A 47,016-nucleotide genomic window follows, 5' to 3' on the forward strand; every position below is an offset into this window, starting at 1 on the left:
GCTCCGGTCCGGAGCGGTCCATCAGCGCGGGGATCTTGGAGTTCGGGTTGATGTCGACGAAGCCGCTGCCGAACTGGTCGCCGTTTCCAATTCTGATCAGCCAGGCGTCGTATTCGGCCCCCTTGTGGCCGAGCGCCAGAAGTTCCTCCAGCATCACCGTGACCTTCACCCCGTTCGGCGTCGCCAGCGAATAGAGCTGGAAGGGATGCTTGCCGACCGGCAGCTCCTTGTCGTGGGTGGGACCGGCGATCGGGCGGTTGATGCTGGCGAACTGCCCGCCATTTTCCTTGTTCCAGGTCCAGACTTTGGGCGGCACGTAGGCGGGGGTGTCGGTCATGCGAGGGCTCCGGCGGAAAGATGCGCCTGCATTAATTAGCCCGCGAATGGCCGATGACAAGCCCTCCGAGTTGCATTGCCGGGCGGGGCGTCTCACCGTTTCGTCATGGCAAGCTTCTCCCGTCATCCGGCGCCCGCAGGGCGAGCCCGGAATGACGGCGTCAACTGGGACGCCGCGGCCTTCGGGTAGGAGCGCGACGTCTACACACAAGATGCCTCGCCGAATCCGGCCTGTCATCGCCGGTGACGATCGGCTAGCGTCACCTTGCTTCGCGCGCGAAAGCAACGAGAACGCGAAGACCGCCGGGAGAGAGAGCCATGAAATCGCCGATCTGCGACATGCTGGGCATAGAATTCCCGCTGCTGGCCTTCAGCCATTGCCGCGACGTCGTCGCCGCCGTCAGCCGCGCCGGCGGCTTCGGTGTGCTCGGCGCCACCGTGCACACGCCCGATACGCTCGAACGCGAGCTGAAATGGATCGACGATCACGTCGACGGCAAGCCCTACGGCATTGACGTGCTGATCCCCGAAAACATCTCGACCGCGGGCGAGAAGGACGTCACCTGGAAGAGCCTTGAAGCGCGGGTGCCGCAGGAGCACCGCACCTACACGCGCGAGCTGCTGAAGAAGTACGACATCGAGCTGACGACCACGGAGGTCGCGGCCGATCGGCCGCAGCCGTTCGATGGAAAGACGGCGCTGGCGCTGCTCGAGGTGTCCTTCAATCATCCGATCCGCCTGATCGCCAATGCACTTGGCGTGCCGCCGAAGGCGATGATCGAGATGGGCAAGAAGCACGGCGTGCCGGTCGCAGCGCTGGTCGGCGCCAAGGAGCACGCGCTGCGCCAGGTCGCCGCTGGTGTCGACATTCTCGTGGTGCAGGGCACCGAAGCCGGCGGCCATTGCGGCGAGGTCTCGACGATGGTGCTGGTGCCCGAGGTGATCAAGGCGATCAAGCCCATCCGCGACGTGCCGGTGCTGGCCGCCGGCGGCATCATGACGGGGCGGCAGATGGCGGCGTGCATGGCGATGGGCGCTGCCGGCGCCTGGACCGGTTCGGTGTGGCTTGCGACGGTGGAAGCCGAGACCACGGAGATCTTTCGCGAGAAGATGATCGCGGCATCCTCCCGTGATGCAGTTCGCTCGAAAGGCCGCACCGGCAAGCCGGCGCGGCAGCTCCGCTCGGTGTGGACCGATGCCTGGGATCGCGCGCCGGACAGCCCCGGCGCACTGCCGATGCCGCTGCAAAGCATCGTCAGCCGCGACGCCTTCAACTCGATCGACCGCGCGGCGGCGGGCGGCAACGCCAAGGCGCGCGATCTCGTCAGCTATTTCGTCGGCCAGGGCGTCGGGCTGGTCGACAGCGTGAAGTCGGCGGGCGCGGTGGTGCAGGAGTTCAAGGAAGATTTCGCCGAAGCCGTCGAGCACATGAATGCGCTGGTGGCGGAGTGATTGCTCTTGGCCGGCATGTTGCTCGTGGCCCATCCTTCGAGGCTCGCGGCGCGATGCTAGCGCATCGTGCCACTCGCACCTCAGGATGACGCTGTATCCGTAGCCGTCATCCTGAGGTGGCCGCTTCTTCAGCGGCCCTCGAAGGACGACGGCGTGCCCCAAGATTTAAAATGAAAAGCAAGAAGACATGACCAATACCCCCGAAGATCGCATCCCCGTCATCGTCGGCATCGGCGAGATCGTTGACCGCCCCAAGGAGATCACCGAGGGCCTCGAGCCGCTCGACCTGCTGGAACAAGCGCTACGGCGCGCGGAGGCTGATGCCGGCGCAAAGTTGCTCGGCGAGGTGCAGTCGCTCGACGTCGTCAACTTCCTGAGCTGGCGCTACCGCGATCCGGAGAAGCTGTTGGCGCAGCGGCTCGGCATCACGCCCGCGCATTGCTATTACGGCCCGGTCGGCGGCGAGAGCCCGATCCGCTACATCCACGAAGCGGCCAAGCGCATCGCACGCGGCGAATGCACAGTGGCCGCGGTCTGCGGTGCCGAGGCGCAGTCGACTGCAACCAAGGCGGAGCGCGCTGGCGCCAAATTGCCGTGGACGCCGTTCGCCCATGATGTCGAGGAGTCCAAGCGCGGCGCGGCATTCCAGAAGCCGCTGGCGGTGAAGCTCGGCGTGTTCCGCCCCGTCACGGTCTATCCGTTCTACGAGGCCGCTTCCTCCGCGCATTGGGGCCAGACGCCGCGCGAGGCGATGGCAGAATCAGGCACGCTGTGGTCGCGCTATTCGGAAGCCGCCGCGCAAAATCCCAATGCCTGGCTGAAGCGGCGTTATGCGCCCGACGAGATCACGATGCCGACCGCGGACAATCGGCTGATCGCCTGGCCCTATAACAAGCTGATGGTCGCCAACCCCAGCGTCAACATGGGCGGTGCGCTACTGCTCACCAGCCTCGCCAAGGCGCGTGCGCTCGGTATCGCGGAGAGCAAGCTGGTCTATCCGCTCGGCGGCGCCTCGGCGGAAGCGCCGCGCGATTATCTGTTGCGCGACCAGTTCTACGAGAGCCATCCGCAGAACGCGGTGCTGAAAGCGGCGATGGACCTTGCCGGCGGCGACGGCAAACGCTTCGACGCCATCGAGCTCTATAGCTGCTTCCCCTGCGTGCCCAAGATGGCGCGGCGGACGCTCGGCCTTTCCGCCGACGTGCAGCCGACCGTGACCGGCGGCCTCACCTTCTTCGGCGCCCCACTCAACACCTACATGACGCATGCTGCCTGCGCGATGGTGCGGCGTGTGCGTGACGGCGCAAAGCTTGGACTGCTCTATGGCCAGGGCGGTTTCGTCACCAAGCATCACGCACTGGTGGTGGCGAAGGCGCCGCCGGGTGAGGCGCTGGCGCAGGAAACGAGTGTGCAGGGCGAGGCCGACCGCAGCAAGCGCGCGGTGCCGGAGTTCGTGACTGACGCCTCGGGCAAGGGCAAGGTCGAGAGCTTTACGGTGCTCTACGGCCGCGGCGGTGATGCCGAGCACGGCGTGGTGATGCTGCGGACGGAAGATGATAGGCGCACGCTGGCGCGAGTGCCGGCGAGCGATAGCGCGACGTTGGGACACTTGCTCGACATGGATCGCACGCCGATTGGCTCGCTCGGCGAGATCAAGATGGCGGGGGACGGCGTGCCGGAGTGGCGGGTGGCGTGATCTCGTAGGGTAGGCAAAGCGGAGCGTGCCCACCGTCTTCATGTAATCAAGAAGATTGGTGGGCGCGGCGCAAGAGCGCCTTTGCCCACCCTACGAGAGCTGCGTCCGGGGCACGAGACCGCCCTACCCCTTCGGCGCCTGGTTCTCCGACGCCGTCGCCGGCTTGGCCTTGGCGCCAACCACGCGCACTGCATCGCCGTCGGAGAGGCCATCCGGCGGCGCCGTGATGACGCGATCATCCGCTGTAATGCCCGAGGCCAGCTCGATCTCGCGGCCGAGATCACGGGCGATGGTCACCGGCTTGAACAGGACCTTGTCATCAGTCCCGACCGTCGCCACCCGCAGGCCACTGCTGTTGAAGATCAGCGCGCTGGCGGGGATGCTGAGCGGCGCGGAATCGCGCTGGAGGTTGAGCTTCACGCTGGCATAGCCGCCGGGCATCAGCTCTCCGTTCGAATTGTCGAGCCCGAGCTGCATGCGCGTGGTGCCGGAGGCGACGTCGACGGCCTGCGAGGACGCCTCCACCGTCGCCTGGAAGGTCCGGTTCGGGTATTCCGGCAGCGCGATCGTCGCCTTGGCGCCGATCTTGATCGCCGGCACGTAGTTCTGGGGCACGTTGACATAGACGCGCAGCTTGGTGATGTCGGAGATCACGAACATCGCCGGGCCCGAGCCGCCACCGGCATTGATCAGCGCTCCGACATCGGTGTCGCGCGCGGTGACGACACCGTCGAACGGCGCGGTGATCTTCTTGTAGCCGGCCAGCGCTTCCAGCCGCTCGACATTGGCCTTGCCCGAATTGACGGCGGCATTCTTGTTGGAGAGATCTGCAGTGCGCTCGTCGATCTCCTGCGCCGAGACGAAGTTGGAGGCGACCAGCGTCTTGCGCCGGTTCAGCGTTGCTTCCGACAACCGGGCACTGGCCTGCTGGCTGGCGAGGTCGGCTCTCGCCTGAAGCAGTTGCTGATCGAGGTCCGGCGCCTCGATCTCGGCGATCGCCTGTCCGGCCTTGACGCGAGCACCGATATCGGCGCTCCAGCTCTTCAGATAGCCCGACACGCGCGCGAAAATCGGGGCGCGATAATAGGCTTCCAGCCGGCCCGGCAGATCGATGGTGGCGTTGAGCGCCTTGGCGCTGGGCTGGGTCACCGCGACGCTGGGAACGGCCTGATCGTCGGTCCATTCCTTCAGCCTGGAGCCCTGCTCCTCGCGCGCGCGGATGCCGGTGCCGACGACGAGGCCGGCCGCGATCAGCGCCACCACGCCGAAGATGCCCAGTTTCCGGTGCGAGACCGGGGAGCGGGGTTCAGTGGGCGACATGCGGGGTCTCCAATGGGGCGGCGGCTTTGCCGCCTTGCTTCTTGTGTACCATGCTGAACACCACGGGAACAAACATCAGCGTGGCGAAGGTTGCAAAGATCAGGCCGCCGATCACGGCGCGGCCGAGCGGCGCATTCTGCTCGCCGCCCTCGCCCAGCCCCAGCGCCATCGGCGCCATGCCGATGATCATGGCGAGCGCAGTCATCAGCACCGGGCGGAACCGGACGAAGCCGGCTTCGAGCGCCGCGGCGACGGGATCGCCGAGTTCCTCGTAGCGCTCGCGCGCGAAGGAGATCACCAGCACGCTGTTGGCGGTGGCAACGCCCATGCACATGATGGCGCCGGTGAGCGCGGGGACCGACAGCGTGGTCCCGGTCGCGAACAGCATCCAGACGATGCCGGCGAGCGCGGCCGGCAGAGCCGTGATGATCACGAACGGATCGGACCAGGACTGGAAGTTCACGACGATCAGGAAATAGATCAGCACGACGGCACCGAGCAGGCCGAACAAGAGGCCGGTGAAGGCGCTGTTCATGGTCTGCACCTGCCCGAGCAGCACCACGGAGGAGCCCTTCGGCACCTCCTTGGCGGTATCGGCGATCACCTTTCGGATATCGGCGGAGACCGCGCCGAGATCGCGGCCCGAGGTCGTCGCAAAGATCTGCACCATGGACTGGATATCGTATTGCGAGACCACCGCACTCGAGGCCGAGCGCTTGATGTCTGCGATGCCGCCGAGGATCGGCGACTGCGCATTGCCGGCCGCGGTGATCGGCAGCGTCTGCAGCGCGCTGAGCGAGTCGATCTGGTATTGCGGCGTCTGCATCACGATCGAATAGGACACGCCGTTGTCGGGGTTGAGATAGTAGGTCGGCGCCACCTGCGAGGAGCCGGCGAGATTGACCACGAGGCTGTTGGTGACGTCGCGCTCGGTCAAGCCGACATATTGCGCGCGGGTGCGGTCCACATCGATGTTGAAGGTCGGCGCGTTCGGCGATTGCTGGATGCGGGCATCGGCAACGCCCGGAATCTTGCGCACCTTGGCCAGCAGGCTGTTGGCATAGGCGAAGTTGGCGGCGAGATTGGCGCCGCGGATCTGCAGGTCGATCGGCGCCGGCGCGCCGAAGTTCAGGATCTGGCTGACGATGTCAGCCGGGAGGAAAGCGAAGCTGACGCCGGGGAACAGCCGTGGCAATTGCTCACGCAGCACACGCACATGCTCTTCGGTTGGCTTGTGACCTTCCCTGAGCTTGATCTGGATGTCGCCGTCCTGCGGGCCGATCACGCCGGTGTTGTTGTAGGTCATGTTGATGCCGGAGATCGGCATGCCGATGTTGTCGGTCATGGTCTCGATCTCGCCCGGGATCAGCTTGCGCACCGCCTTCTGCACGTCGGCGAGCTGGTTGGCGGTCTCCTCGACGCGGGTGCCGACCTGGGTGCGGACATGCATCAGGATGTTGCCGGCGTCGACTGCGGGAAAGAAATTGCGACCGAGGAACGGCACCAGCGCGAAGGATACGCCGACCACACAGATAAAGCCGATCACGAACACCGCGCGGTGCGCCAGCGCCAGCCCGAGGAAGCCATGGTAGCCGCCGCGGATGCGCTCGAACCGTGCCTCGAAGCCGCGCTGAAACCAGACGAGCGGATTGCGCGATTTCGGCGGCCCGCCTTCGTGATGGACATGCGCCTGCAACAAATAGTTCGCCATGGTCGGCACCAGCGTGCGCGACAGGATGAACGACCAGATCATCGCGAACATCACCGCTTCCGCCATCGGCACGAACAGGAAGCGCGCGACGCCCGAGAGGAAGAACATCGGCACGAACACGATGCAGATGCAGAGCAGCGACACGAAGGCCGGCGTCACGATCTGGTTGGCGCCGTCGAGGATCGACTGCTCGACCGGCTTGCCTTGCTCCAGATGGTAATTGATGTTCTCGATCGTGACGGTAGCGTCGTCGACCAGGATGCCGACCGCGAGCGCAAGACCCCCGAGCGTCATGATGTTGAGCGTCTCGCCGATCGCCGACAGCATGATGATGGCGCCCAGCACCGACAGCGGGATCGAGACTGCGATGATGATGGTCGAGCGCCAGCTGCCGAGGAACAGCAGGATCATGACGCTGGTGAGCAGCGCCGCGATCACGCCCTCGACCGCGACGCCTTGAATCGCGCCGCGGACGAACACCGACTGGTCGCCGATGAAGCCGATCTTCAGCGCGTCGGGGAGCTGGTCCTTGACGTCGATGACCTTCTGCTTGATGCCGGCGATGATATCGAGCGTCGAGGTCGCGCCCGCCTTCAGCACCATCATCAGCACCGAGCGATTGCCGTCGACATGGACGATGTTGGTCTGCGGCGGATTGCCGTCACGCACGGTGGCGACGTCGCGCACATAGACCATCGCGCCGTTGACCGTCTTGATCGGGAGGTTGCCGAGCTCGTCGATCCTGAGCGGCGAGTTGTTGAGCTGGATGTTGTATTCGAACTGGCCGATCTTCTGCGTGCCGACCGGGGTGATCAGATTCTGGGCGGCGAGCGCGTTGGCGACGTCCTGGCCGGACAGGCCGCGAGCCTGCAGCGCGGTGGGATCGAGGTCGATCTGGACCTGGCGCTGCTTGCCGCCGAACGGATAGGGGATCGCTGCGCCGGGCACGGTGACTAGCGGCGTGCGCAGATTGTTGATGCCGATGTCGGCGAGGTTCTGCTCGGTGAGCCCGTCGCCCGACAGCGCCACCTGGATGATCGGCACGGTGGAGGCCGAGTAGTTCAGGATCAAGGGCGGCGTCGCGCCCGGCGGCATCTGCTTGATCAGCGTCTGCGAGATCGCGGTGACCTGCGCGTTGGCGGTGCGGATGTCGACGTTGGGCTGGAAGAAGATCTTGATGATGCCAAAGCCGTTATAGGAGTTGGCCGTGATGTGCTCGATGTCGTTGACCGTGGTCGTCAGCGCGCGCTGGAACGGCGTGGTGATGCGGCCGGACATCTGGTCCGGCGGCAGGCCGGTGTACTGCCAGACCACGCCGATCACGGGAATGCGGATGTCCGGAAAGATGTCGGTCGGGGTCCGCAGCGCCGCGAGCGGTCCGATGATCAGCAGCAGGAGCGCCAGCACGACGAACGTATAGGGCCGGCTCAGGGCAATACGGACCAGAGCAATCATGCGCCAGGCAAATCCGGGTCAGATGAGAATACGGAATCTGCCCCCACGGCGATCCCCCGTTTCCCTTTACCCGAGCACCGCCGGAAACGCTAATAACCAGAACTATCCTGCATTCACTTCCCTGCTACTGCACTGCGAAATCGACATCACAGCCATGCGGCCGGGCCCATGCGGCGCGGACAAGTTCAGGAACATGCCGATTTCGATGATGCCACAGGTCAAACAAAACGAGCGGCGCCTTTTGGCGCCGCTTGTCGTTCGATAAACAGGTCGCGCAAGGATTTACGCCGCGCGGACGCTGGTCAGGAACTTGCTGACCTCATTCTTCAGCCGGCCCGAGTCGTTCGACAGCATTTGCGCCGCCGACAGCACCTGTGAGGAGGCCGTGCCGGTCTCGGTCGCGCCGCGCTGCACGTCGGTGATGTTGGAGGAGACCTGCTGGGTGCCTTGCGCGGCCTGCTGCACGTTGCGGGCGATCTCCTGGGTCGCCGCGCCCTGCTCTTCCACCGCCGCTGCAATCGCCGACGAGATTTCCGAGAGACGCTCGATGGTCGAGGAGATCTCCTTGATGGCACCAACGGAGTCGTTGGTCGCCGCCTGGATGCCGGAGATCTGCTGGCCGATCTCGCCGGTCGCCTTCGCGGTCTGCTCGGCGAGCGCCTTCACCTCCGAGGCCACAACGGCGAAGCCGCGGCCGGCTTCACCGGCACGTGCTGCCTCGATAGTGGCGTTCAGCGCCAGCAGGTTGGTCTGACCGGCGATGGTGTTGATCAGCTCGACGACATCGCCGATGCGGGACGCCGCCTTGGAAAGCTCGCTGACCCGCTCGGTGGTGGCACGGGCCTGGCCGACGGCATCGCCCGCCATCCGCGCCGATTCCTGCACCTGACGGCTGATCTCGCCGACCGACGAAGCCATCTCCTCGGTGGCCGAGGCCACCGACTGCACGTTGGTCGAGGCTTCCTCCGAAGCGCTGGCAACGGTGGTCGCCAGCCTCTGGGAACGGTCGGCGGTCGAGGTCAGCGTCGAGGCGGAGGCCTCCAACTGGGTTGAGGCCGACGACACGGTCTGGACGATCTCGCCGATCATGGTTTCGAATTCGCGGGTGATGTTGTCGACGCGGCGGCCGCGCTCGATCTTGGCTTCGGCATCCGTGGCCGCAGCCTCGTCGGCGGCCTTCTTGGCGATCAGCGCCTCCTTGAAGATCTGGAGCACGTCGGCCATGGCGCCGATCTCGGTCTTCTCGCCCCGGTGCGGGACTTCGGCGGAGAGGTCGCCCTTGCCCAGCGCCTGCATCGGCTCGATGATCGAGTTGATGCCCTTCGAAACGTCCTGGACGAGATAGAAGCCGATGCCGATGCCGATGATGACGGCGGCGCCGAGAATGATCGAGACCAGCATGAAAGCATAGGAATAGCTGTCCGCAGCATCCTGAGCCGCCTGGTCGCCGCCCTTGGTGTTGAGCTCGATGTCCTTCATCAGGACCTCATCCGAGGCAAGACCGATCTTGTTGACCGTCTTGGTGTTCAGCTCCTGCGCATCGTGCGGGACCTTGCCGGCCTCCTTGCGCGAGAGCGCCATCACCTCCTCGGTGCCCTTCTTGTAGTCGTCCCAGAGTTTTGCCCACTGGTTGTAGAGCGCCCGCTCCTCCGGCGAGGTGATCATCGTCTCATATCGACTACGAATCTTGGCCAGCGCCTCGATCACTGTCACAGCCGTTTTCTCGTTGGCGAGCTTCTCGTCCAGCGTTTCGGACAGCATGTGCTGGCGGACCACGTTGCGATAGGTGATGACGCTCGCCCGAAGCTCGCCGAGCACCCGCACGCTGGGCATCCAGCTCGTGGTGATGTCGATGGTGTTGGCGTTCATCGACCGCATTTTCATGACGGCCAGGAGACCCATGCCGGCCATTGCGACCAGCAGGAACGCCACGACACTGATGATCTTGGCGCGGATGGAAATGGTGGCAAGCATAATCGGGTCTCTTTGTGCTGGCGCGGTGCGCGTCCGAAAGTTTTACGAATCAACCAAAGGGAGCAGCACCAACATCCAACACCAGAGCACCTGCGCAGATGTTAACTACGACTCCGTACGAGTACGGAGCCCGAAAGAGATGAACAGGCCGCTAAAAATGCTCTGCGCTCAGCGCATGAGCCTAAGCGCGTCGGAGAAAAATTCAGCGCCGCCGAAGTTTCCGGACTTCAGGGCGAGCAGCATGTCGGCTTGCGCGCCCACTGCATGCAGCACCGGGACACCTGCCGCGATCTCCACTCCCACGAGAAATCCGGGGATCTTCAACCGATCGACCACCGCACCGGAAGTCTCGCCGCCGGCGACGATCAGTCGCCGCACGCCTGATTTTACGAGGCTTTCTGCAATGTCGGCCATGGTCTGCTCGATCGCGTGGCCGGCCGCGTCGCGACCGTGGCGCGCCTGCAATGCGGCGACCTGATCGGGCGTCGCGCTCGAGGCGATCAGCACCGGCCCCTCCGCAAGCCGCGGCCGCGCCCAATCCAGCGCGCGCTGTGCTTCGCCGCCCCCCGTAATGATACGGTCTGGATCGAGATGGTGCACCGGCATGACCCGTTCGGCGTTGGCGATCTGCTGAAGCGTTGCCTGAGAGCAGCTCCCGGCGAGGCAGGCCGCCGGTCCGCCGACGGCAGTGCCGGTCTCGCCGTTCGCCCCGGCTGATTTGACTTTACCCGTCGACACCAGCGCACGCGCGAGCCCGAGGCCGATGCCGGAGGCGCCGACCGACAGCCGATGTTCGGCGGCGACGAGGCCGATGGTCTCGAGGTCGCGGTCGAAGACCGCGTCGATGATGGCGGCGCCAATACCCTTGCCCGCCAGCTCGGCCAGCCGTGCCCGCACGGCATCTGCGCCGCGGGTGACGGTGGCGAGGTCGACGAGACCGATCTGCGTCCTGCTCTGGCGCGCCAGCACGCGCACCAGGTTGGAATCATGCATCGGGTTGAGCGGATGGTCCTTCAACGGACTCTCATTCAACGGCACCGCGCCGACGAAAAGGTTGCCCTGGTAGACGGTGCGGCCCGTCTCCGGGAAGGCCGGAGTCACCAGCACGGCACCCTCGCCGCAGTCGGCGCGCAGCGCGTCCATCACGGGGCCGATATTGCCGGCGTCGGTGGAATCGAAAGTCGAGCAGATCTTGAACAACACGTGGCCCGCGCCGCGGCCGCGCAGCCACTGATCCGCCGCACGCGAACGCGATACGGCAAGGCCGGCCTCGATCGAGCGGCTCTTCAGCGACACCACGACGGCATCGACCTCGGGCAGTGCGAGATCGTCCGCGGGGACGCCGATGGTCTGCACGGTGCGCAAGCCCGCGCGTGTCAGCGTGTTGGCGAGATCGGAAGCGCCGGTGTAGTCGTCGGCGATGCAGCCCAACGCAAGTGTCACGGCTTCACTCCAGCGTAAGGCTTGAACCAGGCAAGACCGTCGGTTGTCTTGCCGCGCGGATTGTACTCGCAGCCGACGAAGCCGGCATAGCCGAGGCGGTCGAGCTCTTCGAACAGGAACGGATAGTTCAGCTCCTCGCCGTCGGGCTCGTTGCGCGACGGAATGCTGGCGATTTGGATGTGGCCGATGATGGGCATCATCTCGCGCAGCCGCATTGTCACGTCGCCATGAATGATTTGGCAGTGATAGATGTCGAATTGCAGCTTCAGGTTCGGGAGCCTCAGCTCCTGGATCAGGTCGCGCGCGAAGCCGAAATCGTTGAGGAAGTAGCCGGGCACGTTGCGCGCATTGATCGGCTCGAGCACGATATCGATACCGTGCGGGGCGAAGAACTCCGCAGCCCATGCCACCGATTTGTAGAATGCCTCGATCGCGACGCGCTCGCCGCGGTTGGCGATGCCGGCCATCAGGTGCAGCCGCTTGACGCCGGTCGCCTTGGCGTAAGGCAGCGCCGTCTCCAGGCCCGCCTTGAGATCGGAGAAGCGCGAGGGGAGCGCCGCAAAGCCCTTCTCACCGGCGTTCCAGTCGCCCGGCGGCAGGTTGAACAGCGCCTGGGTCAGGCCGTTGCGCTTGAGGCGCTCGCCGACCGCCTCGGCGGGATGCTCATAGGGAAAGAGAAACTCGACCGCGGTGAAGCCGGCTGATGCGGCGGCATCGAAGCGATCGAGGAACGGCACCTCGGTGAACATCATCGAGAGATTGGCGGCAAAACGGGGCATTGGAGTCCTCTTCGTTACTTGTCGCCGGGCAGCTTGACGCCGGTGACCTGCGCATACATCCGCGCCACCGAGGCGTCGTCGTCCCGGCCCATGCCGGCGGCTGATGTCATCAGGAACATCTGGAGCGCGGCGGCGGAGACAGGCACGGGGAATCTTGCCGACCGCGCCATATCCTGGATGATGCCGAGATCTTTCACGAAAATCTCGACCGCGCTGCGCGGTGTGTAGTCGCCGTCCAGCACGTGCGGCATGCGGTTCTCGAACATCCAGGAATTGCCGGCCGAGGCCGTGATCACCTCATAGACCTTGCGGATGTCGAGGCCCTGCTTGGCGGCAAATGCCATCGCCTCCGAGGCGGCGGCGATGTGCACGCCGGCGAGCAGCTGGTTGATCATCTTGAAGGCGGCGCCCTGGCCGGCGGCATCGCCGAGCTCGTAGAGCTTCGCGGCCATGGCATCGAGCGCTGGCCTTGCCTTCGCAAACGCTGTGGGACTGCCGGAGGCGAGAATCGTCAGCTCGCCTTGCGCGGCGCGCTGCGCCCCGCCGGAAATCGGTGCATCCAGATAATGCCGGCCGGTCGCCTCAAGCTGCTTGGCAAGGCGTCGCGCCACGTCGGGGTCCATCGTGGCGGAGGATACGAAGACGCTGCCTTCGGGCATGGTCTCGGCGGCACCATCCTTGCCGAACAGGACAGCTTCAGTCTGCGCGGCATTGACGACGACGCTGACGACGATGTCCGCGCCCTTGGCCGCCTCGGCCGGCGTTTTGGCACCCGCACCACCATCCTTCACGAAACGCGCCACCGCCTCGGCCGAAACGTCGCAACCGGTGACGGCGTGGCCGGCGCGCTTCAGCGAGGTCGCCATGCCAAACCCCATCGAGCCGAGCCCGATGACCGCGATGCGCTGATTTTGTGACGTGGAGGCGGACATGCAACTAACCCTTGCGAACGTTTCCCGGGCGGCCGGCTTTTGCGGCGGCTCGGCGAACCGATAACACGGCTTGGCCGCGCTGCCAAAGCGTGAGACAAGCGGGCATGACGGCCATGAGAACCGAAACGAGCAACGAGACAAGGCTGCGCGAGGATATCTGCCGCTTCGGACGGTCCCTGTTCGAGCGCGGGCTGACGCCCGGCTCCTCCGGCAATATCAGCGTTCGGCTGGACGGCGGCGGCTGGCTGGTGACGCCGACCAATGCCTCGCTCGGTTTCCTCGATCCTGCGAGGCTGTCGCGGCTCGACGAGCAGGGCCGGCTGGTGTCGGGCGGTGCCCCGACCAAGGAAGTTCCGCTGCACACCGCGCTCTATGACACGCGCGGCAGTGCACGCGCCATCGTGCATCTGCATTCGACACACTCGGTCGCGCTCTCGATGCTGCCCGAGATTGACCCGCGCGCCGCGCTGCCGCCGATGACGGCCTATTATCTGATGAAATGCGGCGCCACCGCGCTCGTGCCGTACTACCGCCCCGGCGATCCCGCGGTCGCCGATGCGATCAAGGGCCTGGCGGGGAAATATTCATCGGTGCTGCTCGCCAATCACGGCCCGGTCGTTGCCGGCGACACGCTGGAAGCCGCGGTGTTCGCGACGGAGGAGCTGGAGGAAACGGCGAAGTTGTATCTGCTGCTGCGCGGGATGAACCCGCGTTATCTGTCGCCGGAGCAGGTGACGGATCTGGTGAAGGTGTTCGGAGTGACGCTGCCGGAGCATGGGCACGACGATTGAGCCCCGCTCTAACCTCGTCATAGCGCAACGAGGCAAGAATCCCTCGCGGAAAGACTCTGGATTGCTTTGCTACGCTCGCAATGACGCAGGGTGTGGCGACGGAGTAGCCCGCATGAGCGGAGCGATATGCGGGACCAGCGGACCGGAATTGATTTGCATTGCCGGGATCGCGAGCACATGATCCCCCTGTAATTGACTGAAGGAGTTGTTTCATCGATCGCTGGGAGAATTGTCATGGATTTCAAAGTATCCTGCGCCTTCCTCTCTGCCGCCTGCTTTATTGTCTTGTCACTTTCCGCAAACGCCCAGACGTCCGGGCGCGGCGGCGTCCCCGATCTCAAGGTCGATGCCAACTGCAAGGCAACTCAGGAGATCGACAAGTCGCTGACCGAGCCGCAGTCCTACGAGGCCTGCATGAGCGACGAGCAGACCGCACAGCAACAGCTCGGGTCCATCTGGACGACAACGCCGGAGACAATTCGCATCCAATGCTACACCGAGGCCTCCGCCGGTGGCATCGAAAGCTATGTCGACCTGCTCTCTTGCATTCAGATGAATGGCTTCGGGCAACCCTCGGCACCCGCGCCGACGCTGCGCGGCGCAAGCAAGAACCGGAACAAGAAACAATCAGGATAGGGATCGTAGCGAGCGGCTACAGCCCCAGATACGCCTTCCTCACATCCGGATTGCCCCTGATCTCCGCCGCGGGGCCCTGCATCAGCACGCGGCCGGTTTGCAGGATGTAGGCGCGGTCGGCAATCTCCAGACACTCGGCCATGCGCTGCTCGACGATCAGCACGGTCATGCCGGCATCGCGGATGCGCTTCACGGCCTGAAAAATCTCGTCGACCAGCTTCGGCATGATGCCCTGCGAGGGCTCGTCCAGCATCAACAGACGCGGGCGCGTCATCAACGCGCGGCCGATCGCGAGCATCTGCTGCTCGCCGCCGGAGAGGGTTTCGGCACGCTGCTCCAGGCGCTCGGCCAGGCGGGGAAACAGCTGGAAGACGAGATCGAGCGGTCCCTCGCGGTTCGCGTCACCGCGGTAGAGATAGCTGCCGAGACGCAGATTGTCGCGCACCGAAAGGCGCGGGAACAGACGGCGATTCTCCGGCACGTAGGCAATGCCGGTCGCGGTGATGTGGTGCTGCGCCATGCCGTCGAGGCGCTTGCCGTCGAAGGTCACCGTGCCCGAGCGCGGACGCTCGGCGCCGGCGATGGATTTGAGCAGCGTCGATTTGCCCGCGCCATTGGCGCCGGCAACGCAGACGATCTCACCCTTCTGAACCTCGATCGAGATCGCGGAGATCGCGACCAGGCCCTGATAGGCGGTCGTGACTTCACGCACCGACAGCATGACGATCTCCCAGATATGCGCTGATCACCTTGGGATCGCGAACGACATCGGCGGGCTTGCCCTCGACCAGCACCTTGCCGAGATCGAGCACGATGGCGCGGTCGACCAAGGGCATCACGATCTCCATGACATGCTCGACCATCAACACGGTGATGCCGGCATCGCGCACCTTGCGCACCAGCGCGACACCGGTCTGCGCCTCGGTCGGCGTCAGGCCGGTGAGGACTTCGTCGAGCAGCAGCAGCTTCGGCTCGGTCGCGAGCGCACGGGCGACTTCGAGACGGCGCTTCTCGGCCGGCACGAGGTCGCTGGCAAGCACGTCGGCGCGCGCAGCGAGGCCGGTGAACTCCAAGACCTCATGCGCCTTGCGACGGGCTTCGCGCATCACGGTGTTGCGCACCAGCGCGCCGACGATGACGTTGTCGATCACCGTCATGGTCTCAAAACTCTTGACCACCTGGAAGGTGCGGCCGACACCGCGCTGGCAGCGTTCGGCCGCCGGCATGTGGGTGACGTCCTCGCCGTCGAATAGAATCGAGCCCTGCGTCGGCGGCAGCACCCCGGCGATGAGATTGAACAGCGTCGACTTGCCCGCGCCGTTCGGGCCGATCAGGCCGACGATCTCGCCGCGGCCGACCGAGATCGAGACGTCGCTGTTGGCGACGAGGCCGCCGAACCGCTGCCAGACGCCGCGGGTTTCAAGAAGCGCGGTCATCGTGCGGCCCCCCTCTTCTTCGGGCGAGAGAACAGGCTGAGCAGCCCCCGCGGCAAGGCCAGCGAGATCAGGACGATCAGCGTGCCGTAGACGATGAGGTCGACGCCGCGCCCGGAGCCACCGAACTTGAAGCGGGTCAGCTCCGTCAGCGGGATCAGAATGGCGGCGCCGAGCACCGGCCCCCACAGGGTGCCGATGCCACCGAGCACGGCGGGCAGCGCCATCAAGAGCGAGAACTGGAAGCCCATGACGCTTTCAGGATCGATGTAGGAGACGAACTGGGCGTAGAAGCTGCCACCCACGGCGACCAGGAAGGCGGAGACGGCGGCCGCGCCCATCTTGGAATTGAACACGTCGACACCGAGGCTCTCGGCCGCGTCCGGATTGTCCTTCACCGCACGCCACCAGAATCCCCATTTGGAGTTCTCCAGCCACCAGGTGACGAACCAGGCAAGGCAGCACAGCGCCAGCGCGAAATAGAAGTATGGCAGCTTGGTGCGCAGGAACTGGAATTTCAGCCAGCTGTCGCCGCGGATTGGAATGGTGATGCCCATCGCAGCGCCGGCCCATTCCCAGTTGTGGAACAGAAGCAAGCCGATCTCGGCGATGACGATGGTGGCGATCACGAAGTAATGGCCGCGCAGGCGGAAGAAGGGATAACCGAGCCCCATCGCGATCAGGGCCGACACCACGCCGCCCGCCAGCATGCCGAACCAGGGCAGCACGCCGAACTTCGTGAACAGCAGCTCGGTGGTGTAGGCACCCAGGCCGAAATACAGCGCGTGCCCGAGCGAGATCTGCCCGCAATAGCCGGACAGGATGTTCCAGCTCTGCGACAGGCCCGCATACATCAGCGTCAGGATCAGGATGTTCTGGACGACGACGTCCTTCACGAACAACGGCGTCAGCGCGGCAATCACGGCGAGCACCGCGGCGATGATGAGGTCGCGGCGACGCCGCGCTGCAAAATCCTTGTCCATCAGATCGATCCGAACAGGCCGCGCGGCCGGATGAAGACGACCAGCAGATAGACCGCGTAGATGCCGACCGATTTCAGCGAGGGCGGCAGCACCAGCGCGGTGGTCGCTTCGACCAGGCCGACGATGATGCCGCCCGCAAAGGCGCCGAACACGCTGCCGAAGCCGCCGAGCGCCACCGTGACGTAGGCGATCAGCGCAAAGGACGCGCCGACATCGGGATAGATATAGAAGAAGCTTGCCATGATCGCTCCGGCGAGACCGACCAGCGCGGCACCAAGGCCCCAGCCGAACGCGAACACGCGGTTCTTGTCGATGCCGACCAGCGCGACCGCTCCGGGATCTTCGCGGGTGGCTTCCAGCGCGCGGCCGAAATCCGTGCGATGGATGAAGAAGTAGAGGCCGGCAAAGGCGAGGATCGAGACCAGCGCGCCGACCAGCTGCGGCTCCGGCAGGAAGATGCCGGCGACCGAGATGGTTTTGCCGCCGAGCCAGGATTGCGGAATGCTGCGATAATCAGGCGTGAAGAAGAACTGCGCCAGACCCCGCATCACGATGGCAAGGCCGAAGGTGGTGAAGATCTGCACCATGCCGGCGTTGGCCTTGGCCCGCATGGCGAAGCGTACAATGAGCAAGTAGACCACCGCTCCGAAGATGAAGAGCGCCGCGGCGACCAACGGCGCCGACAGCAAGGGGTCGATCGCGAAGAACGCGAACAGGAAGAAGGACAGGTACATCGCGATCATCAGGAACTCGCCATGGGCGAAGTTCGTGACGTCCATCAGGCCGAAGATCAGCGCGAGGCCGACCGCGATCAGTCCGTACAGCAGGCCCATCAGAAGGCCGCTGGCAAGACTCTGGATAATGGCTTGGGCTGTCAAAAGTCTGTCCCCCGAAATAGATCCTCATCCCGAGGAGCGCACAGGCGCGCGTCTCGAAGGATGGCCCAGCCCTCGTCCTTCGAGACGCGGGCTGCGCCCGCTTCTCAGGATGAGGGCGGGAGCTGTATCTGAGCTCCCGCGTCCCAGTCTTACTTCATCGGCCAGACCGCCTCGGCGATCGCGGCCTGCGGCGGGAAGATGGTGACGAACTTGCCGCCGATATACTGCAGCAGCACCGGGTCGGCGTCGTTATTCTGGCCCATCTCGTCGAACTTGACGCGCTTCCAGGGCATGATGGTCTGCTCGCCCGGGATGTCAGTCGCTGCCAGCGCATCACGGATCTTCTCGCCGTCGGTCGACTTGGCGCGGCTGATGGCGTCGGCGAGAATGATCAGGCCCATGAACTGGCGCGAGGTGAGGTCGTTGAAGTCCTTGCCCGACCGCGTCTTGAACATCTCGTTGATCTTGCCGACCATCGGGCGCTTCTGCACGAGATCGAGCGAGAAGGTGCCGCGCGAAATCACGCCTTCGAGCTTGTCGCCGACGGCATCATAGAGCGCCTTCTCGGAGAAGCCGGCGTCCTGCGCCACGATCGCGTTCGGCTTGTAGCCGAGCTCGGCCATGGTCTTGACCAGCAGAATGCCGTCGGTGGTATAGCTCGAGGGCATCAGCACGTCGGCATTCGCGGATTTGAGCTGCTGCACCTCGGCCGAGAGCGAGGGCGAGTTGGCGCGATACTTGATGTCGGTGACGATCTTGTAGGCGCGCTCGCCGGCGATCTTGGCCTGGGCGTTGCCGGAATCGGTGCCGAAGATCGTGTCCTCGTGAAACAGCGACAGCGTCTCGATCTTGGTGCCCTTCTTCTTCATGGCGTCGAAGAAGTCGAACATCGCGGCCGAATACATTTCGTCATGCGGCGCGGCACGGAAATAATACTTCAGACCGCGGCGGTGCAAGCTGGGCGAGGAGTTGTCGGCGGACACGAACGGGACCTGGTAGCGTTCGCAGATCTGGCTGACGGTGACGGCGACCGCGCTCTGATAGGTACCGATGATGGCGGAGACCTTTTCCTGCGTGATCAGGCGCTCGGCTTCGGCGCGGCCCTTCTGCGGATCGGCCTGGTGATCGGCGAACACGAGGCGGACCTTGGCGCCGCCGAGGCCCGGCAGGCCCTCGCCCTTCGCCAGCGGCAGGTCGAAATCGGTGTCCTTGTTGATGACCTCGAGCGCGGTCTCATAGGCCTTCTGCGCATCGACGCCTTGCTGCGCGCTGCCGCCGGAGAACGGATAGATGACGCCGATCACGACTTCCGAAGTCTGTGCGCGCGCCGCGAGCGGCACCAGTGCGGCAGTCGCGGTGGCTCCCAACAATACGTCGCGGCGAGTGATCGTCATGGCAAAGTCCCCTGTTACTGTATTTCGGCTGATCGAATGAAGCGATTGATGGATGCGGTAAAGCCCGAAGAAGCAGCAAGCGCTGCCCACTAAATCACGGCCATGGTCCTGTTCTTGAGATCCGTCACCAGCATCAGCCCGGGCGAATGCGTGATCGCGAACGGGAGCTTGGCGGCGTTGATCACCGATTGCGGCGTCACGCCGCAGGCCCAGAACACCGGGATCTCGTCGGCGGCAACCGGCACCGGATCGCCGTAGTCCGGCTTGGCGATGTCCTTGATGCCGATCAGATGCGGATGGCCGAGATGGACGGGCGCGCCGTGCACGGCGGGATAACGCGAGGTGATCTGCACCGCGCGGATCGCATCCGCCGGCTTGAACGGACGCATCGACACCACCATGGGACCGGCGAACGGACCGGCCTCGCCACAGGCGATGTTGGTACGATACATCGGCACGCGCACATTGCGCTCGATGTGCCGGATCGGCATGCCCTCGTCGAGCAAGGCTTCTTCGAACGAGAAGGAGCAGCCGAGCACGAAGGTCACGAGATCGTCGCGCCAGTAGCTGGTCACATCGGTCGGCTCGTCGACGACCTCGCCATCGCGCCAGACGCGGTAGCGCGGCACGTCGGTGCGGATGTCGAGATCGGCGCCGAGCGAAGGGATGTGCGGACTGCCGACATCGGACATGCCGATGATCGGGCACGGCTTCGGATTGAGCTGGCAAAAGCGATGAAAGGCGCTGGCATATTCCGCCGGCAGGATCGCCAGATTGCCCTGGACGAAGCCGGGGGCGACGCCGGCGGTGGAGGCGACCAGCCCTTGCCGGTAGGCAAGCCGCGCCTTGCGGCTCGGGAGGGCGTCGGGCGTTTCAGTTTGCTGCACTGCCACCAAAACAGTCATGTAATCGACCTGCCTATAAACTCGACAAAGACAGCCAACACCAAGCGTGCTATAAAGTCTAATCGTCCTTTCTAATCGATATCGATAAATCCATTTTATCGACGAGGAAAATCCTTTCAATGCTGGACTTCAGGTCGATCGAGACTTTTCTCTGGGTCGTAAAGCTCGGCAGCTTCCGCGGCGCTGCAGCACGGCTCAATACGACCCAGCCGGCGATCTCCCAGCGCATCGCCCAGCTCGAGCGCGAGATGGGCGTCAAGCTCCTCAACCGCGACCACCGCGTCGCCTCGCCGACGCCGAGCGGCCGGCAGATGATGGTCTATGCGGAGAAGCTGATCGGCCTGCGCGCGCAGATGATGGCGGAGATCGGCGACCGTTCGGCGATGCGGGGCGTGATGCGGCTCGGCGTCGCCGAGACCATCGTGCACACCTGGCTGCCGCGCCTCGTGAAGAGCGTGAACCAGGTCTATCCGAACCTGTCGCTCGAGATCGAGGTCGACATCACGCCCAACCTCACCGCGCGCCTGCTCGCGCAGGAGATCGAGCTTGCCTTCGTGGTTGGACCGCTGTCGGCGTCCGGCGTGCACAATCGCGTGCTCGCCGATTATCCGATCGGCTTCCTCGCAAGCCCTTCGCTCGGCCTCGGCAAAGGCCGGGTGACACCGGCGGAGCTTGCGCGGTTTCCGATCATCACCTTCCCGCGCAAGACCAAGCCTTACGAGGTCGTGCGCGAGGTATTCGACCGGCCGGAGCTGCCGCCGATCCGGCTGCACGCATCCGCATCGCTCGCGACCGTCATCCACATGGCGGTCGAAGGCCTCGGCGTCGCCGTGATCCCCGACGCGATCGTCGAGAACGAACTCGCCGACGGGCGGCTGCAACTGCTCGACACCGATCTCGCGATCGCACCGCTGACGTTCACCGCGAGCTGGCTCGCCTCGCCCGACGTCGTCGCCGTGGAGCGCGTCGCTGAGCTTGCACGGCAGATTGCGCAGAGCAGCCTCGCAGTTGACGCGCCCGCGCTGGCGCGTCATTGAAAAAGGCGCCGGATTTCTACTGTCATTCCGGGGCTCGCGCAGCGAGAACCCGGAATCTCGAGATTTCCGGGTTCGGCTCTTCGAGCCGCCCCGGAATGACAGCGATCAATGGAAGAGACGCATGAGCCGAGCCGCCACCAATCTGCAAATCGATTCCGCCCGCCTCTGGGGCTCCATCCACGAGACCGCGCAATTCGGCGCGACGGCCAAAGGCGGCGTGCGGCGGCTGACGCTCAGCAACGAAGACAAGCAGGTGCGCGACTGGTTCCGTAGGGCATGCGAGGATGCCGGTCTCGAAGTGCACACCGACGCACTCGGCTCTCAGTTCGGCCTGCGCAAGGGCCGCGACATGTCGAAGCCGCCCGTCGGCATCGGCTCGCATCTCGATACCCAGCCGACCGGCGGCAAGTATGACGGCATTCTGGGCACGCTTGGCGCGCTGGAAGTGATCCGCACGCTGAACGATGCCGGCATCGAGACCGAAGCACCGATCTGCGTCGTCAACTGGACCAACGAGGAAGGCTCGCGCTTCGCACCCGCGATGATGGCCTCCGCCGCCTATGTCGGCGACTTCACCACCGACGACATTTTGTCGCGCAAGGACGCCGAGGGCACGACCGTCGGCCAGGCGCTGGACAGCATCGGCTATCGCGGCGACAAGCCGGTCGGCTTCCAGAAGCTCGGCTGCTTCGTCGAATTGCACATCGAGCAAGGCCCGATCCTGGAGGCCGAGGGCAAGACCATCGGCGTGGTCGATTCCGGTCAGGGCGTGCTGTGGTACGACGGCAAGATTTCCGGCTTCGAGAGCCATGCCGGATCGACGCCGATGCCGCTGCGGCGCGACGCGCTGGCGACGCTGTCGGAGATCGTGCTGGCGATGGAGTCCATCGCGAAGAAGCACGGACCGAACGCGGTCGGCACCATCGGCGAAGCCGTGATCGCAAACCCCTCGCGCAACGTCATTCCCGGCGAGATCGCCTTCACCATGGATTGCCGCAGCGCGGACGGCGCCATCATGGACGCGCTGGATCGCGATCTGCGCGCCGCGATTGCGGAGATCGCCGCGCGCCGCAGGGTCGAGGTCAAGATCGACCTGGTCTGGCGCAAGCCGCCGACGCATTTCGATCCCAAGCTGATCTCGGCGGTCGAGAACGCGGCAAAGACGCTCGGCTATTCCTCGCGCCGCATCACCTCCGGCGCCGGTCACGACGCCTGCAACCTCAACACGATCATGCCGGCGGCGATGGTGTTCGTGCCCTGCAAGGACGGCATCAGCCACAACGAGTTGGAGGATGCGACGCAGCCGGACTGCACTGCTGGCACCAACGTTCTCATGCATACCGTGCTGGCGATCGCCGGCGTCGCGTCCTGACCGGAGAGAGCCATGCGCGGAGTATTCGTCGACGCCAATGAAGCGCTTGCCGTGATCATGGAACGGCTGGAAAAGCCGGGGGATCCCAAGGTGCGGATCCACCGGGATCCCGACATCAAGCCCGAGCAATATCCTGAAATCCTCGACGGCGCCGAGATCGCGATCGTCGACCACACCGCGCTGCCGACTGAGGTGGCGAAGAAGTGCGCGGGGCTGAAGCACGTCGTGTTCCTCGGCACGGGTGCGCGCAGCTACATGAACCCGGAGGAGCTGGCTGAACTCGGCGTCTCCGTACATCTGATCAAGGGCTACGGGGACACCGCGGTCGCCGAATCCGCGATCGCGCTGATGTGGGCCTCGGCCCGCGTCATCGCCATGATGGATCGCGAAATGCGCGGCGGCAACTGGCTGCGCGAAGACGGCATGCAGCTCACCGGCAAGACGCTCGGCCTGATCGGCTTCGGCGGCATCGCCGCCGAGGTCGCGCGCATTGCGTCCGGCAGCGGCATGAAGGTGATCGCCTGGAATCGCTCGCCTAAGAACCATCCGGGCGTGGAATTCACCGATCTCGACAGCGTGCTGGCAAGGAGCGACGTCGTGTCGCTGCACCTGCTGCTCAACGACGAGACGCGCGGCATGATCACGCGCGAGAAGATCGCAAAAATGAAGCGTGGTGTCATCCTCATCAACACCGCCCGCGCCGCTGTCGTCGACGAGACCGCCATGATCGATGCGCTGAAGTCCGGCCACATCCGCCATGCCGGCCTCGACGTTTTCAACATCGAGCCGCTGCCCGGCGATCATCCGCTCACAAAGCTGCCGAACGTGACGCTGTCGGCGCATTCGGCGTTCCGCACGCCGGAGGCGAGCGAGAACCTGATTGGCGCGGCGTGGGAGCACTGCCGCCGGATCGTGAAAGGATAAGAGCAATAACAATGGCCGACTATCGCACCATCAAGGCAGAGCCGCTCACCAACGCCATCCGCGCCATCGTCAAGGCCGGCGGCTCCTCGGACCGCGAAGCCGAGCTCGTCTCCACCAATCTGGTCGAGGCCAATCTCAAGGGCCACGACTCCCACGGCGTCGGCATGATCCCGCGCTATGTGCAGAGCGTCGTCAATGGCGGCCTCGCTGTGAACTCGCACGTCAAGACCGTGCTCGACACCGGCCCGCTTCTCACCCTCGACGGCGTCACCGGCTACGGTCAGGTGATCGGCCATGAAGCGATGGAGCTGGCAGCCGAACGCGCCAAGCGAAACGGCGTGTGCCTCGTCGGCCTCTCCAATTCGCATCACATCGGTCGCATCGGCCACTGGGCTGAGCAGTGCATCGACCACGGATTGGTCTCGATCCACTTCGTCAACGTCATTTCCCGCCCGATCGTGGCGCCCTGGGGCGGCAGCGATGCGCGCCACGGCACCAACCCGTTCTGCGTCGGCATCCCGCGCGCCGGCAAGGACCCGATCGTGCTCGACTTCGCCACCAGCAGGATCGCGCAGGGCAAGACCCGCGTCGCCCACAACAAGGGCGTCGCGCTGGAGCCAGGCACCATCATCGACAATGAAGGCAAGCCCACCACCAACCCGCGCTACACCGTGATCCCGCCGCATGGCGCGATCCTGCCGTTCGGCGAGCACAAGGGTTCGGGGCTCGCGCTGGTGTGCGAAATCCTCGGCGGCGCGCTCTCCGGCGGACAGGTGGTCAAGGGGCCGTCCGACGGCAAGTACAACGTCCTCAACGGCATGCTCTCGATCGTCATCGACCCGAACAAGCTCGGCACCGGCGAGAACCTGGCGAGCGAAGTCGAAAGCTTCGTCGCCTGGCACACCGGCTCGCCTCCCGGCCCCGGTGTGGAGAAGGTGAAGATCGCCGGCGAGCCTGAGCGCGAGACCAAGAAGAAGCGCCTCGCCGAAGGCATTCCGGTCGATCCGACCACCTGGCAGGAGATTCTCGCAGCCGGCCAGAAGTTCGGGCTGGACCAGGCGGCGATCGAGAAGATCGTGAGCTAACCGGACGCGCATCCTTCGGACTTGCCGCGGCTGAGTGCACTATCGCGCACCCGGGTCTGGACTAAAGCGCATTCATGGAGCGGATTTGAACCGGCCCGTGTCGTCTCGCGACAACGCGGATATCCCGGTCCACATCCGCCCCAGAGGTTCAAATGTTCTCCCGTCTCGCAAAGCTCGTGTCCGGCTCAAACGGGCCGTCGCCTGCAGCTGACTTCTACCTGCAACGGCTCGCGATCTATGAGAGCGAGCTTGGCGAGCCCGAGCACAGCTTCACGGACAGCGCCGAGCGCCGCATCGATATCCACGCCTTTGGCCGCGATTTCGTGCCGGTATGCCAAGAAGGTTCTGATGAAGGCTATGTGCTTCTGACCAACGGCATGAGCCAGCAGCGGATGCATGGGTCACATGGCGACGCCAAGCCGCGTGCCGAGCTGATGTGGTACGTCCGCGAGCCGACCGAGGAGATCTGCGCCAATCTGCGCTGGCTCGCGAATCTGCCATTCATCGACAAGACCTGGTTCGGCTTCGGTCATCGCGTCGCGCTGCCAATGCCGCCGGTTGCGGGCACGTACTTCGAGACGTTTTTGTTTCTGACGCCGATCATCGGCCCCGATAAGGAGATCGCCGAGGCGCTGGAGATCGCGGGCGATCCCGTGGAGGTCCTGACCGTGAACCTGATCTCGCATCAGGAGCTCGCGCTGATCAAGTCCAGAGGGCTTGATCCGTTTCTCGATCTGCTCGATGACAACGACTATCCGCCGATCTTCGATCCGGCGCGGAAGTCGTATGTGTAGGGCGCTCTTCCTTCGCCCCTTGTGGGAGAAGGTGGCGCGAAGCGCCGGATGAGGGGTTCTATCGGCGCGCTGTTCCGTGAATGAAGGCCTGTCTCCGCGGAGACAGACCCCTCACCCGTCTTCGATGCTTCGCATCGAAGCCACCCTCTCCCACAAGGGGAGAGGGTAAAGAGCCTCAATCCACCATATCCGCGACCGCCTTGCCGCAGGCCGAGGTATCGGCATTGCCACCGAGGTCCTTGGTGCGGAGCGTGCGTTCGGCCAGCGTGCGCTCGATCGCCTCGACGATCGATTGGCCGGCTTCCTTCTCGCCGAGATGCTCGAGCATCATGGCGCCCGACCAGATCGCGCCGATCGGGTTGGCGATGCCTTGGCCTGCGATATCAGGCGCCGAGCCGTGCACCGGCTCGAACACCGAGGGGAAATCGCCCTCGGGGTTGATGTTGCCTGACGGCGCGATGCCGATCGTGCCGGTGCAGGCCGGACCGAGGTCGGAGAGGATGTCGCCGAACAAATTGGAGCCGACCACGACATCGAACCAATCCGGATGCAGCACGAAGTTCGCGGTGAGAATGTCGATGTGGTACTTGTCCCACTTCACGCCCGGAAACTTCTTGGCCATCGCCTCCACGCGCTCGTCCCAATAGGGCATGGTGATGGAGATGCCGTTGGACTTGGTCGCGGACGTCAAATGCTTCTTCGGCCGCGACTGCGCGAGCTCGAAGGCGAACTTCAGGATACGGTCGACGCCGGTGCGGGTCATCACCGTCTGCTGGGTGACGAACTCGCGGTCGGTGTCGGGGAACATGCGGCCACCGACGGAGGAATATTCACCTTCCGTGTTCTCGCGCACCACCCAGAAATCGATATCGCCGGGCTTGCGGCCCGCCAGCGGCGACGGCACGCCGGGCATCAGCCGCACCGGGCGCAGGTTCACATACTGGTCGAACTCCCTGCGGAATTTGATCAGCGAGCCCCACAGCGAGACGTGGTCCGGAATCTTGGCCGGCCAGCCGACCGCCCCGAAATAGATCGCGTCGTGCTTGCCGATCTTGTCCTTCCAGTCATCGGGCATCATCTGGCCGTGCTTCTCGTAATAGTCCCACGACGAGAAGTCGAAATGGTCGAAATGCAGGGAGACCCCGTGCTTCTTCGCCGCCGCCTCCAGGACGCGCAGGCCCTCCGGCATCACTTCCTTGCCGATGCCGTCGCCGGGAATGACCGCGATCCGGTATTGTTTCTTGCTCATCGAGAACGTCCTTGGTTGGTCCGGCAGTCGCCGCCTTTTGACCGCATTGCAATGGACCAAACGCAGCGGCAGTGCAACGCTGCACTGCAATGTTGACCATGGCGCGGCCAAGCGCCTACTGATCTCATCCAGTTCCCACCGAGCGAGTAACCTCATGGATCTGCATCTGCGTGGCAAGCGCGTCCTGATCACGGGCGCGTCCAAGGGCATTGGCGCCGCCGCTGCCGAAGCGTTTGCCGAGGAAGGCGCGCACCTCCTGCTCGCCGCCCGCAACGGCGACCAGCTCAAGGCGCTGGCCGAGCGCCTGCGTTCCGCCCACCAGATCGATGCCGCAACGAGCATCGTCGATCTTCGCAAGGCCGAGGATCTGGCGCGACTCGTGAAGGAAGCGGCCGACATCGACGTGCTGGTCAACAATGCGGGCGACATCCCCGGCGGCTCGATCGACAAGATCGACGAGGCGACCTGGCGTCACGCCTGGGAATTGAAGGTGTTCGGCTATATCAACCTGACGCGGCAGATCTACGCGCAGATGAAGGCGAAGGGTGGCGGCGTCATCGTCAACGACATCGGGGCGGCCGGCGAAAAGTTTGACGCGAACTACATCTGCGGCAGCGCCGGCAATGCCGCGCTGATGGCCTTCACCCGCGCGCTCGGCGGAAAAAGTCTCGCCGACAACGTCCGCGTGGTCGGCATCAATCCCGGCCCCGTCGGCACCGATCGCCACGTCACCCTGCTGAAGACGCGGGCAAAGCACCAGTTCGGCGACGAGAGCCGGTACAAGGAATTCCAGAAGAGCCTGCCGCTCGGGCGCCCTGCGCATGCGCGCGAGATCGGCGATCTCATGGCGTTCCTGGCATCGGACCGCGCCGGGTATACGTCGGGCGTGATCTACACCGTGGATGGCGGCATCAGCGCTGGCTGGGGCTAATTGCCGGGATGTTTTAGGCACCGTCGTTCCGGGGCGATGCGAAGCATCGAACTACGGTGCGCCCCGGAATGACAATCAAGAGGTAGGAGTAAAGTAATTGTCTCAAGACCTGATCCGTGAAACCGCCTGCGCCGTCGTCGACAAGCTGCGGTCCGGCGATGTCTCGCCGCTCGAGCTGCTGGATGTCGTGGAGAAGCGCATCAGTGAGGTCGACGGCAAGGTGAACGCGCTGCCGACCCTGTGTTTCGAGCGCGCGCGGGACAGCGCCAAGGCGCTGATGCGGAAACCCGCCGGCGCGCGGGGGCTGCTCGCGGGCCTGCCGGTGCCGATCAAGGATCTGACCGACGTTGCAGGCGTGTTAAATACGCAGGGCTCGCCGATCTTCAAGGACAACATCCCCGCCAAGTCCGACCTCATGGTCGAGAACCTCGAGGCCAACGGCGCGGTCGTCTACGCCAAATCCAACACGCCGGAATTCGGCGCCGGCGCCAACACTTTCAACGAGGTGTTCGGCGCGACCCTCAATCCCTGGGATACTTCAAAATCCGCGGCGGGCTCTTCCGGTGGCGCGGCCGTGGCGCTGGCCACCGGTATGGCCTGGCTGGCGCAGGGCTCCGACATGGGCGGCAGCTTGCGCAGCCCCGCGGCTTTCTGCGGCGTCGTCGGCATGCGCCCGAGCATCGGCCGCGTCGCGCATACCCCCAAATCCGGCATCGATCGCAATCTCGGCGTGGTCGGCCCGATGGCGCGTAACGTCGAGGATCTCGCGCTGCTGCTGGATGCGATGAGCGGCGACTACGCGGACGATCCGCTGTCGCTGCCGGCGCCCACGACCTCGTTCCTGTCGGCGGCTCAGGCCGGCAAGAAGCCGAAGCGCATCGCCTATTCGCCCGATCTCGGCATCACGCCCGTCGATCCCGAGGTGAAGGCGATCACGCGCAAGGCGGCGGAGCGCTTTGCCGAGGCCGGCGCCATCGTCGAGGAGGCGCATCCGGACTGGCGCGAGGCGCATGAATGCTTCCACGTGCTGCGCGCCTTCGATTTCGCGATCACCAAGGCCAATCTGCTGCGCACCAAGCGCGACCTGCTCAAGCCCGAGGTGATCTGGAACATCGAGGAAGGCCTCAAGCTAACGGTCGAGCAGCTCGAACGCGCCGAGGCCCAGCGCGTCGGCATGACGGCGCGGGCGGTCGAATTCTTCAAGACCTACGATTTGTTGCTGACACCCACCACGATCGTGCCGCCCTTCCCGATCGAGCACCGCTATGTCGCCGAATGCGCCGGCAAGCGGTTCGACAATTACGTCGAGTGGCTCGGCATCGTCTACGCCATCACGCTCGCCTGCTGCCCCTCGCTGTCGCTGCCGTGCGGCTTCACGGCGTCGGGCCTGCCGGTCGGCGTGCAGGTCGTCGGCGCACCAAGGGGCGATGCGCAGGTGCTCGCGGGCGCGAAGGTGCTGGAGGATATTCTGGGCCTGCGCAACACGACGCCGATCGATCCGAAGGTGCGGAAGTAATCCCACTCTACACCGCGCGCTCCGTAGCACCCTCTCCCCTTGTGGGAGAGGGTGGCTCGCCGCATAGCGGCGAGTGAGGGGTATCTCTCCACAAGGGCCTCCCTCGCCGTCTGAATTCGACGATAGAACCCCTCATCCGGCGCTTTGCGCCACCTTCTCCCACAAGGGGAGAAGGAAGATCACCTCCCGCTCGCCGCCTCCAGGCCGCGGCTGTAGCGCGACATCGCGAAGCAGAACACAAAGTAGATCGCGGCGACGAAGATGTAGACTTCGACCGAGAACTGCTGCCACGCCGGATCGATGATCGCCGTCTTCGCCGTCGTCAACAGATCGAAGATGCCGATGATCAGGACGAGGCTGGTGTCCTTGAAAAAGGCGATGAAGGTATTGACCAGCGGCGGGATGACGTGGCGGATCGCCTGCGGCAGGACGATCAACCGGTTCGTGCGCCAGTAGGACAGCCCGAGCGCATCGGCAGCTTCATATTGCCCGCGCGGCACGGCCTGAAGGCCGCCGCGGATGACTTCGGCGAGATAGGCCCCCGCAAACAGGATGATCGCGATCTGTGCGCGGAGCAGCTTGTCGATATTGAATCCACTGGGCATGAACAGCGGAAACATCACGCTTGCCATGAACAGCAGGCTCACCAGCGGCACGCCGCGGATCAGCTCGACATAGAGCACGCTGAGCGAACGGATCGCCGGCAGCTTTGAGCGCCGGCCGAGCGCGACGAGAATGCCGAGCGGAAACCCGAATGCAAGGCCGAACGTCGCCAGGATCAGGGTCACCGGGAGGCCGCCCCAGCGATCCTGCGAAACGAAGGAAAGCCCGAGCACGCCGCCCCACATCAGCATGCTGATCAGCGCGAGTGCGCCGACCCAGAGAAGGACCAGCTCGCGCCGCCACAGGGCGCGGCGGGTGGAGAGGTAGAACAGCGCGATGAACAGCAGCACCGACAGCGCCGGCCGCCACTGCTCGTCGAACGGATAGGTGCCGAACAGGATGAAGCGGTACTTTTCGGGAATGATCGCCCAGCAGGCGCCGAGGCCGCGCACCGCGCGGCAGGCACTGGAATCGTTCGCCGGGGTCAGCCACACGGCATTGGCGATGCCCCACTGCACGAAGCTGAAGATGCCTTTGGCGAGGATCGCCAGCAGCACGACGGTGAGGATACCGTTCGGGATCGACGAGAACAGATTGGTGCGCAGCCAGCGCAGCGCCGGATTTCCCGTCTGCGGGCGGCGGGCGGCGCGCGGCACTTCCGGCATGTCGGCGATCGCGGTCATGTTCAGCGCTCCACCAGCGCAATGCGCGAATTGTACCAGTTCATGAAGAAGCTGATGGAAAGGCTGATGGTCAGGAACACCGCCATGATCAGCGCGATCGCCTCGATCGCCTGGCCGGTCTGGTTCAGCGTGGTGTTGGCGATCGAGACCACGTCCTGGTAGCCGATCGCGACCGCGAGCGAGGAGTTCTTGGTCAGGTTGAGATACTGGCTCGTCATCGGCGGCACGATGACGCGCAGCGCCTGCGGCAGGATGATCTGTCGCAGCATGAAGCTGCGGCGCAGGCCGAGCGCGTTGGCGGCATCCCACTGTCCGCGTGGCACGGACTGGATGCCGCTGCGCACGATCTCGGCAATGAAGGCCGAGGTGTAGGTGACGAGTGCGATCAGCAGCGCGAAATATTCCGGGGCAAGCGTCAGCCCGCCGACGAAGTTGAAGCCGCGCAGCTCCGGCCATTCGATTGTCCAGGACGCGCGAAGCAGTACCGACACCAGCACTGGCAATGCGAGGATGAAGCTCACCGCAAAGGGCCATACCGGCCGCGGTTTGCCGTCGCGCATCTGCTGCACGATCAGCCATCGCCGGATGAGATAGACCACGGCAAGGCCGAACACCGCCGTGCCGAGCACCCAAAGCTGCGGCGGGCCAAGCGGAATGGCCGGCAGGATCAGGCCGCGATTGGACAGGAACATGCCCTCGATCGGCCGCCATGCCGCGCGCGCGGCCGGCAGCGCCTGCATCAGCACGTACCAGAACAGGAGTTGAAGCAGCAGCGGGATGTCGCGGAGCGTTTCGACATAGACGGCGGCGAGGCGCGACAGCAGCCAGTTGGCCGACAGTCGCGAGATGCCGATCAGCGTGCCCAGGATGGTCGCGAGCACGATGCCGATCACGGCGACGCGCAAGGTGTTGCCGACGCCGACAACGAAGGCCCAGAGATACGTGTCTCTCGGGTTATAGGCGAGCAGACTGTCGGCGATGGGCATGCCGGCCTCGCGGCCGAGGAAGGCAAAGCCGGTCGTGATGCGGCGCGCCGAGAGGTTGGTGACGGTGTTGGACCAGAGAAAGCCGATGACTGCGAGCGCAATCCCGACCACCAGCACCTGCCAGAACAGGCCCTGCAGCTCGCGGCGTCCCCATGCCCCGAACAGGCGGCGGCGCGGTGGCGGTCTCGGCGTGTCCGATGTCACGGCACAAAAACCCTTCTCGAGAGGCAGCGATTTCCGGCGGCGCACGTCAACTGTTGCACCAATTTATATTTCGTGCAACAAATGTTTCATGGCCGAGCCCGCGAAATCCTCGCCGCTGAGCGAACTGCGCATTGCATTGCCATCGCTGCCGATGCGGTTGCAGGAAGTCGGGCGCTTCGTCGCCGCCAACGATTACGACGCCACCACCCGTTCGATGCGCGACCTCGCGGCCGAAGCTGGCGCCGATCCCGCCGCGTTCACGCGGCTCGCCAAGGCGATCGGCTATTCGGGCTGGGACGAATTGCGCGCGGCGCTGACCGAGGCACGGCGACCATCGCAGACTTCGCCCTTCTCCGGCCGCGCCAGAAGCCGCCGGCCCGGCCCGAATGCCGATGTCGCGCTCGTCACCGACAAGCTCGAGGCCGAGGCCGCCGGCCTTCCGCGCATCCCGGCCCAGCCGATTGCGGAGGCCGCACGCTCCCTGCATGAGGCCAAGCGGATCTGGATCGCAGGCTATCGCAGCTGCCGCAGCGTCGCTGAGTTGCTGAACTACGAGTTGCGGCTGTTCCGTCCCGAACAGGTGCAGCTCGTCGGCGTGTCCGGCCCCGACGATCTCGATCTCGGCGCCTTCCGCCCCGGCGAGGCCGTCATCGTCATCGGCTTCCTGCCGTACACGCACGCGAGTGTCCGCGTCGCGCAAGCCGCCCACCACAGCGGCGCAACGCTGATTGCCATCGCGGACAGCCTCTCTGCGCCGATGGCCGAGGGCGCCGACCACGTGCTGCTGTTCGAGGCGGCCTCCTCTCCCGGCTTCTTCCCGAGTCTCACCGGCGCGATCGCGATCGCGCAGTCGCTGGCTGCCGTGACGTTCTCGCTCGGCGGCGTGGCCGCGAAGAAGCGCCTGGAGCATACCGAGACGCGGCTCACTGCTGCCTCCATCTACGTCTCAGAGAAAGGTTGACCCATGGCCGCTCGCACCAGCCGCGTGCTGCACCGCTCGTTGCGCGAGACGCCGCCCAAGGCGATCGGCGGCGAAGGCGTCTATCTCTTCGCCGAGGATGGGCGGCGCATCATCGACGCCTCCGGCGGCGCGGCGGTCTCCTGCCTCGGCCACCAGCATCCACGCGTGATCGCGGCGATGGCAAAGCAGGCCTCGACGCTGGCCTATGCGCATACTGCTTTCTTCTCGTCCGAGCCGGCCGAAGCCCTCGCCGACACACTGGTCGGCCATGAACCCGGAGGACTCGCTTATGCCTATTTCGTCAGCGGCGGATCCGAGGCGATCGAAGCCAGCATCAAGCTCGCGCGGCAATATTTCATCGAGCGCGGCGAGCCGCAGCGGCAACATTTCATCGCACGGCGGCAGAGCTACCACGGCAACACGCTGGGCGCCCTCGCGGCCGGCGGCAATGCCTGGCGCCGCGCGCCATATGCGCCGCTGCTCTCGGCCGCCTTCAGCCATGTGACGCCAGCGTTTGCCTATCACGAGAAGCGCGAGGGTGAATCCGACGCGCAGTTCGTGGCGCGCTTGGCGGCGGAGCTCGAAGCGGAATTTCAGCGGCTCGGTCCCAACACGGTCGCGGCGTTCCTCGCCGAGCCGGTCGTCGGCGCCACCGCCGGCGCGGTGACGGCACCGGACGGCTACTTCAGGGCGGTGCGTGACATCTGCGACCGGCACGGTGCACTGCTCATCCTCGACGAGGTCATGTGCGGCATGGGCCGCACCGGCACCACGCATGCCTGGGAGCAGGAAGGCATCGCGCCCGACATCCAGGCGATCGCAAAAGGGCTCGGCGGCGGCTACCAGCCGATTGGGGCGATGCTCGCGAGCGGCAAGATCATCGACACCATCCGCGCCGGCTCGGGCGCCTTTCAGCACGGCCACACTTATCTGGCACATCCCCTCGCCTGCGCCGCCGCACTGGCGGTGCAGGAGGTGATCCGCGAGGACGGCCTGCTCGAGCGCGTGAAGGAGCGCGGCAAGCAGCTCGAACAGCGCCTGACCGAGCGCTTCGGCAATCACCGCCATGTCGGCGATATCAGGGGCCGTGGCCTGTTCTGGGCGATCGAGCTCGTCGCCGATCGCGCCAGCCGCGCCTCGTTCGATCCCGCGCTCAAGCTCAATCAGAAGATCAAGGCGGAGGCCTTCGCCAATGGGCTCGGCTGCTATCCCGGCGGCGGCACCGTGGATGGCGTGCGCGGCGACCACGTGTTGCTGGCGCCGCCCTATATCGCCTCCGCAGAGGAGATCGACCTGATCGTCGACAAGCTCGGCACGGCCGTCGATAACGTATTGCGTAGTGTCAATCACTGAGGGGAGTAGCATGATGAGGAAAGTGGTTATCGCAGCGAGCGTGCTCGCTGCATCGACGGTTGTCGCATCCGCCGCGACGCTCGATACGGTGAAGAGCCGCGGCACGCTGGTGTGCGGCGTCAGCGCCGGCTTTGCCGGTTTTTCCGCGCCCGACTCGCAAGGCAATTACAAAGGTCTCGACGTCGATTATTGCCGCGCGCTCGCGGCCGGCGTGCTCGGTGATGCCAGCAAGGTGCGCTACGTCTCGCTGACCGCGCAGAACCGCTTCACTGCGCTGCAATCGGGCGAGATCGACGTGCTCTACCGCAACTCGACGCAGACCTATCTGCGCGGTGTGACGCTCGGCCTGCGCCAGGGTCCGATCAACTTCTACGACGGCCAGGGCTTTGTCGTGAAGAAGGACCTGGGTGTCAAGGACATCAAGGACCTCAAAGGCGCCACCGTCTGCGTGGCGCAAGGCACCACGCACGAGGTGACGCTAGGCGATTACGGCCGCGCCAATGGCATCGACTGGAAGCCGCTGGTGTTCGACCGCGTCGACACCATGTACCAGACCTTCTTCGGCGGCCGCTGCGATGCCATGACCCAGGATGCCTCCGCGCTCGCCGGCGCCGTGACCACCGCGGCGCCGAATCCGGCCGATTACGTCGTGCTGCCGCAGACCATCAGCAAGGAGCCGCTTGGGCCCTTCACCCGCAACGGCGACGAGGTCTGGAGCGACATCATCACCTGGCTGCATTTCGGCCTGATCGAGGCCGAGGAGCTCGGCGTGACGCAGGCCAATGTCGACGAGATTGCGAAGTCGCAGACGCCCGCGATCCAGCGCCTGCTGGGCGCCTCCGGCGACCTCGGCTCGCGGCTCGGGCTCGACAACAAATGGCTGGTCACCGCGATCAAGGTCACCGGAAATTACGGCGAGATCTACGAGCGCAATGTCGGCAAGGCGAGCCCGCTCAAGCTCGATCGCGGCCTCAACGGCCTCTGGAGCAAGGGCGGCTTGATGTACGCGGTGCCGTTCAAGTAAACGACTGCCGTGTCCCGGACGCGCTGCAGCGTGCAACGCTACAGCGCAGAGCCGGGACCCAGCGGCCACAATGGGCCCCGGCTCTGCAGCGCAATACTGCGCATTGTGCTGCGTCCGGGGCACGAGACCCATGGATAGCCACCTTAGATGACGACGTCCCCTCGCATCGCCCTGATCCACGCCCTCAAGCATTCCATCGCCCCGATCGAAGCGGCGTTCGCCAAGGCCTGGCCGGAGGCGCGGCTGATGAACCTGCTTGATGACAGCCTGTCGGCGGATCTTGCCCGGGACGGCGCGCTCAACGATGCCATGACCGAGCGCTTCCTCGCACTCGGCGATTATGCGGCGGCGACCGGGGCGAACGGGATCCTGTTCACCTGCTCGGCCTTCGGCCCCTGTATCGAGGCGGTCGCACGCGCGCATGCGCCGATGCCGGTGCTCAAGCCGAACGAAGCGATGATCGCGCGGGCGGTGACGATGGGCACACGGATCGGCCTGTTGTCCACCTTTCCGCCGACCCTTGTGTCGATGCCGCCGGAGTTTCCGGCCTCCGTCCAGATCGTGCCGAAGCTTGCCGAAGGGGCCCTGACGGCGCTCGACCGCGGCGACCGCGCCACCCACGACCGGCTGATCGTCGAAGCGTCTAAGGACCTGCGCGATTGCGACGTCATCGCGCTGGCGCAGTTCAGCATCGCAGCAACGGCACCGCTGGTCTCAGAAGCCACTGGCCGTCCCGTCGTGACCACACCTGACAGCGCGGTCGACAAGCTGATGACACTGCTGAAAGCGAAGGCTTAGGCACCTGTCGCTTTTCGACGCCGCGCGCCCTTGATCGCAGCCGCGAGCGCGGCCTTCGTTTCGCTGACGAAATCCTCGACCAGATCCTCGCGGGTGGTATGGGCGGCCTCACCGGTGAACAGGCCCTGCTCGGCCAGCATCACCACGCCGTGCAATGCCGCCCAGATCTTGAGCGCCTGGCGTTCGCGCAAATAGCCGACGGCAGGCACTTCCAGGGCTTCGATCACGAGCGAGAAGGTCTCGCGCGTGGCCTCGTGCAGCTCGCTTCCCTTGGCGGCGCATGCCACGGTGCGGGACGCGAACATCAGGCGGTAGATGCCGTTGCGGCGCAGGCCGAACTCGAGTGTCGCCTGCGCCAGCCGCGACAGCTTGGATTGCTTCGACGGCCTCGCCATGGCCTCACGCAAGATCGCGCTGAGCTGCCGGAACGCATCCGCCGTCACCGCTGCAAGCAGCGCCTCGCGGTCGGCAAAATGGCGGTAGGGCGCCGGCTGTGACACGCCGAGCTGCTTTGCCAGCGCCTTGATGCTGATGGCCTCGGCGCCGCCCTGTTCCGCCTCGCGCAGCGCCGCCTTGATCAGGGCATCGCGAAGATCGCCATGGTGGTAGGTGTTCGCAGGCTTGCGGGCGAGTTGTGAGCGCATGGTGTGGCGAACCTATAAGTTTGCGCTTGACAGGGAAAGCCTGCCGCGAATGTAATAGCATATAACTTAAAGCCCACGGCAAATGCCGCAGATAAAATCGACATGAGGAACGCGCCGCCCTGCGGGCCCCGCGCATACGACCGAGGATGCCGCCATGACAGAGCGACTGAGGGTTCACGTGGATCCCGACAAATGCCAGGGCCACGCGCGCTGCAAGGCACTCGCGCCGGAACTTTTCGAGCTGGACGAATACGGCAACGCCCACGAAGCCGGCGACGGCACGGTCCCGCCGGGGCTCGAGGACAAGGCGTGGCTTGCCAAATCCAACTGCCCGGAAATCGCGATCGATGTGATCGAGGAGTAGCGCGGCCCCTGCCGCCCCGCGTCCTTTCAGCGAACACGAGCCAAGGGATTCCCAGCCATGTCCGACGCCAGTCCGCCCGCCGCCCATCCGCCCGTCACCGACTGGGTCCATGATTTCGACCATACCGATCCGCAATGGACGGAGGATCCCTTCCCGATCTGGGACGAGCTGCGCGCAGCGAGCCCGGTCGTGCACACCGAGCGGTTCCTCGGCTGCTACATGCCGACGACTTATGAGGCCGTGCGCGAGATCGCCAACGACACCGAGCATTTCTCCTCGCGCCGCATCATCGTGCGCGACGTCCGTCCCGAGGTCGCGAGGAACGCCGCCCCGCCGATCACCTCAGATCCGCCCGTGCACAAGCCCGCCAAGCAGCTGTTGCTGCCGCCCTTCACGCCGGACGCGATGAAGAAGCTGGAACCGCGGATGCGCGCGATCTGCAACGAGCTGATCGACGGCTTCATCGCCGATGGCAAGGTCGACGCCGCCGCACGCTACGCCAAATATATCCCGGTTCGGGCCATCGCCCACATGCTCGGCATCCCCGAGAGCGACAGCGATCTCTTCATCAACTGGATCCACATGATCCTCGAGCTCGGCATCAAGGACGAGAGCAAGCTGCTGCAGGCCGTGCAGGAGATGAGTGCCTATTTCAGCGCGCATATCGACGCGCGCAAGGACAAGCCGACCGACGATCTCATCTCCTACCTGATGAACGCCAAGGACAAGGAGGGCAACCCGCTCGAAGACTCGCACGTCCTGGGCTCGCTGCGCCTGCTCCTGATCGCCGGCATCGACACCACCTGGAGCGCGATCGGTTCCTCGCTCTGGCACCTCGCGAAGACGCCGGGCGACCGCGAGCGACTGATCGCCGAGCCAGGACTGATCCCGACCGCAGTTGAGGAGCTGCTGCGCGCCTATTCTCCGGTGACGATGGCCCGCGAGGTGGTCAAGGAGACCACGATCTCGGGCTGCCCGGTCAAGGCGGGCAACATGGTGCTGCTGTCCTTCCCGGCCGCAAATCGCGACCCCAAGATGTTTCCCGACGCTGACAAAGTCGTGATCGACCGTCGCGAAAACCGGCACGCCGCCTTCGGCCTCGGCATTCACCGCTGCGTCGGTTCCAACCTGGCGCGCATGGAGATGCAGGTTGCGCTGGAGGAATGGCTGAAACGCATCCCAGATTTCCGGCTCGATCCGGCAGGCGCCGTGACCTGGTCACAGGGCACGGTGCGGGGGCCCCGCCAGTTGCCATTCTTGCTCGGAAAGGCGATGTAGGCCTTTCCAGACAACGGAGAGGCCGGGCGTGACTGAACAAGCAATCGAGCCGGCCTCCGACCACATCGACATCGCCGACGCCAAGCGGCGGATCAAGGCGATCTTCATCGGCTCCATCGGCAATCTGGTCGAGTGGTACGATTTCTACGCCTATACGGCGTTCGCGCTCTATTTCGCTCCCGCCTTCTTCCCCGGCAACGACCCCGTCGTGCAGCAATTGAACGTCGCCGTCGTCTTCGCGGCGACGTTCCTGATGCGGCCGCTGGGCGGCTGGTTCTTCGGCTATCTCGCCGACCATTTCGGACGGCGCATCTCGCTCACGCTCTCTGTCGTCTTCATGTGCTTTGGTTCGCTGATCATCGCGCTGACGCCGACCTATGCCACGATCGGATTCGCCGCGCCTGTCATCCTCGCGCTTGCACGCGTCATCGAGGGCCTGAGCCTCGGCGGCGAATACGGCGCCAGCGCCACCTATCTCAGCGAGGTCGCCGATCCCAAGCACCGCGGCTTCTATTCGAGCTTTCAATACGTCACCCTGATCGGCGGCCAGCTCACCGCGATCATCGTGCTGCTGCTCCTGCAAAAGGTCTTCCTCACCCCACAGGAGCTGAAGGACTGGGGGTGGCGTATCCCCTTCGCGATCGGCGCAGCGCTCGCGATCTTCGCAGCGGTGATGCGGCGCGGCCTGCACGAGACGGAGGCGTTCGAGGAAGCCAAGAAGGTGGTGAAGCCGACCGGTTCGATCACCAATTTGCTGCGTTATCCGCGCGAGCTCCTACTCGTGGTCGGCCTCACCGCCGGTGGCACCGCGGCGTTCTACACCTTCACCACCTACATGCAGACCTTCGTCAAGCTTTCGGTCGGGCTGACCGAGGACCAGACCACTTTCGTGATCTTCGGCACCTTGGTCTTCGCGACCATCCTCCAGCCGATCTACGGCGCGATCTCCGACAAGATCGGACGGAAGCCGCTGCTGATCTTCTTCGGTGTCGCCGGCACGCTCGCGACCGTGCCGCTGTTGATGACGCTGAAGGAGACCAAGTCGCCCTTCGTCGCGTTCGTCCTGATCTGCTGTGCCTGGCTGTTCGTCGCCGGTTACACCTCGATCAACGCCGTGGTGAAGGCCGAGCTGTTCCCGACCAATGTCCGAGCGCTCGGCGTCGGACTGCCCTATGCCATCACGGTGTCGGTCTTCGGTGGCACCGCGCCGGCGATCGCGCTCTATTTCAAGAGCATCGGGCACGAGGAATGGTTCTACTTCTACCTCAGCGGCATCATCTGCCTGTCCCTGGTGATCTATGCTACCATGCGCGACACCAAGCACACTTCGGCAATGCATCGGCACGAGTAGACCATGGCTGAAGAGACGCCATCCGACAGCAAGCTGACGCGCACTAAGGAGAAATGGGCGCGCGAGGGCCGCTTCCTCACAGGGAAAATCACGCGGCCTGAGGACCAACGGCTGCCGCCCGGCCAGCACCTCACCAAGGACTGGCCTGTGCTCGATCTCGGAGTCGTGCCGCCGGTGTCACGCGAGCGCTGGCGGCTCGACGTCTATGGCGCGATCGAGAGCCCCGTGTTCTGGACCTTCGACGAATTCATCGCGCAGAAGCAGGCGCGGTTCACCTCCGACATCCATTGCGTCACCACCTGGTCGCGCTACGACAATGAGTGGGACGGGCTTGCCACGCGCGAGCTGCTCGCGGCCTGCCAGCCGCGCGAGGATGCACGCTTCGTGACGCTGCATTCCCATGACGGCTACACCACCAACTTGGCGCTGGAAGACTTTGCCGCCGAGGATGCGCTGCTCGCCCATAGCTGGTCCGGCCAGCCGCTGACGGAGGAGCATGGCGGCCCGGTGCGGCTGGTCGTGCCGCATCTCTATTTTTGGAAGAGCGCGAAATGGCTCCAGGCCATCGAATTCCTGACCGAGGACGCGCCGGGCTTCTGGGAAGTTCGCGGCTATCATAATCGCGGCGACCCCTGGGCCGAGCAACGCTATTCCGACGATTAGAATTCAAGCAGGAACGGGGGAAGCCCATGTCGACGGAGCGCTTTCAATTCACGGGCGAAGGCGGCCATCAGCTTGCCGCCGCGCTGGAGTTGCCGGACGGCGAGCCCACGGCCTACGCGCTGTTTGCGCATTGCTTCACTTGCGGCAAGGACACACTGGCCGCCAAACGCATCTCGGTCGCGCTGGCAGCCAAGGGCATCGCGGTCCTGCGCTTCGACTTCACCGGGCTCGGCTCGAGCGAAGGCGATTTCGCCAATTCGACGTTTTCGTCCAACGTCGCCGATCTCGTCCGCGCAGCCGACCATTTGCGCAACGCCCGCAAGGCGCCGTCGCTCCTGATCGGCCACAGCCTCGGCGGCGCCGCGATCCTCGCAGCTGCTGGAAAGATTCCCGAGGCCAAGGCTGTTGTGACCATCGCGGCGCCATCCGATCCAGCGCACGTGACCGGCCTCTTCAGGGAGCATCTCGACACCATCCGCGCGCAGGGCGAGGTCGAGGTCTCGCTCGCAGGACGCCCGTTCCGGATCAAGCGCGAGTTCCTCGACGACATCGCCGAGCACGAGCTGATGAAGGACATCACGGGGCTGCACGAGGCGCTGCTGGTGATGCACTCGCCGGTCGACGACACCGTCGGCATCGACAATGCGACCAAGATCTTCGTTGCGGCCAGGCACCCCAAGAGCTTCGTCTCGCTCGACCATGCCGATCATCTGCTCGCCAAGCCCGCCGACGCCCTCTACGCAGCCGACGTGATTACGGCCTGGGCCTGCCGCTACATCGACACCGCAAAGCCCGCGAAGGCGATGGATCTGCCCGAGGCGCCGCGCCAAGTCGTGGTGCAGGAGACCCGCAAGAGCAAGTTCAACCAGATCGTCACGGTCGGACCACATCGTCTGGTGGCGGACGAACCGGTCGCCGCCGGCGGCGAGGATGCCGGTCCTGGGCCCTATGATTTCCTGCTCGCTGGCCTCGGCGCCTGTACCTCCATGACCATGCGTCTTTATGCCGACCGCAAATCGCTGCCGCTCGACCGCGTCACCGTCAGATTGAAGCATTCCAAAATCTACGCCAAAGACTGCGCGGAGTGCGAGACGCGCGACGGCATGCTCGACCAGATCGAACGGGACATCGCGATTGATGGCGCGCTTGATGCCGAGCAGCGCAAGAAGCTGATGGAGATCGCGGACAAGTGCCCGGTGCACCGGACATTGACGTCGGAGATCCGCATCGTGACGAAGGCCGTGGACTAGCGCGACTGCGCTAGAAGCACGATGCCATCGTCCGCAATGCCGCGCTGATCTCGTTTTCGCGCCAGGCCGCAAAGCCGAGCAGCAGGCCATGATCGCGCGGCCGGTCCAGCGCCAAGCCGGACAGCGCCCGCGTTTCAACGCCCGCGGCAGCCAGCCGCTTGACCGCCGCCCGATCGGCGGTGCCGCGTTTGAGACGGGCGACGAGCTGGATGCCGCCCGCGGGCACTTCGATCGAGAGCATCTCGCCCAGATGGAGCTCCAGTCCTGCAACGAGGTGATCGCGGCGCGCGTGATAGAGCCGGCGCATCCGGCGCAGATGCGCGAGGAAATGCCCGCCGGCGATGAACTCGGCCAGCGCTTCCTGGATGTGGCTGGACGCGATCAGCCCGATGTGCCGCTGCGCGATCTCGAAGGTGCTGACCAGCGCCGGCGGCACGACGAGATAGCCGAGCCGGATATCCGACGTCATCACCTTCGAGAAGGTACCGACGTAGAACACGCGGCCATGGGCATCGAGCCCTTGCAAGGCCGGCACCGGCCGGCTGTCATAGTGGAATTCGCCGTCGTAATCGTCCTCCACGATCCAGCTCTTGCCGGGCATGCACACATCAAGAAATTCGGTGCGGCGCGCCAGCGACATCAGCCGTCCGGTGGGATGCTGGTGCGATGGCGTCATGAAGATCAATTTCGGGGCCGCGAGACCCGGCATCCGCTGCATGCCCTGCGCGTCCAGCCTCATGCCGATCACGTGCGCGCCGGAGGCGCGGAGGGCTGCGGCCGCGCCGGGATAGCCGGGATCCTCGACCCAGACCTCGTCGCCGGGGGAGATGAGAACAGCCGCGATCAAGGTCAGCGCGGCCTGCGCGCTCGGCAGGATCATGATCTGCTCTGGCGTGGCGCGAACACCTCTGCTCGCGGCTAGATAATGCGCGAGCGTCTCGCGCAGGCGCGTTCGGTTGACCGGTCCGAGTTCGCGTTTGGCCGCACGCACGGCGCTGCGGCGCAGGCAGCGAGCCCAGATCTCGTTCGGAAACTCCCGCGCATCTCCAAGCCCTGGCCGCAACGGTCTGAGCGGCACCTGATAGGACATCGGCCAGTCGGTCTGCTTGAGCTGCGAGGCCCAGGGTGAAAGCCGCAGCTTGCCGGTGCGCACGCGCGCCGCAACGGCATCCGCTGCTTGACGTCGTTCGCCGCCGTCGACGGTGACCACCGGACGGCGGCCGTGCGACGCCGCGAGATATCCCTCCGCGGCGAGCTGCTCGAATGCATAGGTGACGGTGTTGCGGGAAACGCCGAGATCGCTGGCGAGCCGGCGGCTCGATGGCAGCGCGCGACCTTTGCCGAGGCGGCCGGTCGCGATCAAGCCACGGAGCTGACTCGTCAGTTGAGCCACCAGCCCGTCGTCGCCGGTCCGCTTCAGGTCGATCAGGGCCGAGATCATATCATCCGAAACTGGCACCTTGTTTCTTTCTGATCTGGTGCTTTTGTGGGTACCAGCGCGAATGCTATCTGCCGGACCGGACTGCTTCAAGGATCTTGCGATGAACTCCCTGTCACCCCGCGCCGCCGTCGGCCTGTTCCTCATCGTCGTGCTGGCCTGGGGCGTGAACTGGTCGGTGACGAAGCAATTGGTGCAGCTCGTCCCGCCGCTGTGGAGCTCGGCGATCCGGAGCTGGATCGCACTGGCAGGATTGTTTGTGATCCTCGGGCTGAGCAACAATCTCGTGATTCCGGAGCGGCGCGACGTGCCGGTGGTCCTCAGCGTCGCCCTGCTGCACATGACGCTCTTCTCCATTCTGGTCGCGGCCGGCCTGCGCTTCCTGCCCGCGAGCAAGGGCATCGTGCTCGGCTACACCACGCCGCTCTGGGTCGCGATTGCGGCACCTTTGCTCGGGAAGGACACCCTGACCGCACCCAAGCTTGCCGGCGCCATGCTTGGACTGATCGGCCTTGCCGTGATCCTGAATCCGTCTTCAATCGACTGGAGCAATGCCAACGTCGTGCTCGGCGCCGGCATGGTCATCCTGGCCGCGATCTCCTGGGCAGCGAATATCATCTATGTCCGCGCGCATCGCTGGATCGCCTCCCCGCTCCAGCTCCTGTTCTGGCAGGTGCTCGTGGCCACGGTCGTGCTCTCGACCCTGGCGATGGTCATCGACGGGCTACCACATGTGGAATGGTCGTGGAGGCTGGCTATGCTTTTCCTGTACTCCGGCCTGATCGGAAGCGCGCTGGCCTATTGGGCGATGTCGATGGTCAACAAGAGCATCTCGGCGCTGACGACGTCGCTTGGAACAACCGGGACGCCGCTCGTCGGCATCGCGAGTGCTGCGATCCTGCTGGGCGAGCCCCTGGACTTGAGCCTCGCTGTCGCGGCCGGATTGATCGTCACCGGCATCGGACTTGCGACGCTCGGCGACCGGCTGTTGCGCAGTCAGGCCACCGCGAGCGGTTGAACCCGCAGCGCGCCACGCAAACCTGCGGTCGTGCCGAGCAGGATGCCGGCGAGCGCGACGAACGAGCCCAGCGCCAGCGTCGACACGCCCGTGAGCCCCTGCCCGATCGAACAGCCGAACGCCATCACGCCGCCGATGCCCATCAGCGCGGCGCCGCTGCCCGAGCGCAGCATGTGGCGCGGCGAGGAATAGCCTTCAAGCTTGAAGCGGCCTGTGGCGAGTGCGGTGATCAGGCTGCCGGCGAAGACGCCGGCAACCGTCGCAATGCCGAAATTGAGCGTCAGGCCGGTCGAGAGCATGGCGTATTGCAGCGCGTCTGCGATCGGCGCGATGAAGGTGAGCGAGGTCACCGGCACCGGATTGAAGTCGTCGGCACCGAGATAGCCGGTGACGAACCAACCGGCGGCGACGAGCAGGCCGACGACGACGCCCGCCGCGATCTGGCCCGGCGAGCGCCGGAACATCGGATGCGCGAAGGCAAACAGGATCAGCGCGACGACGATCACGGCCGCCGCCAGCGCACGCGAGAGCGCTTCACCGGGGCCAAGCGATGCCAGCAACGAAGGCAGCGAATTGACATTGACGGTGGTTTGCGAGGCCTGAACCAGCGCGATGCGAGCCGGCGCGATCAACCCCTTGAGGGTCATTTGCGCAGCGATGGCGAGCACGATCACGACGACGAAGGAGCGGAGATTGCCGCGGCCGAGCAGCACCAGGGCGCGCGAGCCGCAGCCGTTCGACAGCACCATGCCGTAACCAAACAGCAGGCCGCCGAGGAACAGCACCGGCACCGAGAACGTTTGCTGCAGGTAGATCGACTTGCCCAGATCGGCCATGCCGTTGCCGGCAAGGAACTGGCTGGCGGCGATCGCGACGGCGATCGCCAGCGCATAGGTCCGCACCAGCCGCCCGTCTCCTTCCGCGAGCCAGCCGCGCATGCTGCTCATCAGGCAGAAGCCGCTGAGCAGGCCGACGGCGCCGTAGACAAGGCCGATGGCAAGGCCAACGAAGATGACGATTGCTGCGGACGAGCCCATGATTACGGCTTCAGGACCACGCGATCCCGCGAGGAGCCGGCGACCGCGACATACGCCTCCTTGGCGCGCTCCAGCGGATAGACGGCATTCGCCTTGACCGGAAACGGTTTCAGCTGCCCGCTCGCAAAGCCCGGGCCGAGGTCGCGCAGCACCGCGCCTGTCGCTGCCGAGGGGAGGCCGAGCGTGTCGATGCCGACATAGGTGTGCTGGCCCCGATAGAATTCGAGGATGTTGAACTGCACGATCCGATCGATCGCGGCGATCAGGATCTGACGGCCACGCAATGCGAGCGACTTGTGCGCGGCCTGGAAGTAGGGATCGCCGACGGTATTGAAGACGATGTCGGCTCCCTTGCCGCCGGTCAATTCGCGCACGCGCGTGGCGACGTCCGTCGCGGAGGCGTCGACCACCTCGATGGGGGCGTTGGTGTGGCCTTCGTAAGCTTCCGCCTTGCGCACCACGCCGATGACGCGCGCGCCCTGCCAGGTCGCGATCTGCACTGCGGCTTGGCCGACCTTGCCATTGACGCCGAACACCAAAACGGTCTCACCGTTCTTCGGCACGCCCGCGCGGCGAAAGCCTTCCATCGCGGTGACGAAGGGCACGCCGATGCCAGCGGCCTCCTCCCAGGACACCGTCTTTGGCTTATCGACGACGGCGTCAGCTTCGACCACGAGATGGGTTGCGTGGGTGCCGTCGCGGCGGATGCCGAGATCGCCGGAAGAGCCGAACACCTCGCGGCCGACCGTGCCGGCCGGCCCGTCGATCACCACGCCGGAATAGTCGCGGCCCGGCGTGCGCGGGAACACGGCATAGGGCATCAAGCCGGTCGCGGCCTTCACGTCGGAGGGATTGACGGCGGCGGCCTTAACCTCGATCAAGACATCGTTTGGACCGCGCGTCAGCGTGTGACGCTCAACCACCGGCGCAACCGCGGCAGCGTTCTCGGCCCTGGCGTTGAGGCGCACGCAGCGCGCTTCGATGGTTTTGGTATCGGCTGGCGACATGAAAGACCCGCGATTTCTCGCCGGCCTTGTCGCCTTTGGGGCCGGTCAAGTCAATCGGTCAGTCAATCCTTGGGCCGCTTGTCGTAGAGGCGCTTGGCCTTGCCGAGCGAGCGTTCCAGCGTGGCGGGCGCGACCACCTGCACCCTGGAGCTGATGCCGATGGTGTTCTTGATGTGGGTCGAAATCCGGTCGGCATGGTCGAGAAGACCGCGGCCGTCCCAGCTTTCGGATCGCGCCTCCGCGATGATGGTGAGCTCGTCCATACGGCCTTCGCGGGTCAGTTCCAGGATGAAGTGGCCGCCGCACCAGTCGGTCGCGAGCAGCACCTCCTCGATCTGGGTCGGGAACAGATTGACACCGCGCAGGATGATCATGTCGTCCGAGCGGCCCGTCACTTTCTCCATCCGCCGCATGCCTGGCCGCGCCGTGCCCGGCAGCAGCCGCGTCAGGTCGCGGGTGCGATAGCGGATCACCGGAAAAGCTTCCTTGGTGAGTGAGGTGAAGACCAATTCGCCCTTCTCCCCGTCGGGCAGCACCGCCCCCGTTTCAGGATCGATCACTTCGGGATAAAAATGATCCTCCCAGATGTGCAGGCCATCCTTGGTCTCGATGCATTCCTGGGCGACGCCGGGGCCGATCACTTCGGACAGACCGTAGATGTCGGTCGCGTCCATGTCGAAGGCCTCTTCGATCTCACCGCGCATCGCATTGGTCCAGGGCTCGGCGCCGAAGATGCCGACCTTGAGCGAGCACTGGCGCGGATCGAGCTTCTGACGCTTGAACTCGTCCAGGATCGCCAGCATGTAGCTCGGCGTCACCGTGATGATGTCGGGCCGAAAATCGTTGATCAGCTGCACCTGCCGCTCGGTCATGCCGCCCGAGATCGGCACCACGGTGCAGCCGAGTTTTTCGGCACCGTAGTGCACGCCAAGGCCGCCGGTGAAGAGGCCGTAGCCATATGCATTGTGGATGATCATGCCGGTACGGCCGCCGGCCGCGCGGATCGAGCGCGCCATCACGTCCGACCAGGTGTCGATGTCTCCTTGCGTATACCCCACCACGATCGGCTTGCCGGTCGTGCCGGAGGAGGCATGCACGCGCACCAGCTTTTCGCGCGGCACGGCGAACATGTTGAAGGGATAGTTGTCGCGCAAATCCGTCTTCACCGTGAACGGGAATTTCGCGAGATCGGAGAGCTCGCGAAAATCGGACGGATGTACGCCGGCCTCGTCGAAGGCCTTGCGATAATGCGCGACGTTGTCATAGGCGTGCTTCAGCGACCAGGACAACCGCTGCTTCTGCAGCGCCATGATCTAATCGCGCGAGGC

41 protein-coding genes and 1 pseudogene are annotated in these 47,016 nt (G+C 65.0%); 21 read left to right on the forward strand and 21 right to left on the reverse strand.

What is annotated here, in order from left to right; genetic code table 11:
- The coding region (locus CV770_RS28025; protein WP_502693618.1) for a glutathione S-transferase family protein at nucleotides 1-337 on the reverse strand (337 nt) is incomplete at its 3' end.
- A 317-nt stretch (nucleotides 338-654) separates the two neighbouring features.
- On the opposite strand from CV770_RS28025, the gene CV770_RS28030 reads away from it, so the two are divergent.
- Both CV770_RS28030 and CV770_RS28035 read left to right on the forward strand, forming a co-directional pair.
- Nucleotides 655-1,788, forward strand: coding sequence for a nitronate monooxygenase (locus tag CV770_RS28030; RefSeq protein WP_104464679.1), 1,134 nt, complete (start codon nucleotides 655-657; stop codon nucleotides 1,786-1,788).
- 187 nt (nucleotides 1,789-1,975) lie between these two features.
- A complete protein-coding gene (locus CV770_RS28035; protein WP_104464680.1) occupies nucleotides 1,976-3,484 on the forward strand; it encodes an acetyl-CoA acetyltransferase in 1,509 nt (502 codons plus the stop codon).
- Between the two features lie 123 nt (nucleotides 3,485-3,607).
- Here CV770_RS28035 and CV770_RS28040 read toward each other — a convergent pair whose 3' ends face one another.
- The 6 genes from CV770_RS28040 to ltnD all read right to left on the reverse strand — a co-directional run bounded on the left by CV770_RS28040 (nucleotide 3,608) and on the right by ltnD (nucleotide 13,098).
- Nucleotides 3,608-4,804 (reverse strand): efflux RND transporter periplasmic adaptor subunit, encoded by a 1,197-nt coding sequence (locus CV770_RS28040; protein ID WP_104464681.1) that lies wholly within the window; start codon nucleotides 4,802-4,804, stop codon nucleotides 3,608-3,610.
- Nucleotides 4,791-7,970: an efflux RND transporter permease subunit gene (locus CV770_RS28045; RefSeq protein ID WP_104464682.1), complete on the reverse strand. Its 3,180-nt coding sequence runs from the start codon at nucleotides 7,968-7,970 to the stop codon at nucleotides 4,791-4,793. Before CV770_RS28045 ends, CV770_RS28040 begins: the two co-directional genes overlap by 14 nt.
- A 282-nt stretch (nucleotides 7,971-8,252) precedes the next feature.
- Nucleotides 8,253-9,944 (reverse strand): methyl-accepting chemotaxis protein, encoded by a 1,692-nt coding sequence (locus CV770_RS28050; protein WP_104464683.1) that lies wholly within the window; start codon nucleotides 9,942-9,944, stop codon nucleotides 8,253-8,255.
- Between the two features lie 168 nt (nucleotides 9,945-10,112).
- Nucleotides 10,113-11,387 (reverse strand): 3-oxo-tetronate kinase, encoded by a 1,275-nt coding sequence (otnK, locus tag CV770_RS28055; RefSeq protein ID WP_104464684.1) that lies wholly within the window; start codon nucleotides 11,385-11,387, stop codon nucleotides 10,113-10,115.
- A complete protein-coding gene (gene otnI, locus CV770_RS28060) occupies nucleotides 11,384-12,166 on the reverse strand; it encodes a 2-oxo-tetronate isomerase (RefSeq protein WP_091953525.1) in 783 nt (260 codons plus the stop codon). Before otnI ends, otnK begins: the two co-directional genes overlap by 4 nt.
- A gap of 14 nt (nucleotides 12,167-12,180) precedes the next feature.
- Complete coding sequence (ltnD, locus tag CV770_RS28065) at nucleotides 12,181-13,098, reverse strand: L-threonate dehydrogenase (RefSeq protein WP_018315624.1); 918 nt, start codon at nucleotides 13,096-13,098, stop codon at nucleotides 12,181-12,183.
- A gap of 104 nt (nucleotides 13,099-13,202) precedes the next feature.
- On the opposite strand from ltnD, the gene otnC reads away from it, so the two are divergent.
- Complete coding sequence (gene otnC / locus CV770_RS28070) at nucleotides 13,203-13,889, forward strand: 3-oxo-tetronate 4-phosphate decarboxylase (protein ID WP_201760077.1); 687 nt, start codon at nucleotides 13,203-13,205, stop codon at nucleotides 13,887-13,889.
- A 234-nt stretch (nucleotides 13,890-14,123) separates the two neighbouring features.
- Nucleotides 14,124-14,525 (forward strand): hypothetical protein, encoded by a 402-nt coding sequence (locus CV770_RS28075; RefSeq protein ID WP_104464686.1) that lies wholly within the window; start codon nucleotides 14,124-14,126, stop codon nucleotides 14,523-14,525.
- Between the two features lie 16 nt (nucleotides 14,526-14,541).
- Here CV770_RS28075 and CV770_RS28080 read toward each other — a convergent pair whose 3' ends face one another.
- The 6 genes from CV770_RS28080 to CV770_RS28105 all read right to left on the reverse strand — a co-directional run bounded on the left by CV770_RS28080 (nucleotide 14,542) and on the right by CV770_RS28105 (nucleotide 20,118).
- The gene (locus tag CV770_RS28080) at nucleotides 14,542-15,246 is read right to left on the reverse strand and encodes an ABC transporter ATP-binding protein (RefSeq protein WP_028143388.1); all 705 of its coding nucleotides are present in this window, start codon (nucleotides 15,244-15,246) and stop codon (nucleotides 14,542-14,544) included.
- The gene (locus tag CV770_RS28085; RefSeq protein WP_018315620.1) at nucleotides 15,230-15,961 is read right to left on the reverse strand and encodes an ABC transporter ATP-binding protein; all 732 of its coding nucleotides are present in this window, start codon (nucleotides 15,959-15,961) and stop codon (nucleotides 15,230-15,232) included. The genes CV770_RS28080 and CV770_RS28085 overlap by 17 nt, the downstream gene beginning before the upstream one ends.
- Nucleotides 15,958-16,941 (reverse strand): branched-chain amino acid ABC transporter permease, encoded by a 984-nt coding sequence (locus tag CV770_RS28090; protein ID WP_104464687.1) that lies wholly within the window; start codon nucleotides 16,939-16,941, stop codon nucleotides 15,958-15,960. Before CV770_RS28090 ends, CV770_RS28085 begins: the two co-directional genes overlap by 4 nt.
- Entirely contained in the window at nucleotides 16,941-17,774 is an 834-nt protein-coding gene (locus tag CV770_RS28095; protein ID WP_240536472.1) for a branched-chain amino acid ABC transporter permease, read from the reverse strand. Before CV770_RS28095 ends, CV770_RS28090 begins: the two co-directional genes overlap by 1 nt.
- A 194-nt stretch (nucleotides 17,775-17,968) precedes the next feature.
- Nucleotides 17,969-19,213: an ABC transporter substrate-binding protein gene (locus CV770_RS28100; RefSeq protein ID WP_201760078.1), complete on the reverse strand. Its 1,245-nt coding sequence runs from the start codon at nucleotides 19,211-19,213 to the stop codon at nucleotides 17,969-17,971.
- Nucleotides 19,214-19,302: 89 nt separating this feature from the next.
- On the reverse strand, nucleotides 19,303-20,118 hold the full coding sequence (locus tag CV770_RS28105) for a putative hydro-lyase (protein ID WP_091953538.1): 816 nt from the start codon (nucleotides 20,116-20,118) through the stop codon (nucleotides 19,303-19,305).
- A 119-nt stretch (nucleotides 20,119-20,237) separates the two neighbouring features.
- Here CV770_RS28105 and CV770_RS28110 point away from each other — a divergent pair, with 119 nt between their 5' ends.
- The 5 genes from CV770_RS28110 (at nucleotide 20,238) to CV770_RS28130 (ending at nucleotide 25,330) form a co-directional block, all read left to right on the forward strand.
- Entirely contained in the window at nucleotides 20,238-21,155 is a 918-nt protein-coding gene (locus tag CV770_RS28110) for a LysR family transcriptional regulator (RefSeq protein WP_018315615.1), read from the forward strand.
- Nucleotides 21,156-21,276: 121 nt separating this feature from the next.
- The gene (locus CV770_RS28115; protein WP_091953541.1) at nucleotides 21,277-22,527 is read left to right on the forward strand and encodes a Zn-dependent hydrolase; all 1,251 of its coding nucleotides are present in this window, start codon (nucleotides 21,277-21,279) and stop codon (nucleotides 22,525-22,527) included.
- 12 nt (nucleotides 22,528-22,539) lie between these two features.
- Nucleotides 22,540-23,451: an NAD(P)-dependent oxidoreductase gene (locus CV770_RS28120; RefSeq protein WP_091953544.1), complete on the forward strand. Its 912-nt coding sequence runs from the start codon at nucleotides 22,540-22,542 to the stop codon at nucleotides 23,449-23,451.
- Nucleotides 23,452-23,462: 11 nt separating this feature from the next.
- Nucleotides 23,463-24,536 (forward strand): malate/lactate/ureidoglycolate dehydrogenase, encoded by a 1,074-nt coding sequence (locus CV770_RS28125; RefSeq protein ID WP_104464689.1) that lies wholly within the window; start codon nucleotides 23,463-23,465, stop codon nucleotides 24,534-24,536.
- 152 nt (nucleotides 24,537-24,688) lie between these two features.
- On the forward strand, nucleotides 24,689-25,330 hold the full coding sequence (locus tag CV770_RS28130; protein ID WP_104464690.1) for a suppressor of fused domain protein: 642 nt from the start codon (nucleotides 24,689-24,691) through the stop codon (nucleotides 25,328-25,330).
- 175 nt (nucleotides 25,331-25,505) lie between these two features.
- On the opposite strand, the gene CV770_RS28135 is transcribed toward CV770_RS28130, so the two are convergent.
- Nucleotides 25,506-26,579, reverse strand: a complete 1,074-nt coding sequence (locus CV770_RS28135; protein ID WP_104464691.1) for a tartrate dehydrogenase — start codon at nucleotides 26,577-26,579, stop codon at nucleotides 25,506-25,508.
- A gap of 154 nt (nucleotides 26,580-26,733) precedes the next feature.
- Between CV770_RS28135 and CV770_RS28140 the strand changes: the two genes are divergently transcribed.
- Both CV770_RS28140 and CV770_RS28145 read left to right on the forward strand, forming a co-directional pair.
- Nucleotides 26,734-27,510: an SDR family oxidoreductase gene (locus CV770_RS28140; RefSeq protein WP_104464692.1), complete on the forward strand. Its 777-nt coding sequence runs from the start codon at nucleotides 26,734-26,736 to the stop codon at nucleotides 27,508-27,510.
- Between the two features lie 97 nt (nucleotides 27,511-27,607).
- A complete protein-coding gene (locus tag CV770_RS28145) occupies nucleotides 27,608-29,026 on the forward strand; it encodes an amidase (RefSeq protein ID WP_104464693.1) in 1,419 nt (472 codons plus the stop codon).
- A gap of 179 nt (nucleotides 29,027-29,205) precedes the next feature.
- Here the strand turns inward: CV770_RS28145 and CV770_RS28150 are convergent, their stop codons facing one another.
- Both CV770_RS28150 and CV770_RS28155 read right to left on the reverse strand, forming a co-directional pair.
- Nucleotides 29,206-30,312: an amino acid ABC transporter permease gene (locus CV770_RS28150; RefSeq protein WP_104464694.1), complete on the reverse strand. Its 1,107-nt coding sequence runs from the start codon at nucleotides 30,310-30,312 to the stop codon at nucleotides 29,206-29,208.
- A 2-nt stretch (nucleotides 30,313-30,314) separates the two neighbouring features.
- On the reverse strand, nucleotides 30,315-31,502 hold the full coding sequence (locus CV770_RS28155) for an amino acid ABC transporter permease (RefSeq protein ID WP_104464707.1): 1,188 nt from the start codon (nucleotides 31,500-31,502) through the stop codon (nucleotides 30,315-30,317).
- A gap of 88 nt (nucleotides 31,503-31,590) precedes the next feature.
- On the opposite strand from CV770_RS28155, the gene CV770_RS28160 reads away from it, so the two are divergent.
- The 4 genes from CV770_RS28160 to CV770_RS28175 all read left to right on the forward strand — a co-directional run bounded on the left by CV770_RS28160 (nucleotide 31,591) and on the right by CV770_RS28175 (nucleotide 35,638).
- Nucleotides 31,591-32,463, forward strand: coding sequence for a MurR/RpiR family transcriptional regulator (locus CV770_RS28160; RefSeq protein WP_104464695.1), 873 nt, complete (start codon nucleotides 31,591-31,593; stop codon nucleotides 32,461-32,463).
- Between the two features lie 3 nt (nucleotides 32,464-32,466).
- Entirely contained in the window at nucleotides 32,467-33,816 is a 1,350-nt protein-coding gene (locus CV770_RS28165) for an aspartate aminotransferase family protein (RefSeq protein ID WP_104464696.1), read from the forward strand.
- 10 nt (nucleotides 33,817-33,826) lie between these two features.
- On the forward strand, nucleotides 33,827-34,840 hold the full coding sequence (locus CV770_RS28170) for an amino acid ABC transporter substrate-binding protein (RefSeq protein ID WP_104464697.1): 1,014 nt from the start codon (nucleotides 33,827-33,829) through the stop codon (nucleotides 34,838-34,840).
- A 147-nt stretch (nucleotides 34,841-34,987) separates the two neighbouring features.
- Nucleotides 34,988-35,638: an aspartate/glutamate racemase family protein gene (locus tag CV770_RS28175; RefSeq protein ID WP_091953574.1), complete on the forward strand. Its 651-nt coding sequence runs from the start codon at nucleotides 34,988-34,990 to the stop codon at nucleotides 35,636-35,638.
- Here CV770_RS28175 and CV770_RS28180 read toward each other — a convergent pair.
- Nucleotides 35,635-36,282 (reverse strand): TetR/AcrR family transcriptional regulator, encoded by a 648-nt coding sequence (locus CV770_RS28180; RefSeq protein WP_104464698.1) that lies wholly within the window; start codon nucleotides 36,280-36,282, stop codon nucleotides 35,635-35,637. The genes CV770_RS28175 and CV770_RS28180 overlap by 4 nt on opposite strands.
- A 154-nt stretch (nucleotides 36,283-36,436) precedes the next feature.
- Here CV770_RS28180 and CV770_RS28185 point away from each other — a divergent pair, with 154 nt between their 5' ends.
- From CV770_RS28185 to CV770_RS28205, 5 genes are read left to right on the forward strand one after another with little or no spacing between them, the layout of a single operon-like run.
- A complete protein-coding gene (locus CV770_RS28185) occupies nucleotides 36,437-36,646 on the forward strand; it encodes a ferredoxin (RefSeq protein ID WP_007607931.1) in 210 nt (69 codons plus the stop codon).
- 57 nt (nucleotides 36,647-36,703) lie between these two features.
- A complete protein-coding gene (locus CV770_RS28190) occupies nucleotides 36,704-37,924 on the forward strand; it encodes a cytochrome P450 (protein ID WP_104464699.1) in 1,221 nt (406 codons plus the stop codon).
- A 28-nt stretch (nucleotides 37,925-37,952) separates the two neighbouring features.
- On the forward strand, nucleotides 37,953-39,275 hold the full coding sequence (locus tag CV770_RS28195; RefSeq protein ID WP_104464700.1) for an MFS transporter: 1,323 nt from the start codon (nucleotides 37,953-37,955) through the stop codon (nucleotides 39,273-39,275).
- Between the two features lie 3 nt (nucleotides 39,276-39,278).
- Entirely contained in the window at nucleotides 39,279-39,938 is a 660-nt protein-coding gene (locus CV770_RS28200; protein ID WP_104464701.1) for a sulfite oxidase-like oxidoreductase, read from the forward strand.
- A 26-nt stretch (nucleotides 39,939-39,964) separates the two neighbouring features.
- Entirely contained in the window at nucleotides 39,965-41,188 is a 1,224-nt protein-coding gene (locus tag CV770_RS28205) for a bifunctional alpha/beta hydrolase/OsmC family protein (RefSeq protein WP_104464702.1), read from the forward strand.
- 10 nt (nucleotides 41,189-41,198) lie between these two features.
- On the opposite strand, the gene pdxR is transcribed toward CV770_RS28205, so the two are convergent.
- Nucleotides 41,199-42,629, reverse strand: a complete 1,431-nt coding sequence (pdxR, locus tag CV770_RS28210; protein WP_201760079.1) for a MocR-like pyridoxine biosynthesis transcription factor PdxR — start codon at nucleotides 42,627-42,629, stop codon at nucleotides 41,199-41,201.
- Nucleotides 42,630-42,729: 100 nt separating this feature from the next.
- Here pdxR and CV770_RS28215 point away from each other — a divergent pair, with 100 nt between their 5' ends.
- Nucleotides 42,730-43,644, forward strand: coding sequence for a DMT family transporter (locus tag CV770_RS28215; protein WP_104464704.1), 915 nt, complete (start codon nucleotides 42,730-42,732; stop codon nucleotides 43,642-43,644).
- Here CV770_RS28215 and CV770_RS28220 read toward each other — a convergent pair.
- From CV770_RS28220 to paaK, 3 genes and pseudogenes are all read right to left on the reverse strand, one after another.
- Nucleotides 43,623-44,681, reverse strand: a complete 1,059-nt coding sequence (locus CV770_RS28220) for a YeeE/YedE family protein (RefSeq protein ID WP_104464705.1) — start codon at nucleotides 44,679-44,681, stop codon at nucleotides 43,623-43,625. The two genes, CV770_RS28215 and CV770_RS28220, sit on opposite strands and share 22 nt — an antisense overlap.
- 2 nt (nucleotides 44,682-44,683) lie before the next feature.
- Nucleotides 44,684-45,688, reverse strand: coding sequence for a quinone oxidoreductase family protein (locus tag CV770_RS28225; RefSeq protein ID WP_104464706.1), 1,005 nt, complete (start codon nucleotides 45,686-45,688; stop codon nucleotides 44,684-44,686).
- 62 nt (nucleotides 45,689-45,750) lie between these two features.
- A pseudogene (paaK, locus tag CV770_RS28230) lies at nucleotides 45,751-47,001 on the reverse strand (phenylacetate--CoA ligase PaaK); the annotation flags it as partial.
- Between the last annotated feature and the right edge of the window lie 15 nt (nucleotides 47,002-47,016).

The sequence above is a fragment of the Bradyrhizobium sp. AC87j1 genome, assembly GCF_002936975.1.
In the GTDB taxonomy this organism is placed as follows: domain Bacteria; phylum Pseudomonadota; class Alphaproteobacteria; order Rhizobiales; family Xanthobacteraceae; genus Bradyrhizobium; species Bradyrhizobium shewense.

What these genes read in the sequence shown, in the direction of transcription:
- CV770_RS28100 (WP_201760078.1), bottom strand. Translation starts at nt 19,213, where the DNA reads ATGACGATCACTCGCCGCGACGTATTGTTGGGAGCCACCGCGACTGCC.
- CV770_RS28105 (WP_091953538.1), bottom strand. Translation starts at nt 20,118, where the DNA reads ATGACTGTTTTGGTGGCAGTGCAGCAAACTGAAACGCCCGACGCCCTC.
- CV770_RS28035 (WP_104464680.1), top strand. Translation starts at nt 1,976, where the DNA reads ATGACCAATACCCCCGAAGATCGCATCCCCGTCATCGTCGGCATCGGC.
- CV770_RS28165 (WP_104464696.1), top strand. Translation starts at nt 32,467, where the DNA reads ATGGCCGCTCGCACCAGCCGCGTGCTGCACCGCTCGTTGCGCGAGACG.
- CV770_RS28040 (WP_104464681.1), bottom strand. Translation starts at nt 4,804, where the DNA reads ATGTCGCCCACTGAACCCCGCTCCCCGGTCTCGCACCGGAAACTGGGC.
- CV770_RS28160 (WP_104464695.1), top strand. Translation starts at nt 31,591, where the DNA reads ATGGCCGAGCCCGCGAAATCCTCGCCGCTGAGCGAACTGCGCATTGCA.
- CV770_RS28085 (WP_018315620.1), bottom strand. Translation starts at nt 15,961, where the DNA reads ATGACCGCGCTTCTTGAAACCCGCGGCGTCTGGCAGCGGTTCGGCGGC.
- pdxR (WP_201760079.1), bottom strand. Translation starts at nt 42,629, where the DNA reads ATGATCTCGGCCCTGATCGACCTGAAGCGGACCGGCGACGACGGGCTG.
- otnI (WP_091953525.1), bottom strand. Translation starts at nt 12,166, where the DNA reads ATGCCCCGTTTTGCCGCCAATCTCTCGATGATGTTCACCGAGGTGCCG.
- CV770_RS28090 (WP_104464687.1), bottom strand. Translation starts at nt 16,941, where the DNA reads ATGGACAAGGATTTTGCAGCGCGGCGTCGCCGCGACCTCATCATCGCC.
- CV770_RS28215 (WP_104464704.1), top strand. Translation starts at nt 42,730, where the DNA reads ATGAACTCCCTGTCACCCCGCGCCGCCGTCGGCCTGTTCCTCATCGTC.
- CV770_RS28135 (WP_104464691.1), bottom strand. Translation starts at nt 26,579, where the DNA reads ATGAGCAAGAAACAATACCGGATCGCGGTCATTCCCGGCGACGGCATC.
- CV770_RS28075 (WP_104464686.1), top strand. Translation starts at nt 14,124, where the DNA reads ATGGATTTCAAAGTATCCTGCGCCTTCCTCTCTGCCGCCTGCTTTATT.
- CV770_RS28095 (WP_240536472.1), bottom strand. Translation starts at nt 17,774, where the DNA reads ATGGGCCTGCTGTACGGACTGATCGCGGTCGGCCTCGCGCTGATCTTC.
- CV770_RS28170 (WP_104464697.1), top strand. Translation starts at nt 33,827, where the DNA reads ATGATGAGGAAAGTGGTTATCGCAGCGAGCGTGCTCGCTGCATCGACG.
- ltnD (WP_018315624.1), bottom strand. Translation starts at nt 13,098, where the DNA reads ATGTCCGCCTCCACGTCACAAAATCAGCGCATCGCGGTCATCGGGCTC.
- CV770_RS28180 (WP_104464698.1), bottom strand. Translation starts at nt 36,282, where the DNA reads ATGCGCTCACAACTCGCCCGCAAGCCTGCGAACACCTACCACCATGGC.
- CV770_RS28115 (WP_091953541.1), top strand. Translation starts at nt 21,277, where the DNA reads ATGAGCCGAGCCGCCACCAATCTGCAAATCGATTCCGCCCGCCTCTGG.
- CV770_RS28130 (WP_104464690.1), top strand. Translation starts at nt 24,689, where the DNA reads ATGTTCTCCCGTCTCGCAAAGCTCGTGTCCGGCTCAAACGGGCCGTCG.
- CV770_RS28200 (WP_104464701.1), top strand. Translation starts at nt 39,279, where the DNA reads ATGGCTGAAGAGACGCCATCCGACAGCAAGCTGACGCGCACTAAGGAG.
- CV770_RS28125 (WP_104464689.1), top strand. Translation starts at nt 23,463, where the DNA reads ATGGCCGACTATCGCACCATCAAGGCAGAGCCGCTCACCAACGCCATC.
- CV770_RS28175 (WP_091953574.1), top strand. Translation starts at nt 34,988, where the DNA reads ATGACGACGTCCCCTCGCATCGCCCTGATCCACGCCCTCAAGCATTCC.
- CV770_RS28190 (WP_104464699.1), top strand. Translation starts at nt 36,704, where the DNA reads ATGTCCGACGCCAGTCCGCCCGCCGCCCATCCGCCCGTCACCGACTGG.
- CV770_RS28080 (WP_028143388.1), bottom strand. Translation starts at nt 15,246, where the DNA reads ATGCTGTCGGTGCGTGAAGTCACGACCGCCTATCAGGGCCTGGTCGCG.
- CV770_RS28030 (WP_104464679.1), top strand. Translation starts at nt 655, where the DNA reads ATGAAATCGCCGATCTGCGACATGCTGGGCATAGAATTCCCGCTGCTG.
- CV770_RS28120 (WP_091953544.1), top strand. Translation starts at nt 22,540, where the DNA reads ATGCGCGGAGTATTCGTCGACGCCAATGAAGCGCTTGCCGTGATCATG.
- CV770_RS28110 (WP_018315615.1), top strand. Translation starts at nt 20,238, where the DNA reads ATGCTGGACTTCAGGTCGATCGAGACTTTTCTCTGGGTCGTAAAGCTC.
- CV770_RS28150 (WP_104464694.1), bottom strand. Translation starts at nt 30,312, where the DNA reads ATGACCGCGATCGCCGACATGCCGGAAGTGCCGCGCGCCGCCCGCCGC.
- CV770_RS28205 (WP_104464702.1), top strand. Translation starts at nt 39,965, where the DNA reads ATGTCGACGGAGCGCTTTCAATTCACGGGCGAAGGCGGCCATCAGCTT.
- CV770_RS28225 (WP_104464706.1), bottom strand. Translation starts at nt 45,688, where the DNA reads ATGTCGCCAGCCGATACCAAAACCATCGAAGCGCGCTGCGTGCGCCTC.
- CV770_RS28045 (WP_104464682.1), bottom strand. Translation starts at nt 7,970, where the DNA reads ATGATTGCTCTGGTCCGTATTGCCCTGAGCCGGCCCTATACGTTCGTC.
- CV770_RS28220 (WP_104464705.1), bottom strand. Translation starts at nt 44,681, where the DNA reads ATGGGCTCGTCCGCAGCAATCGTCATCTTCGTTGGCCTTGCCATCGGC.
- otnC (WP_201760077.1), top strand. Translation starts at nt 13,203, where the DNA reads ATGACGGCCATGAGAACCGAAACGAGCAACGAGACAAGGCTGCGCGAG.
- CV770_RS28185 (WP_007607931.1), top strand. Translation starts at nt 36,437, where the DNA reads ATGACAGAGCGACTGAGGGTTCACGTGGATCCCGACAAATGCCAGGGC.
- CV770_RS28140 (WP_104464692.1), top strand. Translation starts at nt 26,734, where the DNA reads ATGGATCTGCATCTGCGTGGCAAGCGCGTCCTGATCACGGGCGCGTCC.
- CV770_RS28050 (WP_104464683.1), bottom strand. Translation starts at nt 9,944, where the DNA reads ATGCTTGCCACCATTTCCATCCGCGCCAAGATCATCAGTGTCGTGGCG.